45 protein-coding genes and 6 tRNA genes are annotated in these 50082 nt (G+C 54.2%); 26 read left to right on the top strand and 25 right to left on the bottom strand.

All coding sequences use genetic code 11. The features are described 5' to 3' along the window. Window positions 1-55: 55 nt before the first annotated feature. Complete coding sequence (gene nudK, locus M8370_RS08435; RefSeq protein WP_013098216.1) at window positions 56-649, top strand: GDP-mannose pyrophosphatase NudK; 594 nt, start codon at window positions 56-58, stop codon at window positions 647-649. Between the two features lie 105 nt (window positions 650-754). Beyond that, a complete protein-coding gene (locus M8370_RS08440) occupies window positions 755-1798 on the top strand; it encodes a DUF1176 domain-containing protein (RefSeq protein ID WP_020689967.1) in 1044 nt (347 codons plus the stop codon). A 15-nt stretch (window positions 1799-1813) separates the two neighbouring features. Here M8370_RS08440 and tkt read toward each other — a convergent pair whose 3' ends face one another. Both tkt and tal read right to left on the bottom strand, forming a co-directional pair. Further along, window positions 1814-3802 carry a transketolase gene (gene tkt, locus M8370_RS08445; protein ID WP_250020763.1) on the bottom strand — a complete coding sequence of 663 codons (1989 nt, stop codon included), beginning with the start codon at window positions 3800-3802 and terminating at the stop codon, window positions 1814-1816. 19 nt (window positions 3803-3821) lie between these two features. Then, on the bottom strand, window positions 3822-4772 hold the full coding sequence (gene tal, locus M8370_RS08450) for a transaldolase (protein WP_013098213.1): 951 nt from the start codon (window positions 4770-4772) through the stop codon (window positions 3822-3824). Between the two features lie 246 nt (window positions 4773-5018). Here tal and maeB point away from each other — a divergent pair, with 246 nt between their 5' ends. Next, on the top strand, window positions 5019-7298 hold the full coding sequence (maeB, locus tag M8370_RS08455; protein WP_013098212.1) for an NADP-dependent oxaloacetate-decarboxylating malate dehydrogenase: 2280 nt from the start codon (window positions 5019-5021) through the stop codon (window positions 7296-7298). Between the two features lie 79 nt (window positions 7299-7377). On the opposite strand, the gene hemF is transcribed toward maeB, so the two are convergent. Both hemF and amiA read right to left on the bottom strand, forming a co-directional pair. Then, the gene (hemF, locus tag M8370_RS08460) at window positions 7378-8277 is read right to left on the bottom strand and encodes an oxygen-dependent coproporphyrinogen oxidase (RefSeq protein ID WP_038420320.1); all 900 of its coding nucleotides are present in this window, start codon (window positions 8275-8277) and stop codon (window positions 7378-7380) included. Next, a complete protein-coding gene (amiA, locus tag M8370_RS08465; protein ID WP_013098210.1) occupies window positions 8277-9152 on the bottom strand; it encodes an N-acetylmuramoyl-L-alanine amidase AmiA in 876 nt (291 codons plus the stop codon). Before amiA ends, hemF begins: the two co-directional genes overlap by 1 nt. A 212-nt stretch (window positions 9153-9364) precedes the next feature. Here amiA and M8370_RS08470 point away from each other — a divergent pair, with 212 nt between their 5' ends. The 10 genes from M8370_RS08470 (at window position 9365) to pdxK (ending at window position 17707) form a co-directional block, all read left to right on the top strand. Beyond that, on the top strand, window positions 9365-9790 hold the full coding sequence (locus M8370_RS08470) for a GNAT family acetyltransferase (RefSeq protein WP_058684224.1): 426 nt from the start codon (window positions 9365-9367) through the stop codon (window positions 9788-9790). Then, a complete protein-coding gene (locus tag M8370_RS08475; RefSeq protein WP_014832841.1) occupies window positions 9777-10226 on the top strand; it encodes a DUF2919 domain-containing protein in 450 nt (149 codons plus the stop codon). The genes M8370_RS08470 and M8370_RS08475 overlap by 14 nt, the downstream gene beginning before the upstream one ends. Window positions 10227-10289: 63 nt before the next feature. Then, window positions 10290-10865, top strand: coding sequence for an RpoE-regulated lipoprotein (locus M8370_RS08480; RefSeq protein ID WP_013098207.1), 576 nt, complete (start codon window positions 10290-10292; stop codon window positions 10863-10865). A gap of 92 nt (window positions 10866-10957) precedes the next feature. Next, window positions 10958-11857 carry a Dyp-type peroxidase gene (locus M8370_RS08485; protein WP_250020764.1) on the top strand — a complete coding sequence of 300 codons (900 nt, stop codon included), beginning with the start codon at window positions 10958-10960 and terminating at the stop codon, window positions 11855-11857. Window positions 11858-12029: 172 nt separating this feature from the next. Beyond that, window positions 12030-13043 (top strand): thiosulfate/sulfate ABC transporter substrate-binding protein CysP, encoded by a 1014-nt coding sequence (gene cysP / locus M8370_RS08490; RefSeq protein WP_230136478.1) that lies wholly within the window; start codon window positions 12030-12032, stop codon window positions 13041-13043. Further along, the gene (gene cysT, locus M8370_RS08495; RefSeq protein ID WP_013098204.1) at window positions 13043-13876 is read left to right on the top strand and encodes a sulfate/thiosulfate ABC transporter permease CysT; all 834 of its coding nucleotides are present in this window, start codon (window positions 13043-13045) and stop codon (window positions 13874-13876) included. The genes cysP and cysT overlap by 1 nt, the downstream gene beginning before the upstream one ends. Then, window positions 13876-14751, top strand: coding sequence for a sulfate/thiosulfate ABC transporter permease CysW (cysW, locus tag M8370_RS08500; RefSeq protein WP_013098203.1), 876 nt, complete (start codon window positions 13876-13878; stop codon window positions 14749-14751). The genes cysT and cysW overlap by 1 nt, the downstream gene beginning before the upstream one ends. Next, window positions 14741-15835 carry a sulfate/thiosulfate ABC transporter ATP-binding protein CysA gene (cysA, locus tag M8370_RS08505; RefSeq protein WP_013098202.1) on the top strand — a complete coding sequence of 365 codons (1095 nt, stop codon included), beginning with the start codon at window positions 14741-14743 and terminating at the stop codon, window positions 15833-15835. Before cysW ends, cysA begins: the two co-directional genes overlap by 11 nt. 118 nt (window positions 15836-15953) lie before the next feature. Beyond that, window positions 15954-16865: a cysteine synthase CysM gene (gene cysM, locus M8370_RS08510; RefSeq protein WP_013098201.1), complete on the top strand. Its 912-nt coding sequence runs from the start codon at window positions 15954-15956 to the stop codon at window positions 16863-16865. Between the two features lie 5 nt (window positions 16866-16870). Continuing rightward, window positions 16871-17707, top strand: a complete 837-nt coding sequence (gene pdxK, locus M8370_RS08515) for a pyridoxine/pyridoxal/pyridoxamine kinase (RefSeq protein WP_048972563.1) — start codon at window positions 16871-16873, stop codon at window positions 17705-17707. A gap of 44 nt (window positions 17708-17751) precedes the next feature. Here pdxK and crr read toward each other — a convergent pair whose 3' ends face one another. The 5 genes from crr to cysZ all read right to left on the bottom strand — a co-directional run bounded on the left by crr (window position 17752) and on the right by cysZ (window position 22545). After that, window positions 17752-18261: a PTS glucose transporter subunit IIA gene (crr, locus tag M8370_RS08520; RefSeq protein WP_003861316.1), complete on the bottom strand. Its 510-nt coding sequence runs from the start codon at window positions 18259-18261 to the stop codon at window positions 17752-17754. Window positions 18262-18301: 40 nt separating this feature from the next. Next, window positions 18302-20029, bottom strand: a complete 1728-nt coding sequence (gene ptsI, locus M8370_RS08525; protein WP_013098199.1) for a phosphoenolpyruvate-protein phosphotransferase PtsI — start codon at window positions 20027-20029, stop codon at window positions 18302-18304. A 44-nt stretch (window positions 20030-20073) separates the two neighbouring features. After that, complete coding sequence (gene ptsH, locus M8370_RS08530) at window positions 20074-20331, bottom strand: phosphocarrier protein Hpr (protein WP_000487600.1); 258 nt, start codon at window positions 20329-20331, stop codon at window positions 20074-20076. A 317-nt stretch (window positions 20332-20648) separates the two neighbouring features. Further along, complete coding sequence (cysK, locus tag M8370_RS08535; RefSeq protein ID WP_013098198.1) at window positions 20649-21620, bottom strand: cysteine synthase A; 972 nt, start codon at window positions 21618-21620, stop codon at window positions 20649-20651. A 163-nt stretch (window positions 21621-21783) separates the two neighbouring features. Next, window positions 21784-22545 carry a sulfate transporter CysZ gene (gene cysZ, locus M8370_RS08540; protein WP_155022729.1) on the bottom strand — a complete coding sequence of 254 codons (762 nt, stop codon included), beginning with the start codon at window positions 22543-22545 and terminating at the stop codon, window positions 21784-21786. 230 nt (window positions 22546-22775) lie between these two features. Between cysZ and zipA the strand changes: the two genes are divergently transcribed. The 3 genes from zipA (at window position 22776) to M8370_RS08555 (ending at window position 26064) form a co-directional block, all read left to right on the top strand. After that, on the top strand, window positions 22776-23762 hold the full coding sequence (gene zipA / locus M8370_RS08545; protein ID WP_250020765.1) for a cell division protein ZipA: 987 nt from the start codon (window positions 22776-22778) through the stop codon (window positions 23760-23762). A gap of 69 nt (window positions 23763-23831) precedes the next feature. Further along, entirely contained in the window at window positions 23832-25847 is a 2016-nt protein-coding gene (gene ligA, locus M8370_RS08550; protein WP_250020766.1) for an NAD-dependent DNA ligase LigA, read from the top strand. A 1-nt stretch (window position 25848) separates the two neighbouring features. Beyond that, window positions 25849-26064, top strand: coding sequence for a DUF3820 family protein (locus tag M8370_RS08555; protein WP_003861328.1), 216 nt, complete (start codon window positions 25849-25851; stop codon window positions 26062-26064). Here M8370_RS08555 and M8370_RS08560 read toward each other — a convergent pair. Beyond that, window positions 26061-27056, bottom strand: coding sequence for a bile acid:sodium symporter family protein (locus M8370_RS08560; protein ID WP_029883927.1), 996 nt, complete (start codon window positions 27054-27056; stop codon window positions 26061-26063). The genes M8370_RS08555 and M8370_RS08560 overlap by 4 nt on opposite strands. 89 nt (window positions 27057-27145) lie before the next feature. Here M8370_RS08560 and M8370_RS08565 point away from each other — a divergent pair, with 89 nt between their 5' ends. Further along, window positions 27146-28081 carry a LysR family transcriptional regulator gene (locus M8370_RS08565; RefSeq protein ID WP_013098193.1) on the top strand — a complete coding sequence of 312 codons (936 nt, stop codon included), beginning with the start codon at window positions 27146-27148 and terminating at the stop codon, window positions 28079-28081. Here M8370_RS08565 and M8370_RS08570 read toward each other — a convergent pair. The 5 genes from M8370_RS08570 to M8370_RS08590 form a co-directional block, all read right to left on the bottom strand. After that, window positions 28078-28419, bottom strand: coding sequence for a FlxA-like family protein (locus M8370_RS08570; protein ID WP_013098192.1), 342 nt, complete (start codon window positions 28417-28419; stop codon window positions 28078-28080). The genes M8370_RS08565 and M8370_RS08570 overlap by 4 nt on opposite strands. Window positions 28420-28608: 189 nt before the next feature. Continuing rightward, window positions 28609-28684 (bottom strand) — tRNA-Lys (locus M8370_RS08575). Between the two features lie 4 nt (window positions 28685-28688). Continuing rightward, a tRNA-Val gene (locus M8370_RS08580) sits at window positions 28689-28764 on the bottom strand. 29 nt (window positions 28765-28793) lie between these two features. Then, window positions 28794-28869, bottom strand: a tRNA-Val gene (locus M8370_RS08585). Window positions 28870-28911: 42 nt separating this feature from the next. Continuing rightward, a tRNA-Val gene (locus M8370_RS08590) sits at window positions 28912-28987 on the bottom strand. A gap of 258 nt (window positions 28988-29245) precedes the next feature. Between M8370_RS08590 and gltX the strand changes: the two genes are divergently transcribed. Continuing rightward, entirely contained in the window at window positions 29246-30661 is a 1416-nt protein-coding gene (gene gltX / locus M8370_RS08595; RefSeq protein ID WP_038420306.1) for a glutamate--tRNA ligase, read from the top strand. Between the two features lie 43 nt (window positions 30662-30704). On the opposite strand, the gene M8370_RS08600 is transcribed toward gltX, so the two are convergent. Both M8370_RS08600 and M8370_RS08605 read right to left on the bottom strand, forming a co-directional pair. After that, the gene (locus tag M8370_RS08600) at window positions 30705-31100 is read right to left on the bottom strand and encodes a YfeC-like transcriptional regulator (protein WP_013098190.1); all 396 of its coding nucleotides are present in this window, start codon (window positions 31098-31100) and stop codon (window positions 30705-30707) included. Window position 31101: 1 nt separating this feature from the next. Continuing rightward, the gene (locus tag M8370_RS08605) at window positions 31102-31464 is read right to left on the bottom strand and encodes a YfeC-like transcriptional regulator (protein ID WP_250020767.1); all 363 of its coding nucleotides are present in this window, start codon (window positions 31462-31464) and stop codon (window positions 31102-31104) included. A 217-nt stretch (window positions 31465-31681) separates the two neighbouring features. Here M8370_RS08605 and M8370_RS08610 point away from each other — a divergent pair. The 3 genes from M8370_RS08610 (at window position 31682) to M8370_RS08620 (ending at window position 34279) form a co-directional block, all read left to right on the top strand. After that, window positions 31682-31757, top strand: a tRNA-Ala gene (locus M8370_RS08610). Window positions 31758-31798: 41 nt separating this feature from the next. Beyond that, window positions 31799-31874: transfer RNA gene (locus M8370_RS08615), tRNA-Ala, on the top strand. 215 nt (window positions 31875-32089) lie between these two features. Next, entirely contained in the window at window positions 32090-34279 is a 2190-nt protein-coding gene (locus M8370_RS08620) for an EAL domain-containing protein (RefSeq protein ID WP_044157883.1), read from the top strand. A gap of 44 nt (window positions 34280-34323) precedes the next feature. Here the strand turns inward: M8370_RS08620 and M8370_RS08625 are convergent, their stop codons facing one another. Further along, complete coding sequence (locus M8370_RS08625; protein ID WP_013098187.1) at window positions 34324-35511, bottom strand: NupC/NupG family nucleoside CNT transporter; 1188 nt, start codon at window positions 35509-35511, stop codon at window positions 34324-34326. A 349-nt stretch (window positions 35512-35860) separates the two neighbouring features. Here M8370_RS08625 and M8370_RS08630 point away from each other — a divergent pair, with 349 nt between their 5' ends. Then, entirely contained in the window at window positions 35861-37099 is a 1239-nt protein-coding gene (locus tag M8370_RS08630) for an Nramp family divalent metal transporter (RefSeq protein WP_038984362.1), read from the top strand. Between the two features lie 33 nt (window positions 37100-37132). Here the strand turns inward: M8370_RS08630 and M8370_RS08635 are convergent, their stop codons facing one another. Further along, a complete protein-coding gene (locus M8370_RS08635) occupies window positions 37133-37489 on the bottom strand; it encodes a DUF2502 domain-containing protein (RefSeq protein WP_013098185.1) in 357 nt (118 codons plus the stop codon). Window positions 37490-37614: 125 nt separating this feature from the next. Then, on the bottom strand, window positions 37615-38613 hold the full coding sequence (gene mgrA / locus M8370_RS08640; protein WP_023619795.1) for an L-glyceraldehyde 3-phosphate reductase: 999 nt from the start codon (window positions 38611-38613) through the stop codon (window positions 37615-37617). A 184-nt stretch (window positions 38614-38797) separates the two neighbouring features. On the opposite strand from mgrA, the gene ipdC reads away from it, so the two are divergent. Continuing rightward, the gene (gene ipdC / locus M8370_RS08645; RefSeq protein ID WP_250020768.1) at window positions 38798-40456 is read left to right on the top strand and encodes an indolepyruvate decarboxylase; all 1659 of its coding nucleotides are present in this window, start codon (window positions 38798-38800) and stop codon (window positions 40454-40456) included. Here the strand turns inward: ipdC and M8370_RS08650 are convergent, their stop codons facing one another. Beyond that, window positions 40457-41692 carry an ion channel protein gene (locus M8370_RS08650; RefSeq protein ID WP_250020769.1) on the bottom strand — a complete coding sequence of 412 codons (1236 nt, stop codon included), beginning with the start codon at window positions 41690-41692 and terminating at the stop codon, window positions 40457-40459. Window positions 41693-41897: 205 nt separating this feature from the next. On the opposite strand from M8370_RS08650, the gene glk reads away from it, so the two are divergent. Beyond that, the gene (gene glk, locus M8370_RS08655) at window positions 41898-42863 is read left to right on the top strand and encodes a glucokinase (protein WP_250020770.1); all 966 of its coding nucleotides are present in this window, start codon (window positions 41898-41900) and stop codon (window positions 42861-42863) included. Window positions 42864-42894: 31 nt separating this feature from the next. Here glk and M8370_RS08660 read toward each other — a convergent pair whose 3' ends face one another. Both M8370_RS08660 and M8370_RS08665 read right to left on the bottom strand, forming a co-directional pair. Continuing rightward, window positions 42895-43626: a LytR/AlgR family response regulator transcription factor gene (locus tag M8370_RS08660; RefSeq protein WP_013098180.1), complete on the bottom strand. Its 732-nt coding sequence runs from the start codon at window positions 43624-43626 to the stop codon at window positions 42895-42897. A gap of 13 nt (window positions 43627-43639) precedes the next feature. Beyond that, a complete protein-coding gene (locus M8370_RS08665; protein WP_250020771.1) occupies window positions 43640-45337 on the bottom strand; it encodes a LytS/YhcK type 5TM receptor domain-containing protein in 1698 nt (565 codons plus the stop codon). Window positions 45338-45723: 386 nt separating this feature from the next. On the opposite strand from M8370_RS08665, the gene alaC reads away from it, so the two are divergent. Beyond that, window positions 45724-46959, top strand: coding sequence for an alanine transaminase (gene alaC, locus M8370_RS08670; RefSeq protein WP_045903403.1), 1236 nt, complete (start codon window positions 45724-45726; stop codon window positions 46957-46959). Between the two features lie 55 nt (window positions 46960-47014). Here alaC and ypdK read toward each other — a convergent pair whose 3' ends face one another. Both ypdK and lpxP read right to left on the bottom strand, forming a co-directional pair. Then, entirely contained in the window at window positions 47015-47086 is a 72-nt protein-coding gene (ypdK, locus tag M8370_RS23500; RefSeq protein WP_099458937.1) for a membrane protein YpdK, read from the bottom strand. Between the two features lie 357 nt (window positions 47087-47443). Further along, window positions 47444-48361, bottom strand: coding sequence for a kdo(2)-lipid IV(A) palmitoleoyltransferase (gene lpxP, locus M8370_RS08680; protein ID WP_058680696.1), 918 nt, complete (start codon window positions 48359-48361; stop codon window positions 47444-47446). Between the two features lie 314 nt (window positions 48362-48675). Between lpxP and M8370_RS08685 the strand changes: the two genes are divergently transcribed. Then, complete coding sequence (locus M8370_RS08685; RefSeq protein ID WP_013098174.1) at window positions 48676-50055, top strand: diguanylate cyclase; 1380 nt, start codon at window positions 48676-48678, stop codon at window positions 50053-50055. Window positions 50056-50082: the final 27 nt, after the last annotated feature.

The following is a 50082-nucleotide window of genomic DNA, read 5'->3' on the forward strand; positions in this document are numbered from 1 at the left end:
ACAAAGCGGGGTTCACGGCGTAATATAGGCAGACTCATTGTGTTGTGGAGCCCGTATGACCCTGAAAATTGACGTTATCAAAGACAAAATCCTTTCTGATAATTACTTTGTCCTGCGTAACATCACCTATGATTTAACGCGTAATAACGGGGACGTGATCCGCCACAAACGTGAGGTTTACGACCGCGGCAATGGGGCAACCATTCTGCTTTATAACCGTGAAAAGCAGAGCGTGGTGCTGATCCGCCAGTTCAGGGTGGCGACGTGGGTCAATGGCAATCCGGACGGACGGCTGATTGAAACCTGCGCTGGTCTGCTGGATGACGATGAGCCGGAAGTATGTATCCGCAAAGAAGCCATCGAGGAGACGGGCTTTGAAGTGGGTGAGGTTAAAAAAGTTTTCGAACTGTTTATGTCACCCGGCGGCGTGACGGAAATCGTCCATTTCTTTATTGCCGAATACAGCGATGCGCATCGTATCCATCAGGGCGGTGGCGTGGAAGATGAAGATATCGAGGTGCTGGAGATACCGTTTGTCCAGGCGCTGGAGATGATCCGTACCGGGGAAATTAAAGATGGTAAGGCTGTAATATTACTGCAGTATTTACAAACAACCGGGCTGATGGATCCCTCTTTCGAACGGATGTAGTTTGTTTTTCGGATAAATCTATCCGATAAATCCGATTGAGCAACCCCGGCGGGAACACGAAGATACTGCCCAGTTAAGCGTTTTCGTTCCGGGATTGTGCCATTCATGCGCTACTGCGTTTTTATTTTTTTCCTGATTTGTGTGCTCCCCGCGCCTCGTGTGTGGGCTGCGCCTGCACAGCAATCATTCTCAGACTGGCAGGTGACCTGCAATAACCAGAATTTTTGCCTGGCACGCAACACCGGTGAACACCGTGGTCTGGTGATGACGCTTAGCCGCAGCGCTGGCGCGAAAACCGATGCCTCGTTACGTATCGATCTCGGCGGTCTTTCAGACCCGTCTGTCAAAGAGCCTGCAATTGCGCCGCGCCTGCTGCTGGATGGGGTGCCCGTGACGCTGGAGCGCCAGCACTGGCAGTTAACGCCCTGGCATCTGAAAACGGACGATGCTGCGACCATCACTGCATTTCTTAAGCATATCCAGGAAGGGAAAGCGCTAACCCTGCGTGATGGCAAGCAGGCGATCTCCCTCAGTGGCCTGAAAGCGGCGCTGTTGTTTATCGATGCGCAGCAAAAGCGCGTCGGCAGTGAAACCGCCTGGATTAAAAAAGGTGACGATCCGCCGTTAAGCGTGCCGCCCGCACCGGCTCTGAAAAAGGTGGCGGTTGTGAATCCCACCCCGACACCGCTCTCCCACAGCGAACTGAACGATCTGCTGGATTATGGTACCTGGCGGATGAATAACAGCCAGTGCTCGCTCGACCCCAACCGTCGGGAAGTGCGCGTCACTGCGCTTACCGATGACAAAGCGCTGCTGATCGTCAGTTGCGAAGCGGGGGCCTATAACACCGTCGATCTGGCCTGGCTGGTATCACGTAAAAAACCGTTTTCTTCCCGTAGCGTCAGGCTGCGTCTGCCGTTTACGCCGTCCAGCGGTAGCAGTGAAATGGAGTTAATGAACGCTCGCTTTGATGAGAAAACGCGTGAGTTGACCACCCTGGCGTTAGGGCGGGGGATTGCCGACTGCGGTATCCAGACGCGCTGGCGCTTTGACGGCCAGCGCTTCCGTCTGGTGCGTTATGCCGAGGAGCCCAGCTGCGATAACTGGAATGGGCCAGATGCCTGGCCCACGTTGTGGATCACACGCTAGTTTTGCCGGGTGGCACTAAAGCACGCTTAACGCCTTCTCAACGACGTTCTCAACGGTAAAACCGAAATACGGGAACAGCTTGTCGGCCGGCGCCGATTCACCGTATCCCCGCATGCCGACAATGGCCCCTTTCAGCCCGACATATTTGTACCAGTAGTCGGCAATACCCGCCTCAACCGCCACGCGGGCCGTCACGCTGGATGGCAGGACCGATTCACGATATGCCTCATCCTGTGCGTCAAAGATGTCGGTTGAAGGCAGGGAAACCACGCGCACCGCGTGACCTTCGGCAGTCAGCTTCTCCGCCGCTTTGACGGTAATCTCCACCTCGGAACCGGTGGCAATCAGGATCACATCCGGCTTGCCGCCGCTGTCCTTCAGAATGTAACCGCCGCGGGCAATGTCTTTCACCTGCTCCGGCGTGCGTTCAATCTGCGCCAGGTTCTGACGTGACAGGATCAGCGCCGTCGGTCCGTTATGGCGCTCTACTGCCAGCTTCCAGCCCACCGCGGCCTCGACCTGATCGCAGGGACGCCAGGTGCTGAAGTTTGGCGTCAGGCGCAGGCTCGCCAGCTGTTCAACGGCCTGGTGGGTTGGCCCGTCTTCCCCAAGCCCGATGGAGTCATGGGTGTAAACCATAATCTGCCGCGCTTTCATCAGAGCCGCCATGCGTGCGGCGTTACGGGCGTATTCCACAAACATCAGGAAGGTGGCGGTGTAGGGGACAAATCCCCCGTGATGAGCGATACCGTTGGCAATGGCGGTCATGCCGAACTCGCGTACGCCATAGTGAATATAGTTTCCGGCGATATCCTCTTTCAGCGATGTCGAGCCAGACCAGATGGTCAGGTTGCTGGGGGCCAGATCCGCCGAGCCGCCCAGCAGCTCAGGCAGGATTGGGCCAATCGCATTCAGGGTGTTTTGCGATGCCTTACGGGTGGCGATTTTGGCCGGGTTAGATTGCAGGTTTTCAATCAGCGCCTGCGTTTTCTCTTCCCAGTCCTCCGGTAGACCTCCGCTCATGCGGCGGGTGAATTCGGCCGCCAGCTCCGGGTAGGCCTTTTTGTAGGCGGCAAATTTCTCGTTCCAGGCGTGCTGGGCCTTTTCACCCTCTTCACGGGCATCCCATGCGCGGTAAATCTCTTTCGGAATTTCGAACGGCGGATATTTCCAGCCCAGTTTCTGCCGGGTCAGCGCCACTTCCTCATCACCCAGCGCCGCACCGTGCGCCTCTTCTTTACCTGCTTTGTTCGGCGAACCAAAGCCGATAACCGTGCGGCAGATAATCAGCGACGGTTTGTCCTTCACGCTTTGCGCTTCCTGAATCGCTTTTTTCACCGCCTCGGGATCGTGGCCGTCAATTTCATGCACCACATGCCAGTGGTAGGCCTCAAACCGTTTTGCCGTGTCGTCGGTAAACCAGCCCTCGGTTTCCCCGTCTATGGAGATGCCGTTGTGGTCATAGAAGCCAATCAGCTTGCCCAGCCCCAGCGTGCCCGCGAGCGAACAGACCTCATGGGAGATCCCCTCCATCAGACAGCCGTCACCCATAAAGACGTAAGTGTAGTGATCGACGATGTTATGCCCCGGCTGGTTAAACTGCGCACCCAGCGTGCGTTCCGCGATGGCCAGCCCAATGGCGTTGGCTAAACCCTGTCCCAGCGGCCCGGTGGTGGTTTCCACCCCTGGCGTATAGCCAATCTCCGGGTGGCCGGGGGTTTTCGAATGCAGCTGGCGGAAGTTTTTCAGCTCTTCGAGCGGCAGATCGTAGCCGGACAAATGCAGCAGGCTGTAGAGCAGCATCGACGCGTGGCCGTTAGAGAGAATAAAACGGTCGCGATCGTACCAGGTGGGGTCGTTAGGGTTGTGCTTCAGGAAATCATTCCACAACACTTCGGCAATATCTGCCATGCCCATTGGTGCGCCAGGGTGGCCGGAATTGGCTTTTTGCACGGCATCCATGCTGAGGGCGCGAATGGCATTGGCTAACTCTTTACGGGACATAGTTCACTCCGTGGCAAGGTTAAAGTTTGGCGGCGAGAAGATCTTCAAGTTTGCGCTGGTCGACGGCGAACTGGCGGATGCCGTCCGCCAGTTTTTCCACGGCCATTGGGTCCTGATTGTGCTCCCAGCGGAATTCCGCTTCGGTCATGGCTTTCGGTTTGGGCAGTACGGTGGAGGTCGGCACCAGTTTACGGATCACCGTCTCTTCTTTGTCCTGCAGCTTTTTCAGCAGGTCAGGGGAGATGGTCAGGCGGTCACACCCAGCCAGCGCCAGGATCTGCTCGGTGCGGCGGAAGCTGGCCCCCATTACGATGGTTTCGTAGCGGTGCTGCTTGTAATAGTCGTAGATATTACGTACCGACTTCACGCCCGGGTCTTCCTCCACCACGTACGGATCCATCGGCTGTTTTGCCTGATACCAGTCGTAGATGCGCCCGACGAACGGTGAGATCAGGAATACGCCCGCTTCGGCACAGGCGCGCGCCTGCGCAAACGAGAACAGCAGCGTCAGGTTGCAGTGGATCCCCTCTTTTTCCAGCACTTCCGCCGCGCGGATGCCTTCCCAGGTGGAGGCGAGCTTAATCAGAATGCGTGATTTGTCGATCCCCTGCTCCTGGTAGAGTTCGACGAGGCGGCGGGCTTTATTGATGCTCTTCTCTTTATCGAAAGAGAGGCGGGCGTCGACTTCGGTGGAGACGCGCCCCGGGATGCTTTTCAGAATTTCCGCACCGAAATTAACCGCCAGCTTGTCACTGGCTTCGGCAACCTGTTGTTCCTGGGTTTTGCCGCGCTGTTTGCCATAGGCAATGGCGTCATCAATCAGATGACTAAAATGGGAAAGCCCTGCCGCTTTGAGCAGCAGCGACGGGTTGGTGGTTGCGTCTTCAGGCTGGTAGTGCCGAATCGACTCGATATCGCCGCTGTCTGCAACCACGGTAGTGAATTGTTTGATGCCGTCAAGTTGGTTCATAAGTCATGACTCCTTGAAAATAAAAGCGTTAGACGAGTGCGTTAGTTCACACTTCTGGAAAAATCATGATGGACTTAACAAAAAAGCATAGCAGACGGGGGAGGCATTGCTTTTGAGACGGGTAACATGGCTGTTATAAATTGATAACAATTTTTAATGTGTGATGGTGAGAGTTTGGCAGCCTTCAAAGTTTATGCCGCAGCCTGCGGCGATACTATCTGACCGATACGTAAAAGGAATAACAAGATGGACGATCAGTTAAAACAGAGTGCCCTCGATTTTCACGAGTTTCCTGTCCCGGGTAAAATTCAGGTCTCCCCGACAAAACCGCTGGCAACCCAGCGCGACCTGGCGCTGGCCTACTCGCCGGGCGTGGCGGCACCGTGTCTCGAAATTGAAAAAGATCCGCTGGCCGCTTACAAATATACCGCGCGCGGCAACCTGGTCGCCGTGATCTCTAACGGTACGGCGGTGCTGGGCCTGGGCAACATTGGTGCGCTGGCCGGTAAGCCTGTGATGGAAGGAAAGGGCGTTCTGTTCAAGAAATTCGCCGGTATCGACGTGTTTGATATCGAAGTGGACGAACACGATCCCGATAAATTCATCAACGTCGTGGCGGCGCTGGAGCCGACCTTTGGCGGTATTAACCTCGAAGACATCAAAGCGCCGGAATGTTTCTACATTGAGCAGAAACTGCGTGAACGTATGAACATTCCCGTGTTCCATGATGACCAGCACGGGACGGCGATTATCAGCACCGCCGCCATTCTTAACGGCCTGCGCGTGGTGGAGAAAAATCTCTCTGACGTGCGCATGGTAGTCTCCGGCGCGGGTGCGGCGGCCATTGCCTGTATGAACCTGCTGGTGGCGCTCGGGATGCAGAAACACAACATTGTGGTCTGCGACTCCAAAGGCGTGATCTACAAAGACCGCGAACCGAACATGGCGGAAACCAAAGCAGCCTACGCGGTGGACGACGACGGCAAGCGTACGCTTGAGGATGTCATTGACGGCGCGGATATCTTCCTGGGCTGTTCAGGCCCGAAAGTGCTGACCCAGGAGATGGTGAAGAAGATGGCGCGTGCGCCAATGATTCTGGCGCTGGCGAACCCCGAGCCAGAAATCCTGCCGCCGCTGGCGAAAGCGGTGCGTGAAGATGCCATCATCTGTACCGGTCGCTCCGACTACCCGAACCAGGTGAACAACGTGCTCTGCTTCCCGTTCATCTTCCGTGGGGCGCTGGACGTAGGCGCGACGGCCATTAACGAAGAGATGAAGCTCGCGGCGGTGCACGCCATTGCGGAACTGGCACACGCCGAGCAGAGCGAAGTGGTGGCTTCAGCCTATGGCGATCAGGATCTGAGCTTTGGCCCGGACTACATCATTCCAAAACCGTTCGACCCGCGTCTGATTGTCAAAATCGCGCCAGCGGTTGCGAAAGCGGCGATGGACTCTGGCGTGGCGACGCGCCCGATAACCGATTTCGATGCTTACGTGGATAAGCTCACCGAGTTTGTCTACAAAACTAACCTGTTTATGAAGCCGATTTTCTCTCAGGCTCGTGCCGACGCGAAGCGGGTGGTGCTGGCGGAAGGGGAAGAGGCGCGCGTGCTCCATGCCACGCAGGAGCTGATCACCTTAGGGCTGGCGAAGCCGATCCTGATTGGCCGCCCGAGCGTTATCGAGATGCGTATCCAGAAGCTGGGCCTGCAGATCAAACCGGGTGTTGATTTTGAGATCGTCAACAATGAATCCGACCCGCGCTTTAAAGAGTACTGGAGCGAATACTACGCGATCATGAAACGTCGCGGGATCACTCAGGAGCAGGCGCAGCGGGCGGTGATCAGCAACACCACGGTGATTGGCGCAATCATGGTTCATCGCGGCGAGGCGGATGCGCTGATCTGCGGCACCATCGGTGATTACCATGAGCACTTCAGCGTGGTGCAGGAGATCTTCGGCTATCGCGACGGGGTGCACACGGCCGGTGCGATGAACGCGCTGCTGCTGCCAAGCGGTAACACCTTTATCGCCGATACCTACGTCAACGACGATCCAACCCCGGACGAGCTGGCGGAGATCACCGTGATGGCGGCTGAAACCGTGCGTCGCTTTGGTATCGAACCGAAGGTGGCGCTGCTGTCGCACTCTAACTTCGGCTCCTCTAAATCTGCGGCGGCCTGCAAAATGCGACAGACGCTGGAGCTGGTTCGCGAGCGCGCACCCGAGCTGATGATTGACGGTGAGATGCACGGCGACGCCGCGCTGGTGGAGAGCATCCGCAATGAACGTATGCCAGACAGCCCGCTGAAAGGCTCAGCGAATATCCTGATTATGCCAAACGTGGAAGCGGCGCGTATCAGCTACAACCTGCTGCGCGTCTCAAGCTCTGAAGGGGTGACCGTGGGGCCGGTGCTGATGGGTGTGGCAAAACCGGTGCATGTGTTAACGCCAATTGCCTCTGTACGCCGTATCGTGAATATGGTGGCGCTGGCGGTAGTTGAGGCGCAGACGCAGCCGCTGTAAGTGATGTTTGTCGGGTGGCGCGTTCGCTTACCCGACCTACGGGTTGACCAGGACGGATAAGCGCAGCGCCATCCGGCAGTTAAACCCAGTCCCGAACCTTAATAAACTCACTCAGGGCAGCCTCCGGGCTGCCTTCTTTTGGCTCGTAGCAGTACTCCCAGCGCACCAGCGGCGGCATTGACATCAGAATCGACTCCGTGCGCCCGCCGGTTTGCAGGCCAAACAGCGTCCCGCGATCCCACACCAGGTTAAACTCCACGTAGCGCCCGCGACGGTAAAGCTGGAACTCGCGTTCGCGCACGCCGTAGTCGGTGTTTTTACGCCGTTCAACAATGGGCAGATAAGCGTCGGTATAGCCTTCGCCCACCGCACGCATAAAGCTGAACGCGGTATCAAAATCAGGCGTGTTCAGATCGTCAAAGAACAGCCCGCCAATGCCGCGCTGTTCGTCGCGGTGTTTGAGGTAAAAGTAGTCGTCGCACCACTTTTTGTATTTCGGGTAAACGTCTTCGCCAAACGGCAGGCAGAGATCGCGTGCGGTCGTATGCCAGTGCACGGCATCCTCTTCAAAGCCGTAGTAGGGGGTCATGTCGAAACCACCCCCAAACCACCAGACCGGATCGGCCCCCGGTTTTTCCGCAATGAAAAAACGCACGTTGGCGTGGCTGGTTGGCACAAACGGGTTGTGCGGGTGTACCACCAGCGAAACGCCCATCGCCTGGAAGCTGCGACCCGCCAGTTCAGGACGATGCGCCGTTGCAGAAGCGGGCATGGCTTCCCCGTAAACGTGGGAAAAATTGACGCCTGCCTGTTCAAAGATACCGCCGTTTCGCAACACACGGCTACGCCCGCCGCCGCCGGCCTCGCGCTGCCAGTTATCTTCCTGAAAATTACCGCCGTCTGCAGCGGCCAGTTTCTGGCAAATCTCATCCTGCAACTGCAGCAGGAAGGTTTTTACCCGCTTTGCATTCGGTTTCATTAACGTTTCCTGGAGTGCGCTTTTTGATTATCGAACCAGTTAAAGTAACTGATGATGCCGGAGGCGATGGCATTGGCGATCTTCTGACGAAACGCCGCGGTACCAAGCAGACGCTCTTCTTCCGGGTTAGTGATGAAAGAGGTCTCCACCAGCACGGACGGAATCGACGGTGATTTCAGCACCACGAACGCGGCCTGCTCCGTGCTCTTGCTGTGCAGACGGTGCACCGGCTTAATCCGTTTGAGGATATGCGAGCCCAGCGTCAGACTGTTTTTGATGGTATCGGTCTGCACGAGGTCGAACAGCACCTGCTGTAACAGGTGATCTTTATCGGTGGCCTTCTTCCCGGCGACTTCATCCGCACGGTTTTCACGGTCGGAGAGATATTTCGCCATGGCGCTACTGGCGCCGCGATTGGAGAGGGCAAACACCGACGCGCCCGCGGCGGAAGGGTTTGTAAAGCCATCCGCGTGAATGGACATAAAGAGATCGGCACCATGCTTATGGGCAATTTCCACGCGGTCATACAGCGGAATAAAGGTGTCGCCCGTACGCGTCAGGCGGGCGTCAATGCCGTTGCTGCGTAAAATCGATCGCACATTTTTTGCAATTGCCAGCACGACGTGTTTTTCTTTTGACCCGTTTTTGCCAATGGCGCCGGTATCAATGCCGCCGTGACCCGGGTCGAGCATGACCAGACGCTTCGCGCCTGGTTTTTTGGCTTTGGGTTTGCTGTGTCCGTTACTGGTTTTAAGCGTGCTCTCTTCTTTTGCCTGAGCCTGCTGTGCGATGCCCGTTAACGTTAAGGCCGCCAGCCCCGCTTTGAGAACCTGACGACGCGATGTGAGTGCTTTTAATGGTTTGAATGTGCTCATGCGGCCTGAATAGTAAAAATTGCGGTCCTGGTGTTATATCGTATCGCGTTTAGCGTTACGACAGTCCTTATTGAGAATTGTTTTACTTTTCATTTCAATACGTGACAAAGTGACATTATGCCAAATTTTGGCGAGATTTTCCCCGGTTATTGGCTAAATGCCCTGTTCGCGCCATAATCACTGTTTTTAAACCCGAAAAGGCGGTTAATACCATGGAGATACGCGTTTTTCGCCAGGAAGATTTCGAAGAGGTGATCACCCTTTGGGAGCGCTGCGATTTGCTGCGTCCGTGGAACGATCCAGAGATGGACATTGAGCGTAAGCTGAATCACGACGTCAGTCTGTTTCTGGTGGCGGAAGTGAACGGCGAAGTGGTGGGCACGGTGATGGGCGGTTACGACGGTCATCGCGGCTCTGCTTATTATCTGGGCGTTCACCCGGAATACCGGGGGCGCGGCATTGCCAATGCGCTGCTCAATCGTCTTGAGAAAAAACTGATCGCTCGCGGTTGCCCGAAAATTCAGATCATGGTGCGCGTAGATAACGACGTGGTGCTGGGCATGTATGAACGTCTGGGCTATGAACACGCTGACGTGCTGAGCTTAGGTAAGCGTCTGATCGAAGATGAAGAGTATTGAGATCCACCCGGCAGATTACGACGCGCAGGGGCGTGTCAGGCTGCCTTTCTTATTCTGGTGCGTACTGCTGCTGCAGGCCCGCACCTGGGTGCTGTTTGTCATGGCCGCCGCGTCCCGCGGGCAGGGCGATACATTACTGACGCTCTTTTATCCCGATCACGACGCCTTTTGGCTCGGCCTGTTACCGGGCGTACCGGCGGTGGTGACGTTTTTGTGCAGCGGCCGACGACAGGCGATCCCACGGCTTTGGCGTGCGCTTCGCTGGCTGCTGATCTTGGCCCAGATTGCGCTGCTCTGCTGGCAGCCTGTGCTCTGGTGGTACGGTGAACCGCTTACGGGCATCGGCATTGCGCTGGTGGTTGCCGATATCGTGGCGCTGCTGTGGCTGCTGACTAACCCCCGCTTACGCGCCTGTTTTACGCATGAGTCAGATTAACGCGGCACTTTTTGCCGATGCTGCACTCCAACAAGCGTTGATTTAACACGTAAGGACGTTTCAATGAAATCGCTGCGTTTACTTTTATGCGCTCTCCCGCTGGCGTTAACCGGTTGTTCAACGCTCTCCTCCATTAACTGGTCGGCCGCTTATCCGTGGAACTGGTTTGGCTCTTCGCTGGAAGTGACCGAGCAGGGCGTGGGCAACATTACCGCCGCGACGGCGCTGGATCAGGACGCGCTTCAGGCGGCCCTGAGCAGCGACTATCGTCTGCGCAGCGGCATGAAAACTGAAAACGGCACTATCGTGCGTTACTTCGAAGCGCTGAAAGGAGACAAACTGGCGCTGGTGATTAACGGCGATAAAGGCACGGTAAACCGTATTGCCGTGCTGGACGATGCCATCCCGACGGCGAGCGGTGTAAAGGTTGGTACGCCGTTTAGCGATCTCTATAAACAGGCTTTCGGCAACTGCGCCAGCGCGCCTTCAGACGATGGCGTGGCGGTGCAATGTAAAGCGCCGGACAGCCAGCACATCAGCTACCTCTTTACCGGAACCTGGAGCGGCCCTGAAGGCTTAATGCCGTCTGACGATACGCTGAAAAACTGGAAAGTGAGCAAAATTATCTGGCAGCAGTAATTTGCGCCTGAACAATCCGTCTCGCTGAAATCCGGGTATAATACCCACCATCAATGCCACGTTGTCGTGGCATCTTTATTTCAGGAGGAGCGATGTCTCAGGTTCAGAGTGGCATTTTGCCAGAACATTGCCGCGCGGCGATTTGGATTGAAGCCAATGTGAAAGGGGATGTGGATGCCCTGCGTGCGGCCAGCAAAGTCTTTGTGGATAAACTGGCCACCTTCCAGGCCAAATTCCCGGATGCCCATCTGGGCGCTGTGGTGGCCTTTGGCAATAACGTCTGGCGTCAGCTGAGCGGCGGTGAAGGGGCGGAAGAGCTCAAAGACTTTATCCCTTACGGCAAAGGTCTGGCACCGGCAACCCAGTACGACGTGTTGATCCATATTCTCTCTCTGCGCCACGACGTGAACTTCTCCGTTGCTCAGGCGGCGGTAGCGGCGTTTGGTGACAGCATTGACGTTCAGGAAGAAGTCCACGGTTTCCGCTGGGTGGAAGAGCGCGACCTGAGCGGCTTTGTCGACGGGACGGAAAACCCGGCAGGTGAAGAGACGCGCCGTGAAGTGGCGGTCATCAAGGATGGCGTGGATGCTGGCGGCAGCTACGTATTTGTTCAGCGCTGGGAGCATAACCTTAAGCAGCTTAACCGCATGAGTGTGCAGGACCAGGAGATGATGATTGGCCGTACCAAAGAGGCCAACGAAGAGATCGACGGCGATATACGCCCGGTGACCTCTCACCTGAGCCGCGTTGACCTCAAGGAAGACGGTAAAGGGCTGAAGATTGTTCGCCAGAGCCTGCCGTATGGCACCGCAAGCGGAACCCATGGCCTTTACTTCTGCGCCTACTGCGCGCGTCTGTACAATATTGAGCAACAGCTGCTGAGCATGTTCGGCGATACCGACGGCAAGCGTGACGCCATGCTGCGCTTCACCAAACCGGTCACCGGCGGCTACTACTTCGCACCATCCATAGAGCGTCTGATGGCGCTGTAATTCCCTTTCTCCCTCTCCCTTTGGGAGAGGGTTGGGGTGAGGGCAACAGGCCTCACCCTTATTCCCTTTTCTGCTTGTAAATCACCAAACGGTATATAAAACCGTTACTCGTTTCGACCTCGTTATAAATATTATGACAATAAGATAGTCATCACATTTATAAGGGTGCGCAATGGCCGTTACTGTACTGAAAAAAGGATCCCTGGCACTGGCAGCTTTACTGCTGGTGGCACAGGCGCAGGCGACTGAGCTGCTGAACAGTTCATATGACGTCTCCCGCGAGCTGTTTGCCGCCCTTAACCCGCCGTTTGAGCAGCAGTGGGCGAAAGACAATAACGGCGACAAGCTGACCATTAAACAGTCTCACGCCGGTTCGTCCAAACAGGCGCTGGCGATCCTCCAGGGGTTGAAAGCGGATGTGGTGACCTATAACCAGGTGACCGATGTGCAGATCCTGCATGACAAAGGCAAGCTCATCCCGGCCGACTGGCAGAGCCGTTTACCAAACAACAGCTCGCCGTTCTACTCCACCATGGGCTTCCTGGTGCGTAAGGGCAATCCGAAGAATATCCACGACTGGAGCGATCTGGTTCGTTCTGACGTAAAGCTGATTTTCCCGAACCCTAAAACTTCCGGTAATGCGCGTTACACCTATCTGGCGGCGTGGGGTGCAGCGGACAAAGCAGACGGTAACGATAAAGCCAAAACCGAGCAGTTCATGACCCAGTTCCTGAAAAACGTCGAAGTGTTTGATACCGGCGGTCGCGGAGCAACCACGACTTTCGCAGAACGCGGTCTGGGCGATGTGCTGATTAGCTTTGAATCGGAAGTGAACAACATCCGCAAACAGTATGAAGCGCAGGGCTTTGAGGTCGTTATCCCGAAAACCAACATCCTGGCCGAGTTCCCGGTGGCGTGGGTGGATAAAAACGTGCAGGCAAACGGCACTGAGAAAGCGGCAAAAGCCTATCTCAACTACCTGTACAGCCCACAGGCGCAGACCATCATTACTGATTACTACTATCGCGTGAACAACCCTGACGTGATGAACAAACTGAAAGATAAATTCCCCCAGACCGCGCTGTTCCGCGTGGAGGATCATTTCGGCTCCTGGCCTGAGGTGATGAAAACGCATTTTGCCAGCGGCGGTGAATTAGACAAATTGCTGGCGGCGGGGCGTAAGTAATGTTTGCCCTCTCGACTAAACGCGTGCTGCCGGGGTTTACCTTAAGCCTCGGAACCAGCCTGCTGTTCGTCTGCCTGATTTTGTTGTTGCCGCTCAGCGCGCTGGTGATGCAGCTTGCGCAGATGAGCTGGTCCCAGTACTGGGAAGTGGTCACCAACCCACAGGTCGTTGCGGCCTATAAAGTGACGCTGCTGTCGGCGTTTGTGGCCTCGCTTTTTAACGGCGTGTTTGGCCTGCTGATGGCGTGGATATTAACCCGCTATCGTTTTCCGGGCCGCACGCTGCTCGACGCGTTAATGGATTTACCGTTTGCACTGCCGACGGCCGTTGCCGGTTTAACGCTGGCGTCACTTTTCTCTGTAAACGGTCTGTACGGCGAGTGGCTGGCGAAATTTGACATCAAAGTGACCTATACCTGGCTCGGTATCGCGGTGGCGATGGCCTTTACCAGTATTCCGTTCGTGGTACGTACCGTACAGCCGGTGCTGGAAGAGTTAGGCCCGGAATATGAAGAAGCGGCAGAAACGCTGGGGGCTACGCGCTGGCAGAGCTTCCGTAAAGTTGTCCTGCCTGAGCTTTCTCCGGCGCTGATGGCGGGAGTGGCGCTGTCGTTTACCCGTAGCCTCGGTGAGTTCGGTGCGGTCATTTTTATCGCTGGTAATATTGCGTGGAAAACGGAAGTGACGTCGCTGATGATTTTTATCCGTTTGCAGGAGTTTGATTACCCGGCAGCGAGCGCCATTGCCTCGGTCATTCTTGCCGCATCGTTGCTGCTGCTCTACACAATCAACACTCTGCAAAGTCGCTTTGGTCGACGTGTGGTAGGTCACTGATGGCGGAAGTTACTCAATTGAAGCGATACGATGCGCCCCGCATCAACTGGGGTAAATGGTTTTTGATTGGTACGGGCGTGCTGGTTTCTGCTCTCATCCTCGTGGTACCGACAATCTATATTTTCGTGCAGGCGTTCAGCAAAGGGATTATGCCCGCGCTGGAAAACCTGGCGGACCCGGATATGCTGCACGCCATCTGGCTGACGGTGCTGATTGCGCTGATCACCGTGCCGGTCAACCTGGTATTCGGTACGCTGCTGGCCTGGCTGGTGACGCGCTTTACCTTCCCGGGGCGTCAGATGCTGCTGACGCTGCTGGATATCCCGTTCGCCGTCTCACCGGTGGTGGCGGGTCTGGTTTACCTGCTCTTTTACGGCTCTAACGGCCCGCTCGGTGGCTGGCTGGATGAGCACAACCTGCAGGTGATGTTTGCCTGGCCGGGTATGGTGCTGGTGACTATCTTTGTAACCTGTCCGTTTGTGGTACGCGAACTGGTACCGGTGATGTTAAGCCAGGGGAGCAACGAAGACGAAGCGGCTGTGCTGCTGGGCGCGTCAGGCTGGCAGATGTTCCGCCGCGTCACGCTGCCGAATATTCGCTGGGCACTGCTCTATGGGGTGGTGCTGACCAACGCCCGCGCAATTGGCGAGTTTGGGGCGGTGTCGGTTGTATCCGGTTCCATTCGAGGTGAAACCCTGTCGCTGCCGTTACAGATTGAACTGCTGCAGCAGGACTATAACACCATCGGCTCCTTTACCGCCGCAGCGTTGCTGACGCTGATGGCTATTTTGACCCTGTTTTTGAAGAGTGTGGTGCAGTGGCGTTTAGAAAATCAGGAAAAACGTCAGCATCAGGAGGGAAATCATGAGCATTGAGATTGCCAATATTAAGAAGTCTTTTGGTCGCACCCAGGTGCTGAATGATATCTCGCTGGATATCCCTTCCGGACAAATGGTGGCGCTGCTGGGGCCGTCTGGCTCGGGTAAAACCACGCTGCTGCGTATCATCGCCGGTCTTGAACATCAGACCAGCGGACATATCCGTTTTCACGGCACCGACGTGAGCCGCCTGCATGCCCGCGATCGTAAAGTCGGCTTCGTGTTCCAGCATTACGCGCTGTTTCGCCACATGACGGTGTTCGACAACATTGCGTTTGGCCTGACCGTGCTGCCGCGTCGCGAACGCCCGGATGCGGCTACCATCAAAGCGAAAGTGACCAAACTGCTGGAAATGGTGCAGCTGGCCCACCTGGCTGACCGTTTCCCGGCGCAGCTTTCGGGCGGCCAGAAACAGCGTGTCGCACTGGCGCGCGCGCTGGCCGTGGAGCCACAAATACTGCTGCTTGATGAGCCGTTTGGCGCGCTGGATGCGCAGGTGCGTAAAGAGCTGCGCCGCTGGCTGCGTCAGCTGCATGAAGAGCTGAAGTTCACCAGCGTCTTCGTCACCCACGACCAGGAAGAGGCGATGGAAGTCGCGGACCGCGTGGTGGTCATGAGCCAGGGGAACATCGAACAGGTGGACGAGCCAGAGCAGCTCTGGCGTGAACCTGCCACCCGTTTTGTCCTGGAGTTTATGGGCGAAGTTAACCGTCTGCAGGGCACCGTACGCGGCGGACAATTCCACGTCGGGGCACACCGCTGGCCGCTGGGATACACGCCTGCCCATCAGGGGCCGGTGGACCTGTTCCTGCGCCCGTGGGAAGTGGACGTCAGCCGTCGTACCAGCCTGGATTCACCGCTGCCGGTGCAGGTGCTGGAAGCTAGCCCTAAAGGTCACTACACACAAATGGTGGTACAACCGCTGGGCTGGTATACCGAGCCGCTGACGGTGGTGATGCGCGATGAAGAGGCGCCACACCGGGGTGAACGCCTGTTTGTGGGGCTGCAGCATGCCCGTATTTATCACGGTAACCAGCGCATCGAGACGCGCGAGGATATTGCTCTGGCGGAGTCAGCCTGATAGGTTATTAGGATGTTTATCGCCCGGTGGCGCTGCGCTGACCGGGCCTACAGCTAAAACTGCGTCTTGTAGGCCGGGTAAGCGAAGCGCCACCCGGCTTTTTTATTGAGTAAAAATCGTGAATACACTCGAACACACCATCGGCAACACTCCACTGGTCAAGCTTCAGCGCATGGGGCCTGACAACGGCAGCGAAATCTGGGTCAAACTCGAAGGCAATAACCCGGCGGGGTCAGTCAAAGACCGCGCGGCGCTGTCGATGATTGTCCAGGCTGAGAAGCGCGGTGAAATTAAGCCAGGCGACGTGCTCATTGAGGCCACAAGCGGGAATACCGGCATTGCGCTGGCGATGATTGCCGCGCTGAAAGGCTACCGCATGAAGCTGCTGATGCCGGACAACATGAGTCAGGAGCGCCGCGCCGCGATGCGGGCTTACGGTGCTGAACTGATACTGGTGACCAAAGAGCAGGGGATGGAAGGGGCGCGCGACCTGGCGCTGGCGATGGCTGAGCGCGGTGAAGGCAAACTGCTGGATCAGTTCAATAATCCGGATAATCCCTACGCCCACTACACGACCACTGGCCCGGAAATCTGGCAACAAACCGACGGGCGTATCACCCATTTTGTCTCCAGCATGGGCACCACCGGCACCATCACCGGCGTGTCGCGTTTTCTGCGCGAGCAGGAAAAACCGGTCGCCATTGTCGGCCTGCAGCCGGAAGAGGGGAGCAGCATTCCGGGTATTCGTCGCTGGCCTGCGGAATACATGCCGGGCATTTTTAATGCTCAGCTGGTGGATCAGGTGCTGGATATTCATCAGCGCGAGGCGGAAAATACCATGCGCGAGCTGGCGGTACGCGAAGGCATCTTCTGCGGGGTTAGCTCGGGTGGCGCGGTAGCAGGTGCGATGCGTGTGGCGCAGGAGAACCCTGGTGCAGTGGTGGTGGCGATTATCTGCGATCGCGGCGATCGTTATCTGTCTACCGGCGTCTTTGGCGAAGAGAGTTATTCGCAGGGGGCGGGGATTTAAGCGTCATGGAGATGATTTTATTCCGGGATAAGACCCGGGCGCAGCAAACCGATATTGTCGCGGTGCAGTCGCAGGTGGTGTACGGCAGCGTGGGGAACAGCATTGCGGTACCCAATATTCGTACCCACCGGCTTAACGTGACCGCCGTGCCGACGGTGCTGTTCAGCAACACGCCGCACTATGACACCTTTTACGGCGGGGTGATCCCCGATGAGTGGTTCAGCGGCTACCTGAAGGCGCTGGAAGAGCGCGAGATCCTGCGCGAGCTTAAGGCGGTCACCACTGGCTACATGGGCAGCGCCAGCCAGATTGTTCTGCTGGCGCAGTGGCTGAAGACGATCAAAGTGCAACACCCGGAGTTGCTGGTGCTGGTTGACCCGGTGATCGGGGATATCGACAGCGGTATGTACGTTAAACCTGATATTCCTGAGGCGTATCGTGAGCATCTGCTGCCGCTGGCGCAGGGCATTACGCCCAACGTATTCGAACTGGAAGTGTTAAGCGGTAAACCGTGCCGCACGCCAGAGAGCGCCATCGCCGCCGCGCAGGGGCTGCTTTCCGATACGCTGAAATGGGTGGCGATAACCAGTGCGCCGGTGGCCGACGACCCGCAGAATATTCACGTCGTGCTGGTGAGTAAAGAGGGCGTTACCGTAAGCGCGCACCCGCGCGTCGAGACGGATCTGAAAGGAACGGGCGATCTGTTCTGTTCAGAACTGGTCAGCGGTATCGTGGGGGGGAAAACCGTTGCTGACGCCATACGCATGGCAGGCGATCGGGTGACTGACGTCATGATCTATACGCAGTCGAAAGGTTACGACGAGCTTATCCTCCCCGCATAAACAAAAATGGCGCCCGAAGGCGCCATTTTTCTGTGCGGCAAGAATTACTTCTTGATGCGGATAACCGGGGTTTCACCCACGGTGACGCTGCCAGACAGTTTGATCAGCTCTTTGATTTCGTCCATGTTGGAGATAACAACCGGCGTCAGGGTAGACTTGGCTTTTTCTTCCAGCAGTGGCAGATCGAATTCAATCACCGGGTCGCCAACTTTAACACGCTGGCCTTCTTCTGCGATACGTTTGAAGCCTTCGCCTTTCAGTTCAACGGTGTCGATACCGAAGTGAACGAACAGTTCGATACCGCTATCAGATTCGATAGAGAACGCATGGTTGGTTTCAAAAATTTTACCGATGGTGCCGTCAACTGGAGCAACCATTTTGTTGCCAGTTGGTTTGATAGCAATGCCATCACCAACGATTTTCTCAGCAAACACTACATCCGGCACGTCTTCGATGTTGACGATCTCGCCGGAGAGCGGAGCAACAATCTCAATAGTTCCGGAGTCTTTCTTATCATCAGAAACCAGAGATTTCAGTTTATCGAACAAACCCATGATCTTCTCCTAAGCAGTAATTTGGGCCGCATCTCGTGGATTAGCAGATTGTTTTTTCTTCAATGAACTTGTTAACCAGCGTCATTAACTCGTCCGTTGTCGGTTGAGCAAGAGCCTGCTCTGCTAACACCTTCGCATCTTCGAAGTTCGTGTTACGGATAATCTTCTTAATGCGCGGGATGGAAATGGCGCTCATAGAGAATTCGTCCAGACCCATACCCAGCAACAGAAGTGTAGCACGTTCGTCGCCTGCAAGCTCACCACACATGCCAGTCCATTTACCTTCTGCATGAGAAGCATCAATAACTTGCTTGATCAAGTTCAGTACGGACGGTGACATTGGCTGGTAGAGATGTGAAATCATATCATTACCACGGTCAACTGCCAGGGTGTACTGCGTTAAATCATTGGTGCCGATACTAAAGAAATCAACTTCTTTGGCTAAATGACGCGCAATGGTCGCGGCTGCTGGTGTTTCCACCATTACGCCGATCTCAATTGACTCGTCAAATGCTTTACCTTCGTCACGCAGTTCCTGTTTGTAGATCTCGATCTCTTTCTTCAGTGCACGCACTTCTTCAACAGAGATGATCATCGGGAACATAATGCGCAGCTTACCGAAAGCAGAGGCACGCAGAATCGCACGCACCTGGTCACGCAGGATCTCTTTACGATCCATGGCGATACGCACTGCACGCCAGCCCAGGAATGGGTTCTCTTCTTTCGGGAAGTTCATGTACGGCAGCTCTTTGTCGCCACCGATGTCCATGGTACGGACGATAACGGCCTGAGAGCCACAGGCTTCAGCCACCGCTTTGTACGCCGCAAACTGCTCTTCTTCAGTTGGCAGGGCGTCACGGTCCATGAACAGGAATTCAGTACGATACAGACCCACACCTTCCGCGCCATTGCGCTCAGCGCCATCGACGTCGCGTACGGTACCGATGTTAGCGCACACTTCTACCTGATGGCCGTCCAGCGTGATGGCTGGCAGGTCTTTCAGTTTAGCGAGTTCCGCTTTCTCAGTGGCAACCTGCTCCTGAACGGTACGCAGTTGCTCGATCACATCGTTAGTTGGGTTGACGTAAACCACGTTGTTTACGGCATCCAGAATCAGATAGTCGTCGTTTTTCACCTGAGTGGTGACGTTACCGGTACCCACGATGGCAGGCAGTTCCAGAGAACGCGCCATGATTGAGGTGTGGGAGGTACGGCCACCGGCGTCGGTGATGAAACCCAGCACCTTGTTCAGGTTCAGCTGTGCGGTTTCTGACGGGGTCAGGTCAGCGGCAACCAGGATCACTTCGTCCTGAATCGCGCTCAGATCGATGATGGCCAGACCCAGAATGTTGCGCAGCAAGCGTTTACCGATGTCACGTACGTCAGCCGCACGCTCTTTCAGGTATTCATCGTCCAGCTCTTCCAGGGCAGATGCCTGACCTTCGATAACTTCATGCGCAGCCGCGTCGGCCGTCATGCCTTTATCTTTAATCAGGGCTATGATTTCCTGCTCCAGCTCCTCATCTTCGAGCAGCATGATGTGCCCTTCGAAGATAGCTTCTTTTTCTTCACCGAAAGTTTCGCCAGCTTTAGTTTTGATTGCTTCCAGTTGCGCAGATGCCTTGGCACGACCGCTCAGAAAACGTTCAACTTCCTGATCAACCTTGTCGGCAGAAATTTTTTTCCGGTCGATGACGATCTCGTCTTCTTTCAGCAGCAATGCTTTGCCGAAAGCGATACCCGGGGATGCTAAAATGCCTGAAATCATAACCCTACCTTACTTGTGACTGATATTTAAAAGAACCCGGAAACTTACTCGAGCTCAGCCATCAGTTTTACCAGATGCTCAACTGCTTTCTGCTCGTCTTCACCTTCAGCAGAGATAGTGACAACGGTGCCCTGAGTCAGGCCCAGAGTCTGCAGTTTGAACAGGCTTTTTGCGCTAGCGCTTTTGCCGTTGGAAGTCACAGTGATTTCAGAAGTGAAGCCTTTCGCTTCTTTAACAAACTGAGCAGCAGGGCGGGTGTGCAGACCGTTCGGAGCGGTAATGGTAACTTCTTGCTGGAACATTGTATTTCCCCAACTTATAGGTTTAGTGTTGTGGAACTAAAGTCTAGCCTGGCGACTGAACTTTAGCCTGTATTGTTAGCGCTGACGTTTCGATCGTCATTAAACATTATGCAGCGAAAGCAAGACTTGAACCAAATCATAAAATCGATTCAGCAAGGGTATTTCGTTCGCTGATTAATTTCACGCATCAAAATAATTGCTGGTTTAAATACCAGACCCAACGGGGTGAATCAATGCCAGGAGGGGTAAAACTTTGAAGCAGGCCACAAAAAAGCACCTAAAAAGGTGCTTTTTTACGCGTTATTAACATGCTGGCATTACTGTTGCAGTTCTTTCTCGGTAAACAGATCGGCAAACAGTGCAGTGCTTAAGTAACGCTCACCTGACGAAGGTAGGATAACCACAATATTCTTGTTGGTAAAGGACTCATCTTCCTGAAGTTTGAGCGCCGCCGCAACGGCCGCGCCGGAAGAGATACCGGCCAGAATACCTTCTTCATCCATCAGGCGGCGTGCCGTCGAGATGGCTTCTTCGTTCGTGATCGTGACGACTTTATCGATAAGCTTCAGATCCAGGTTACCCGGAATAAAGCCTGCGCCGATACCCTGAATCTTGTGCGGGCCCGGTTTGAGCTCTTCACCCGCCAGCGCCTGGGTGATAACCGGCGAGTCGGTCGGCTCAACGGCCACGGTGATCAGGTCTTTTTTACCTTTCGTGCCTTTAATATAGCGTGACACACCGGTCAGCGTACCGCCGGTACCCACGCCGGAGATAAACACATCAACCTGGCCATCGGTATCTTCCCAGATTTCCGGGCCGGTGGTTTTTTCGTGAATTTCCGGGTTTGCCGGGTTGCTGAACTGCTGAAGCAGCAGGTATTTCGCCGGATCGCTGGCAACAATCTCTTCGGCTTTCTGAATGGCACCTTTCATGCCTTTCGCGCCTTCGGTCAACACCAGGTTTGCGCCCAGCGCTTTGAGCAGCTTGCGGCGTTCGATGCTCATGGTTTCAGGCATGGTCAGCGTCAGCTTATAGCCACGCGCCGCAGCCACATAGGCCAGCGCAATACCGGTGTTGCCGCTGGTAGGCTCCACCAGCTCAACGCCTGGCTTGAGCACGCCACGTTTTTCGGCATCCCAAATCATATTTGCACCGATACGGCATTTTACGCTGAAGCTCGGGTTGCGGGATTCGACCTTCGCCAGAATGCGTCCATTACCGATACGGTTCAGTCGAACCAGGGGCGTATGACCGATAGTCAGCGAGTTGTCTTCATAAATCTTACTCATGGCCTGTCCTTAACTGTATGAAATTGGGATACCGACCCAGCATACCTGCTAAGCAGGTAGGGGGAAGTAAGGAATTCGCATATCTATATACTGCAAGGAAATAATGGGGATCAGTATGGAATAAGGGACAGCATAAGCCATCCCTTGTTTACACATTTTTGCATTACTTCCATAACGCGTGCTTAGCACGGTAGCAGTCGACCCACATTGCCGTTGCGCCGCACACTGCAACGGGCACGATGAAAAGATTAAGGAAGGGGATCAAGGTGAACAGGCTGGTAAGCGCGCCAAACTGCATATTGGCCACTTTCTGCGTGCGCAGCGCGGTACGCATCTCTTTGAAGGGCACCTTGTGGTTATCAAACGGGTAGTCGCAGTACTGAATAGCCAGCATCCAGGCGCTGAACAGGAACCACAGCACAGGCGCCACCGTCTGGCCGATACCGGGCACCAGATAAAGGAGAAGCAGTACAATTGCACGGGGGAGATACCAGGCGAATTTTTGCCATTCGCGCTTCATTATGCGCGGAATATCTTTCATGATCCCCAGCACGCCCGTGTCCGGTGGCGTGGCACCTGTCAGACGCGCTTCGAGCTGTTCCGCCAGCAGGCCGTTAAACGGCGCGGCAATCCAGTTGGCAATCGTTGAGAAGAAATAGCCGAACACCAACAGCACAGAAATCACCGCGAGTGGCCACAACAGATAGCTTAGCCACTGCAGCCAGTCAGGTACATAACTCATCATGGCCGGGACCCAGCTTTCAAGCTTCGTGAAAAGCCACCAGAAGGCGCCGCCCATAAGAATAATGTTGATCAGCAAGGGCAGAATGACGAAACGTCGAATACCCGGCAGGGAGACCAGTTTCCAGCCCTGAGAAAAATACCAGACGCCGCTGCGTGGGGGAGAAGAAGATGTTGAAACCATAACCAGGCTGTACTCCTTTTTTCACAACCAGTGGAATTGCCCGCCTATATTATCCAGTTACGGACCAATGACCAGTTCGGAAATGTTCGAAAAAACAGCAAAAAGCACGATTTAGTTCATCTTTATGCTGTGAATGCTCTGCACACACTTGCACTTGACGTAAACGGCAAATACTCTTAGTGAGTAAATGTTTGCCGTGGTGGCAAGGTGTTAGAACAACAGAGAATATAATGATGCAGGATTTGCGTCTGATATTAATCATTGTTGGCGCGATCGCCATAATCGCTTTACTGGTACATGGTTTCTGGACCAGCCGTAAAGAGCGTTCTTCTATGTTTCGCGATCGCCCACTGAAGCGCATGAAGTCCAGTCGTGACGACGATGAAAGTGAATATGACATCGACGATCGCGATGACGACGGCGTGGGTGAAGTTCGTGTTCATCGGGTCAATACTGCGCCCGGCGCGGCTCATGGGGAGCATGAAGCCCCCCGTACTGCGCAGCACCAGTATCAACCGCCGTATGCTTCTGCACAGCCGCGCCAGCCTGCGCCGCAGCCTGTGGAAGAGCCGGTGCGTCAGCCGCCGCAGCAGCCTGTTCAACAGCAGCCAGCTGCGCCGCAGCCGGTTCCACAGCAACCCGTGCAGCAGCCTGTACAACCGCAGCCTGCTCAGCCGGTACAGCAACCGCCGCAACAGCCTGTTCAGGCGCAGCCTGCAGCACAGCCAGCCCCGGCACCGCAGGTTGAGCCAGAGCCCGTTGTAGAGCCAGAACCGGTTGTTGAAAAACCGCAGCGTGAAGAAGCGGTGATCATCATGAACGTGGCCGCCCATCACGGCAGCCATCTGAACGGTGACGTGCTGCTTAACAGTATTCAACAGGCTGGCTTCAAGTTTGGCGACATGAATATTTTCCATCGCCACCTGAGCCCGGACGGTAGCGGCCCGGCGTTGTTTAGCCTGGCCAACATGGTTAACCCTGGCACCTTCGACCCTGAAATGACGGGCGATTTCGTGACGCCGGGCGTGACGATCTTTATGCAGGTTCCGTCTTACGGTGACGAACTGCAAAACTTTAAGCTGATGCTGCAGTCCGCTCAGCACATCGCTGACGAAGTCGGTGGTGTGGTGCTCGACGACCAGCGTCGCATGATGACGCCGCAGAAACTGCGCGAGTATCAGGACCGCATCCGCGAAGTTAAGGAAGCCAACGCGTAATCGACGCGTTTTCTTTAACTCCTCCTCAACCCCCGCCTGTCGGGGGTTTTTTCTCATTGATGGTGCGATATGGACTCAATCGAACAACAAATCACTGAACTGCGAACCACGCTTCGCCATCATGAATATCTTTATCATGTGATGGACGCACCGGAAGTGCCGGATGCGGAGTACGATCGCCTGATGCGTGAACTGCGCGATTTAGAGGCGCAGCACCCGGAGTTGATCACCCCGGACTCCCCAACCCAACGTGTCGGCGCTGAACCGCTAGGTGCGTTCAGCCAGGTACGTCATGAAGTGCCGATGCTCTCTCTGGATAACGTCTTCGATGAAGAGAGCTTTCTCGCCTTTAATAAGCGTGTGCAGGATCGACTCAAAAGCAGCGACGCCCTGACCTGGTGCTGTGAGCTGAAGCTGGATGGCCTGGCCGTCAGCATCCTCTACGAAAACGGCGTGCTGGTCCGTGCCGCAACGCGCGGTGATGGCACCACCGGGGAAGACATCACCACCAACGTGCGTACCATCCGCGCGATCCCGCTGAAGTTGCACGGCGACAATATTCCTGCTCGTCTGGAAGTGCGCGGTGAAGTTTTCCTGCCGCAGGCGGGCTTCGAGAAAATCAACGAAGAGGCGCGTCGCACCGGTGGGAAGGTGTTTGCGAACTCGCGCAACGCGGCGGCAGGCTCTTTACGCCAGCTGGACCCGCGTATTACCGCGAAGCGACCGCTTACTTTCTTCTGCTATGGCGTCGGTATTCTGGAAGGAGGGGAGCTGCCGGACACCCACCTCGGGCGTTTGCTGCAGTTTAAAGCGTGGGGCTTGCCGGTCAGCAACCGCGTGCAGCTTTGCGACTCACCGGAGGCGGTTCTTGCGTTTTATCGCAAGGTTGAAGAAGACCGCCCGACGCTCGGTTTTGATATCGATGGTGTGGTGATCAAGGTTAACTCGCTTGCGCTTCAGGAGCAGCTAGGCTTTGTGGCGCGAGCACCACGCTGGGCTGTGGCGTTTAAATTCCCGGCCCAGGAGCAGATGACCTTTGTCCGCGATGTGGAGTTCCAGGTGGGTCGTACCGGAGCCATCACGCCGGTTGCGCGTCTGGAGCCGGTGCACGTGGCCGGTGTGCTGGTGAGCAACGCCACGCTGCATAACGCGGATGAAATCGAGCGTCTTGGCCTGCGTATTGGTGACAAAGTGGTGATTCGCCGGGCGGGAGATGTGATCCCGCAGGTCGTCAACGTGGTTCAGTCAGAGCGCCCTGATGATACGCGCGCCATCGTGTTTCCGACGCATTGCCCGGTATGTGGCTCAGACGTAGAGCGTGTGGAAGGCGAAGCGGTGGCTCGCTGTACCGGGGGATTAATCTGTGGCGCGCAGCGTAAAGAGTCACTCAAGCACTTCGTTTCCCGACGGGCAATGGACGTTGACGGCATGGGCGACAAAATTATCGACCAGCTGGTTGAGAAAGAGTATGTCCACACGCCTGCGGATCTTTTCAAACTGACGGCGGGTAAGCTGACCGGTCTTGACCGCATGGGGCCGAAGTCGGCTCAGAATGTGGTGAATGCGCTGGAAGCCGCCAAAGAGACCACGTTTGCCCGTTTCCTCTATGCGCTTGGTATTCGTGAGGTGGGTGAAGCCACCGCAGCAGGTCTGGCGGCGTACTTTGGCACGCTGGACGCGCTGGAGAAAGCGAGCATTGAGGAGCTGCAAAAAGTGCCTGATGTTGGCATTGTGGTGGCCACGCACGTCTTTAACTTCTTTGCCGAAGAGAGCAACCGCGACGTCATCGGAAAACTGCTGGAGCAGGGCATTAAATGGCCTGCGCCGGTCGTCGTCAATGCCGAAGAGATCGACAGCCCGTTTGCCGGTAAAACGGTAGTACTGACCGGCAGTCTCAGCCAGCTTTCACGGGATGATGCGAAGGCGCGTCTGGTGGCACTGGGGGCAAAAGTGGCGGGCAGCGTGTCGAAGAAAACGGATCTGGTGATCGCCGGGGAAGCCGCCGGTTCCAAGCTTGCAAAAGCGCAGGAGCTCGGGATTGAGGTAATCGATGAAGCAGAAATGATGCGTCTGCTGGGAGAGTAACGTGGAAAAAGAGCAGCTCGTCGAGATCGCCAATACAGAGATGCCGTTCGGTAAATATAAGGGCCGCAGGCTGATTGATTTGCCGGAAGAGTACCTTCTGTGGTTTGCCCGAAAGGATGAATTCCCGGCGGGACGACTGGGCGAGCTGATGGCCATCACGCTACTGATTAAAACCGAGGGGCTGACCCAGCTGGTTCAGCCCCTGAAACGTCCTTAAGCCTTCGCGGCGCGGGTCTCTTCCTGCGCCAGTTTTTCCGTCTGACGTTTATAACGACGCGCCAGTACTGCACAGACCATCAGCTGGATCTGATGGAAAATCATCAGCGGCAGTACCATCATCCCAATCACCGAGGTCGGGAACAGAATGTTGGCCATCGGGATGCCGTTTGCCAGGCTCTTCTTCGAGCCGCAGAACACAATGGTGATTTCGTCTGCTTTGTTGAAGCCGCACTTGCGTGCCACAAAGACGTTTACCGCAATGACAATCGCCAGCAGGACGATACTGACCACTACGATAAACAGCAGCGAGCCTGCGCCCACCTTATGCCAGATACCATTCACCACAGCTTCGCTGAAGGCGGAGTAAACCACCAGCAGGATCGACGTCTGATCGGTTTTTGAGATCCATTTCTTGTGCTTCGCCACAAACGCCCCCGTCCACGGACGAGAAAGATGACCAAGGACAAATGGCAGAAGCAGCTGCAGACAGATTTTCCCGACCTGCTCCAGATTACCGCCTGCACCGTGCATATTCATCAGCAGGCCAACCAGCAGCGGCGAGACGAAAATCCCTAACAGGCTTGATGCCGATGCCGAGCAGACAGCGGCCGCGACGTTGCCGCCTGCCAGCGAAGTAAAGGCAATCGCGGACTGGACGGTGGCTGGCAAAATACAGAGGTAGAGGAAACCGGTATAGAGCGCCGGGTCAACATTGACCGGAGCCCACCACGCAAACAGCACGCCGAGTATTGGGAAAAGAATAAAGGTGCTGCACATGACCCACAGGTGCAGTCGCCAGTGGCTTCCCCCTGCGATAATGGCTTCGCGGGAGAGTTTGGCGCCGTGCATAAAGAACAGCAGCGCGATGGCCGCGGTAGTGAGTCCTTCAAAGAATGGCACAAAACCGCCGCGTGCGGGGAAGAAGGAGGCCAGTAAAACGGTGACGACCAGGGTAAGTGTAAACGGATCAAGAATACGAAATAGTTTCATAATGACTCCTGAAAACAGATGTCGCTATTGTGCTTTGTTCCCTTTGAGAAATAAAATTGATTTATTGCATCTATTCATGAATTAAACAGATGAATTATTCCTTACGTCAGCTTCGCGTTTTTGTCACCGTGGCCCATGCCCGCAGCTTCAGCCGGGCAGGGGAGATCATTGGCCTGAGCCAGTCGGCCGTCAGCCACAGTGTGAAAGAACTAGAACTCCAGACAGGTGTGCGTCTACTCGACCGCACCACGCGTGAAGTGGTATTAACCGAAGCCGGACAGCAGCTGGCACTGCGACTGGAGCGGTTACTGGATGAACTGAACAGCACGCTCAGGGATGTCGGGAGACTGGGGCAGCAGCTTTCTGGCACCGTACGGGTGGCAGCAAGCCAGACGATTTCGGCGCATCTTATTCCGCAGTGTATTGCTGAGGGTAACCAGCGCTATCCGGATATCGATTTTGTGCTGCACGACAGGCCGCAACAGTGGGTGCTGGAGAGCATCCGCCAGGGCGATGTGGATTTTGGCATCGTCATCGATCCCGGCCAGGTGAGTGACCTGGAGTGTGAGATTGTGCTTTCTGAGCCTTTTTTGCTGCTCTGTCGGGACGACGATCCGCTGGCAATGCTGCCTCATGTCAGCTGGCAGACGCTGCAGGGCGCGAAACTGGTATTACAGGATTATGCATCGGGCAGCCGTCCATTGATTGACTCCGCGCTGAATGCTCAGGGGGTAAAAGCAACCATCGTGCAGGAGATTGGTCACCCGGCTACGCTGTTTCCTATGGTTGAGGCAGGCATTGGGATCAGCGTATTGCCTGCCCTGGCGCTGCCGTTGCCACAGGGGAGCCGGCTGGCTGTAAGACGGTTGACCCCGGTGGTTGACAGAAAGCTGATGCTGGTTCGACGAAAAAATCGTTCTCTTTCGGGGGCGGCACAGGCTATCTGGGAAGTGGTGCGTATCCAGGCGCAACGGTTAACCGAAGCCCGCATACGCGACCCACTGTTTAATGCTGCAGATGATTAGATGTAAATATCGATCTGATTGACATCTGATGGGTTGTTTACCCCTTCCACTTTGCCCTGCTTCTGATCTTGTTTCTTCTGGGCCTCTTCCGCCTGCTGGCGCAATAGTTGTGCAAGCTGTGTCTGCAGCACTTTAAGCTGTGCCTGAATGAGCTCCTGCTGTTTTTTCTTCTCTTCCGGGCTGCCGGCACTCTCTGGAAGCTCTTTTAGCTGTTGAGTTAGTTTGGTGATTTGCTCCGTAATGCGGCTGATTTGGGCAGCAATATCGTTGCCACTGGAAGCACTCCCACCACTGTTACTGGTTTGAATAGGGTGGGTTGATGTCTGAATGGTCGTCATAGTCTTTCCTCTTACCATAAAACAGAGATATCGGCACCGATGGTGGGAGCTTGAGGAAAACTGCTATATCTGGCAGGGCATTAGGCAGGCTGGAGCGGTCAGACTTATAATAAGAAGCTTCTGTTCGACAGGTTCGAATCATCTATATTGCAGATAGCAAAAAAGCGCCTTTAGGGCGCTTTTTTACATTGGTGGGTCGTGCAGGATTCGAACCTGCGACCAATTGATTAAAAGTCAACTGCTCTACCAACTGAGCTAACGACCCGAAATGGTGGGCGATGACGGGCTCGAACCGCCGACCCCCTCCGTGTAAAGGAGATGCTCTACCAACTGAGCTAATCGCCCATTTCGGAACTGCTGCGATAAGGTGAGAATGGTGGGCGATGACGGGCTCGAACCGCCGACCCCCTCCGTGTAAAGGAGATGCTCTACCAACTGAGCTAATCGCCCAATCTCAATTCTTATCTACACTGCGAGTCTACGTGAAGTAGATGGTGGGTGATGACGGGCTCGAACCGCCGACCCCCTCCGTGTAAAGGAGATGCTCTACCAACTGAGCTAATCACCCCCGCTGTGTGGAGTCGCATTATAGGGAGAGTTGAAAATGAGTCAACGCATTTTCTAAAGTTTTTATTCGTTCGTCGTAAAATTAAACAAAACGATCGTGAAATGGGCTGTGGCGCATGATTTCTAAACAAAAACAGCAAACTCGGTCACGATAAAGGGATCGACATTGAGGAATCGCCGCACAGTGATAGAATATTGCCCATCGTTTTTTCCCCAGGATTTGCCGATTGCCGGCATCTTTATAACGTAAGGCCATTTCATGAAAATCAAAACTCGCTTCGCGCCCAGCCCGACAGGCTACCTGCACGTCGGTGGTGCACGTACTGCTCTCTATTCCTGGCTTTTTGCACGCCACAACAAAGGTGAGTTCGTGCTGCGTATTGAAGACACCGATCTCGAGCGCTCCACGCCGGAAGCAATTGAAGCCATTATGGATGGGATGAACTGGCTGAATCTGCAGTGGGATGAAGGTCCTTACTTCCAGACCAAACGTTTTGACCGTTATAACGCGGTAATTGACGAGATGCTGGTCGCGGGTACGGCATACAAATGCTATTGCTCTAAAGAGCGCCTGGATGCGCTACGTGAAGAGCAGATGGCGAACGGCGAAAAGCCGCGTTACGACGGCCGCTGCCGCCATGACCACAGCGAGCATGCCGCTGATGAACCTTGCGTGGTGCGTTTTGCTAACCCACAGGACGGCTCTGTTATTTTTGACGACCAGATCCGTGGCCCAATCGAATTCAGCAACCAGGAGCTGGACGATCTAATCATCCGCCGTACCGACGGTTCTCCAACCTATAACTTCTGCGTGGTGGTTGACGACTGGGACATGGAAATCACCCACGTTATCCGTGGTGAAGACCACATCAACAATACCCCTCGTCAAATCAACATACTGAAAGCGTTAAATGCCCCTGTTCCGGTCTATGCGCACGTTTCAATGATCAACGGTGACGACGGTAAAAAGCTGTCTAAACGTCACGGTGCGGTCAGCGTTATGCAGTATCGCGACGACGGCTATCTGCCGGAAGCGCTGCTGAACTACCTGGTGCGTCTGGGCTGGGCTCATGGCGATCAGGAAATTTTCAGCCGCGAAGAGATGATCGATCTGTTCTCTCTGAACTCTGTGAGCAAATCCGCCAGTGCATTTAACACTGACAAGCTGCTGTGGCTGAACCACCACTACATCAATACCATGCCGCCGGAATATGTGGCGACTTACCTGCAGTGGCACATTGAGCAGGCCAATATTGATACCCGTACTGGCCCTGAGCTGGCGGACTTGGTGAAACTGCTCGGCGAGCGTTGCAAAACGCTGAAAGAGATCGCCGAAAGCTGCCGCTACTTCTATGAAGAGTTTGATGAGTTCGATGCGGATGCCGCGAAGAAACATCTGCGTCCTGTTGCGCGTCAGCCGCTGGAAGTGGTACGTGACAAACTGGCTGCCCTCACTGAGTGGACCGCCGAGAATGTGCATCATGCGATTCAGGCTACCGCTGACGAACTGGAAGTCGGTATGGGTAAAGTAGGTATGCCACTGCGCGTAGCGGTGACCGGTGCGGGTCAGTCTCCGGCGCTGGATGTTACCGTTCACGCGATCGGTAAGTCTCGCAGCGTGGCGCGCATTAACAAGGCTCTGGGATTTATTGCTGAACGTGAAAACCAGCAGTAAAACAGCCTGAGATGCAAAAACGGCAGGGTAACCTGCCGTTTTTTTATGCGTGTAATTCAGCAATACCCAGGCGCGTAAGAAAACCGCTGATGCCTTCGCGTTTTAGCAACACGTGCAGTCGCTCCTGTTCCAGCTGCGTCATGTTTTCAAGCGTGTCGACAATCTGCACGAGCAGATTCGATGACGCAGGATCGCCATAGGGCATCGTTGCTTCTGCCAGGTGGTAAACCGCCTGACGGTTGCGAATGGCAGGGAGGTTCATGATATGCTCCTTCACCCGAGCATCAATGTGGATCAGCCGCGCCCGTCCCCCTTTCACGCCATTGATCCCTTCGGTTTTCCAGCCCTGCTGACGAATCCAGCGGTTAACGGTTTGCCGGGCAACACCCAGGCTGTTCGCCAGCTCTTCCGTGGTCATTTTGCTGCGTAATCTTTTCATATCAGTTATGGTCGCGAATCCCTAAACGTTGCAACAATCCGGTAATCCCTTCCCGCAGTAACAGCGATGTCATCTGCTTTTGCTCTTCCGGCGTCATTTCATTCGCCAGCGTCAGAAGTAATGTGTGCAGAGAACCGTTTTGCAATGCATTTTCCGGCATATCTGCGGTTTCCGTTGCCCGGCGCGCGCTGCGGATAAAGTCACGCACTTTCTCGTTCACATGTACCAGGCGCGCTTTCCCGCCCTGAACTCCCGGTTTTGGCGATGTAACCCAACCCTCTTTGCGTACCCATTTATTGATGGTCTGGCGGCTATAGCCAGTGAGGAGGGCTAACTCTTCTGGCGTCATTCGTTCCTTGATCATACAATTTCCTGAATATTTGTGGGGTCAATTAACGGTTCATTTTATAGCACCGTTTTAGGTGAAAACGTGACAGGCTTAACTCCTGACTGCGAGGCGGCTCGCAAAGTGGTTCATTTGCATGATTTTTCGGCGATTGAACGGCAGTGATTGATTTTGCCGTTGACACTCCGCAGCGGAATTCATATTATGCCGCCCGTCAACATGACAGCTTTACGATGGGGCTATAGCTCAGCTGGGAGAGCGCTTGCATGGCATGCAAGAGGTCAGCGGTTCGATCCCGCTTAGCTCCACCAAACTCTGAACCCAACAGAGTAGGGTAAGTAAAGTAACATGTGGGGCTATAGCTCAGCTGGGAGAGCGCTTGCATGGCATGCAAGAGGTCAGCGGTTCGATCCCGCTTAGCTCCACCAAAATTTGAACCCTCGTCGAAAGACGGGGGTTTTTTTTATGTCTTTGTAACGACCTTCACCCTCTTTTGTTGCCAAATTAGCAGCGTTCCTATACCTCGCCTCAATCCAAATCAATAAACGAGTCTATAAATGGACTTCAACTTGATTCGAGCAATTAATAAACCTATTATCCGTCCGGCCAATAATTTGCATGGTAAAACAGATTATCCAACTTAATGAATAGAAAAACTTACAATAATGTAAAGATATTTATGATTGCTCTGGCGCTGTGTTTGATTACGGTGCCCTTTTCCCGTTATATCTCTCCACGCGCTATAGTAAATGGTCATGATGTTTATCTGGCATGGCTGCCGTTAAGCGTTATGCTGGCCGTCATTTTGTTATTTGGGCGCCGGGCAATCATTCCCATTCTTTTAAGTTTCACTATTGCTAACATTTACAATATTAATTTAGCACCACTACAATATTTAGTATTATTGATCTGTCAGACGTTTTCTGTTTTTGCTGCCTGCGGTGTCCTGCGCCTTGTGCTGGGCAAGCGCTGGCGCCACTGCGTGCCGAATAAACACATTGGGCAACGTATATTCTGGCTGGGCTTTATGGTGCCGATAGGCATTAAAGGGTTGATGTATCTGGCTGGCTTTTTATTTGATTTTCCCGTGACTATCTCAACATTCTTTGGCGAAGGCACCGTAATTTATAACATCGTTGATATTCAAAGCTTGATATGCGCAGCGTTGATTTTCACCATGATGTTCTATTATCCATTAAGAATGATAATTAATCCCCGCTATGTCAGAACCTTCTGGCTGCGGAGCGTGAAGCCAGTGTTTTTTCATAAAAAATCTTTGTATGTATTCATCTGGCTGGCTTTTTTAATTTTCACCCTTGCCGTGTTATGTGCGCCATTTGAGTCACCGGTTATTGCTGGCTATTTAATGCCAGTCATTTTTATTCTCTTTACGCTAGGTATCAGTCGCCTCAGCTATGCGCTCATCTCTTTACTGTGGGCTGCATCCGCTCTGCTGCTGTTGACCTATAACTACAACTTCCTTAATGGCGTCGAATCTGGGCATTCACTCTCCTTTATCCTGTCTGTGCTGATCTCTTTCGCTATCTGTCTGCTTTACATGTCGCGGCTCTACCAGCGAAGCAACTGGTTGAAGCAGGACTGGCAGGACAGGGCGCTGACCGACCCGCTGACTGGTTTACCGAATATTCGGGCGCTGGAAGAGTTTCTTCAGGCTCAGCCGGATGCAAAAATCTGCTGCCTGCGGATGGACAACCTGGAATTTTTAAGTCGCCACTACGGCATTCTCATGCGGGTGCATTGCAAACGTAGGGTAACCACCTCCCTGCAGCCGCTGTTGCAGAAAGATGAGAAGCTCTTCCAGTTGCCAGGCAGCGAGCTGGTCATTGTATTGCTGGGGCCTGAAACCGCTGAACGGCTGCAGCATATGGTCGATCAATTAAATAGCCGAAAAATTTACTGGAACAACACGGGGCTGGATATAGAGTTTGGCGCATCCTGGGGAATGGTCGAAAACGGCGAGAACTTGCACCATACGCTGGGCCAACTGAGCTGGCTGGCCGAGCAGTCATGCGGAGCGCATAACGTACTCGCGCTCACCAATAGCCTGGAGGCCGCGTCGGGGCAAACCACAGAACGGGTGCTGATGTTAGCGCGTATTAAACATGCCCTGGATGCCGGTCAGTTTCATTTATATGCCCAGCCGATCCAAAAAGCGGACGGCAGTGGTTATTACGAAATACTGGCGCGCATGGAAAGCGAGGGAGAGATTATCACGCCTGACCGCTTCATCCCGCTGATTGCCCAGTTTAACCTGAGCCACCGCTTTGATATGTGCGTGCTGGAAAAACTGCTGTTGTGGTTGCGCGATCATCCTCCGTCGCAGGGTGGCACTCGCTTTTCTGTCAATCTGATGCCTCTGACGCTGATGCAAAAAGAGGTGGCTACCGAGATTAGCGCGTTGTTCGAACACTATGGTATCGCGCCGCAGGACGTTGTCCTTGAGATCACGGAAGAGCAGGCCTTCTCGAACTCTGGCAGCAGTATCAAAAACCTTCAGCAGCTACGGGATCGTGGGTTCCGTATCGCGATTGATGATTTTGGTACCGGCTATGCCAACTACGAACGACTCAGACGCCTTCAGGCGGATATCATTAAAATAGATGGCTGCTTTGTTAAAGATATCTGTACCGACGACATGGACGCGATGATTGTGCAGTCGATTTGTAATCTGGCAAAAACCAAATCACTGTGTGTGGTGGCTGAATATGTGGAGACGCCGGCGCAACGTGACATGCTGCTGCGCTTTGGTGTGGATTACCTGCAGGGATACCTGATAGGCAAACCGACGCCGCTTGACGCACTGCAGGCATAAAAAAACCGGGAGCCAGGCTCCCGGTTCTCATATAACGTGACGGGTTACAGTACCAGTGCTGCGATAGACGCTGACAGTACGCTCACCAGCGTTGAGCCGTAAACCAGTTTCAGACCGAAGCGAGAAACAACGTTACCCTGTTCTTCGTTCAGACCTTTAATCGCACCGGCGATGATACCGATGGACGAGAAGTTCGCGAAGGAAACCAGGAACACGGACAGGATGCCTTCCGCACGTGGAGAGAGCGTGCTGGCGATTTTCTGTAGATCCATCATTGCAACGAATTCGTTAGAAACCAGTTTGGTCGCCATGATACTACCAACCTGCAGCGCTTCGTGAGCAGGGACACCCATCACCCAGGCAACAGGATAGAAGATGTAGCCCAGGATGCCCTGGAAGGAGATGCCCAGAACAGCGGCGAACAGGGCGTTCAGGGCAGAGATCAGGGCGATGAAGCCGATCAGCATCGCGGCAACGATAATCGCCACTTTAAAGCCCGCCAGAATATATTCACCCAGCATTTCGAAGAAGCTCTGACCTTCGTGCAGATTTGCCATCTGCAGGTTCTCTTCGCCTTCCTCAACACGGTATGGGTTGATCAGTGACAGCACGATAAAGGTACTGAACATATTCAGCACCAGAGCAGCAACCACATATTTTGGTTCCAGCATGGTCATATACGCGCCCACGATAGACATGGAAACGGTGGACATTGCTGTTGCGGCCATGGTGTACATACGGTTACGGGACATCTTGCCGAGAATATCTTTATACGCGATAAAGTTCTCTGACTGGCCCAGAATCAGGGAGCTGACGGCGTTGAATGATTCCAGCTTACCCATACCGTTAACTTTGGACAGTACGGTACCAATGGCGCGGATCACAATCGGCAGAACACGAATGTGTTGCAGAATACCAATCAGCGCAGAGATGAAGACGATTGGGCAAAGTACTTTCAGGAAGAAGAACGCCAGCCCTTCGTCGTTCATTTTACCGAAGACAAAGTTCGTCCCTTCGTTAGCGAATCCGAGCAGTTTTTCGAACATTTCGGAGAAGCCTTTTACGAAGCCAAGCCCCACGTTGGAGTTCAGGAAGAACCACGCGAGCAAAACTTCAATAACGAGAAGCTGAACAACAAAGCGAATGCGGATTTTTTTACGGTCATGGCTGACCAGCAACGCAAGCGCAGTAACGACAACGAGTGCCAGGACAAAGTGAAGGACGCGGTCCATATTTGCTCCAAATATGAGGCAGGTTTAATTTTCGTGCACATTCTATGTAACAACCGAAAAGAAAACGAGATCAAGGACACACTATAGTTACATCCTGTGACGAGTCTCAAAAATAGTGATCCACAATACATTTTTGTTATGTTAGGTAAATGAGTGAAAAGTTAAGTTTGTGTGCTAGTCTTCACAAAAGAGCGCGCGATTTCGGTTTCTGTTAGAGCGCCCCCGCTTACCCGCCTGTCTATCGTTCAAAGCTATCAGAGAAATCACTGCAACCGTTACAAATGATCTTGATAATCATTCTCATTTTGATAGCATTAAACATAGCAAAGGCTATATTTCAGAGGCAGAAATGACAAACAGTCGCGTAGAGGGTAGCAGTGGCAGAGCAGCGCGCAAGTTGCGGTTCGCATTAATGGGACCTGCGTTCATCGCTGCCATTGGCTATATCGATCCAGGCAATTTTGCGACCAATATTCAGGCTGGGGCCAGCTTTGGCTATAAGCTTCTGTGGGTGGTGGTCTGGGCTAACCTGATGGCTATGCTGATTCAGATGCTTTCCGCGAAACTGGGTATTGCCACCGGTAAAAACCTGGCGGAACAGATCCGCGATCATTACCCGCGCCCGGCGGTATGGTTGTACTGGATCCAGGCGGAAATCATTGCGATGGCAACCGATCTTGCCGAATTCATTGGTGCGGCAATTGGTTTCAAGCTGATCCTCGGCGTATCACTGCTGCAGGGGGCGGTGCTTACCGGCATTGCCACCTTCCTTATTCTGATGCTGCAGCGTCGGGGGCAAAAACCGCTGGAAAAAGTCATCGGCGGCCTGCTGCTGTTTGTCGCTGCGGCCTATATTGTCGAACTGATTTTCTCGCAGCCAAACCTGGCGCAGCTCGGTAAAGGGATGGTTATCCCAAGCCTGCCAACCTCTGAAGCGGTGTTCCTCGCTGCCGGGGTGCTGGGGGCGACCATCATGCCACATGTGATTTACCTTCACTCCTCGCTAACCCAGCACCTGCACGGGGGGACGCGCAAAGAACGCTATTCGGCAACCAAATGGGATGTGGCTATCGCCATGACGATTGCCGGTTTTGTGAATCTGGCGATGATGGCTACCGCTGCCGCAGCGTTCCATTTTAACGGTCACACCGGCATTGCCGATCTCGATCAGGCCTATCTGACGCTGGAGCCGTTACTGAGCCATGCGGCTGCGACCATATTTGGCTTAAGCCTGGTGGCGGCAGGTCTCTCCTCTACGGTGGTAGGAACACTGGCCGGGCAGGTGGTCATGCAGGGGTTCGTCCGCTTCCATATACCGCTGTGGGTACGTCGCACCGTCACAATGTTGCCGTCATTTGTGGTGATCCTGATGGGGCTGGACCCAACACGCATTCTGGTCATGAGCCAGGTGCTGCTGAGCTTCGGGATCGCACTTGCGCTGGTGCCGCTGCTGATCTTTACCAGCAACAAACATCTGATGGGCGAACTGGTTAACACCACGCTGGTGAAACGGACCGGATGGGTCATCGTGGTTGTGGTAGTGGCGCTGAACCTGTGGTTACTGATAGGCACGGCATTGGGGTTATAAAAGAAAAAGGAGCCGGGAGGCTCCTTTTTTAGATTAGTGACGACCGTGGCCGTGACCATGTCCACCGCGACCTTTACCGCCGCGATCCCAGCCGCCACGGCGGTCATCACGGTCGTTCCAGCCTTCGCGATAACCACGCTCGTAGGCGTTGTTTTTGTACCAGCCGCGGTGCAAACCATTATCATGTTTCCACCAGCGGTCGCCGCGCCACTCATAGTGACGGTGCCAGTAGTCACGGTCGCGCCAGTAGCCACCGTCCCAGTATCTGCCGTAGTCGTCACGATCGCCAATTTGTAATTTTACTGATGGCAACAGGGTGATTTCGCCAGCAGTGGCGACCAGCGGGGCCGAAGCCAGTAATACCGCTGCAAGAATCAGTGACCTGAACATACTCTTCTCCTTCACGATCGGGGCCTTAGGGGGCCTGTTAACGCAATTTTACGAGTTGGGAAAGCCTCGTTTCATCGCCTCAACTCCGAATTCAGACGTGATAGCACTTTTTGCTAAAACAGGATTTATTTTGAGCTATTCAGGATCCCGTCAATGGTGGCAAGCTCTTCCGCCGTGAAATGGCGGTTCTCCAGCATGCCCACTGCATCGTCTATTTGCCCGGTTTTACTGGCGCCAATCAGTACGGAAGTTACCGCCTCGTGGCGCAAAATCCAGGCCAGCGCCATCTGAGACAGCTTCTGTCCCCGGCTTTCTGCCAGCGCGTTCAACTTTTTGACTTTTTCCAGTTTCTCCTGGGTTATCTGATCCGGGTTCAGGAACTTACTCCCGCTCGCGGCGCGGGAGTCTGCCGGAATGCCGTTCAGATAACGATCGGTCAGTTGACCACCCGCCAGCGGCGAGAACGGAATGCAGCCGACACCTTTTTCCTGCAAAACGTCCAGCAAGCCCGCTTCCGGCGCACGTTCAAACATTGAATATTTCGGCTGATGGATCAGACACGGCGTGCCGAGGTCATGGAGTATGTCGATAGCCTGCCGTGCAAGCTCGGCCGGGTAATTGGACAAACCGACATACAGGGCTTTCCCCTGACGCACCAGATGGTCAAGCGCTTTCATTGTCTCCTGCAGCGGCGTTTCCGGGTCTGGACGGTGGTGATAGAAGATATCGACATACTCCAGCCCCATACGTTTCAGGCTTTGATTCAGGCTTGCGATGAGATATTTACGCGATCCCCAGTCACCGTAAGGGCCGTCCCACATGGTATAGCCCGCTTTCGTCGAGATGATCAGCTCATCGCGCCACGGCAGAAAATCTTCCTGCAAAATGCGGCCGAAATTGCGCTCGGCGGAACCGGGAGGCGGACCATAGTTATTGGCAAGGTCGAAGTGTGTAATACCAAGATCAAATGCGCGCTGTAAAAGTTGACGGCTGTTTTCGATAAGCGTGGCGTCACCGAAGTTGTGCCAGAGCCCAAGAGAGACGGCGGGTAATTTAACGCCACTTTGCCCACAGCGACGATACAGCATTGTCTGATAACGGTTTTTATCTGGCTGATAGTGCATTCTCATGACCTCTGGCGCTAAAAAGTAAGAACAGTGTATGCGTTTACACTGATGCGAAAAAACAGAGCATAGCGCAGCCTTTTTTGTAAAGCATTCTTTCCATACTCTTCTTTCTGCCATTTCTGGACAGCCATCACGCTTATTTAATACTCAAAGTGAGGTCAACGTCAGAAGGACACCTGTTATGCGAACCCCGTACTGCGTCGCCGATTACCTGCTGGACCGTCTTACAGATTGTGGTGCCGATCATCTGTTTGGCGTGCCGGGCGACTATAACCTGCAGTTTCTCGATCATGTCATCGACAGCCCGGATATCTGTTGGGTGGGCTGTGCCAATGAGCTAAACGCATCTTATGCCGCTGACGGATATGCCCGATGTAAGGGCTTTGCCGCGCTGCTGACAACATTTGGCGTAGGGGAATTAAGTGCCATGAACGGCATGGCTGGCAGCTTTGCTGAGCATGTTCCGGTGTTACACATTGTGGGGGCACCGGGTACGGCCTCACAGCAAAAAGGGGAGCTGCTGCACCACACGCTGGGTGATGGTGAGTTCCGTCACTTCTACCATATGAGTGAACCGATCACGGTCGCGCAGGCGATCCTGACCGAACAAAACGCCTGCTATGAAATCGACAGAGTATTAACAACCATGCTGCGGGAGCGACGTCCAGGCTACCTGATGCTGCCTGCTGATGTGGCTAAAAAATCAGCCACGCCGCCTGTAAACGCTCTCACGTTTAAGACCGCGCATGCCGATAACGCCTGCCTGAAATCGTTCCGAGACGCCGCCGAGAGCAGGCTGAAAACAAGCAAGCGTACCGCGCTGTTGGCCGATTTCCTGGTCCTGCGCCACGGCATGAAACATGCCCTGCAGAAATGGGTGAAAGAGGTGCCCATTGCCCACGCCACCATGCTGATGGGCAAGGGCATTTTTGACGAACGCCAGCCCGGTTTTTATGGCACGTACAGTGGTTCGGCAAGCGTCGGGGCGGTAAAAGAGGCCATCGAAGGGGCGGATACGGTACTGTGCATTGGCACGCGTTTTACTGATACCCTGACGGCGGGGTTTACCCATCAGCTGACGCAGGCGCAAACGATAGAAGTGCAGCCCCATGCCGCACGGGTGGGGGATGTCTGGTTTACCGGTATCCCTATGTCTGACGCGATCGAGACGCTGGTGGCTCTCTGCAAACAGTATGTCCACGATACCCTGGTGCCAGTCTCTCACAGCGGTATCGCCTTCCCGCAATCCGAGGGCTCGCTCACTCAGGAGAATTTCTGGAGCACCCTGCAAACCTTTATTCGCCCGGGTGACATTATTCTTGCCGACCAGGGAACGTCAGCCTTTGGTGCGATCGATTTGCGTCTGCCGGCAGACGTGAATTTTATCGTCCAGCCGCTGTGGGGCTCCATTGGCTACACCCTGGCCGCGGCGTATGGTGCCCAAACCGCCTGTCCAGACCGACGCGTCATTGTGCTCACGGGGGATGGCGCCGCGCAGTTGACCATTCAGGAACTGGGCTCGATGCTGCGTGATAAACAGCACCCCATTATCCTGGTGCTCAACAATGAAGGGTACACCGTAGAGAGGGCCATTCACGGACCGGAACAGCGCTATAACGACATTGCCTTATGGAACTGGACGCAAATTCCGCAGGCACTGAGCCTGGATCCTCAGGCACAGTGCTGGCGGGTCAGTGAAGCGGAACAGTTGGCGGAGGTGCTCGAAAAAGTGGCACACCACGAGCGACTGTCACTGATTGAAGTGATGCTACCCAAAGCGGATATCCCGCCGCTGTTAGGGGCGATTACCAAAGCGCTGGAAGCGCGTAACAACGCCTGATCACTTGTCGTTACGCCAGGCCATCATCATCGGTTTGCCCGCCAGCAGGAGCCAGGCGGGCAACATCACGATGCAAAGTAACGGGATGAGAGTAGTATCCGGAACCACCACCGCGGCCATAAACAGGCTCAGCCAGGCATCACGTGTCACCACCAATACCAGCCCCAGAATAGAGCAAGAGACGGTAATCGCCGCCGGAACGGCATCCACATGTTCATGCAGCATCAGCCCCAACGCGACGCCAACAAAGACCGCCGGGAAGATCCGGCCGCCACGGAAACCGCACGCTGCCGCCACCACCAGCGCAGCCAGCTTTATGAGTGCAAACAGCAAATAATCGGACACGCTAAACACCTGACTGAAGGCCAGCTGTTGCATCTCATCCAGACCTTTAAACAGCGTTACCTTACCGCCGATGGCTCCTAAAATGCCGAGGATCAACCCACCGACCCCGAGGATAAGCACCGGATGTTTGAGCTTATGCACCAGCCGGTGCAGACGCGGCAGACACCATACGGCGATCATCCCCAGCGCAATGGCAATAGCGACCACAACCGCACCGCTGAAGATATCGGCTATCTGCATCTGGCCGTAGTGGTGAAGGGAGAGCGAGAAGTGTGGATTGAAAAACAGACTGGTGGTGAGCGCACCGGCCGCGGCGGCCATCAGTGGCGCAAAGAGTTTATCCCAGAGCGGCACGTCGTTATTGCTGGAAAGCGTCTGCGAGAAAATCAGCGCGGCCGCGACCGGCGTGCCGAAGAGCGCGCCAATGGTGCCAGCCGATGCCAGAATCGTCCAGTCCAGGGCCCCGACGCGGGGTAAAATGCGTGAACCGAGATACACCGCCAGACCGATGTTGACCGCCATGATCGGGTGTTCCGGCCCCAGGCTAACGCCGCCCGCCAGACCGATAATCAACGCGATAATGAGCCCTGGCAGCGCTGCAGGTGCGACCGGAGCACCAATCAGCGGTTCCAGCGCCGGATCTGGCCCGGCGTGCCCTGGGCTAAAGCGGATCACCAGACCCACCGCAATCCCCGTCAGGGTCAGCATCATAATGATCCACGCCGGCGAATCAACGCTGATACCCACCTGAGCCGGAAGCGCAGTCCATAACATCGTTTGCAGCACCGAGGCGACTTTCATCACGACGATAAGCACCAGGCTTGAGACAATACCAATAATTAAGGCCGGGATTGCCAGCAACAGCATGGTTCTGGCTCGCGGGTGGAGCATGATAATTTCCTTGTACAAAAAGGTATTACGTTACTTTGCACAATCAGCATTGTGGCAATAGTGCAAAAGGTGCTGAAACGGTAAAGTTATTCTGTGACGAAGATCGATAATCCCGGGGCATTCACCTTCCGGTCGTTGTTGTTATCACGCCTTGAATTTACAGTGTTCCAAAGATTTATTCTGACTTTAGCGGAGCAGTAGAAGAATGACAAAGTATGCTTTGGTAGGAGATGTGGGCGGCACTAACGCGCGCCTGGCATTATGCGATGTAAGTAGCGGTGAAATTTCCCAGGCGAAAACCTATTCAGGGCTGGATTACCCCAGCCTTGAGGCCGTTGTACGCGTCTATCTGGAAGAGCACAAGGTCAGCGTTGAAGATGGCTGTATCGCGATTGCCTGCCCGATTACCGGCGACTGGGTCGCGATGACCAACCATACCTGGGCATTTTCCATTGCCGAGATGAAAAAGAACCTCGGCTTTGCACATCTGGAAATCATCAACGACTTTACTGCGGTGTCGATGGCCATCCCGATGCTGAAGCCAGAGCACCTGACTCAGTTTGGCGGTACTGCCCCGGTAGAAGGCAAGCCGATTGCCGTATACGGTGCTGGTACAGGGCTGGGCGTTTCGCATCTGGTTCATGTTGATAAGCGCTGGGTGAGTCTGCCGGGTGAAGGTGGCCACGTGGACTTTGCACCGAACAGCGAAGAAGAGGGCATTATTCTGGAAGAGCTACGCGCTGAGATCGGCCACGTGTCGGCTGAGCGCGTGCTTTCCGGCCCGGGGCTGGTAAACCTGTATCGTGCCATTGTGAAGTCTGACGGCCGTCTGCCGGAAAATCTGCAGCCGAAAGACGTGACCGAGCGCGCACTGGCAGATAGCTGCATCGACTGCCGTCGCGCACTGTCGCTGTTCTGCGTGATAATGGGGCGTTTTGGTGGCAACCTGGCGCTTACGCTCGGCACCTTTGGTGGCGTTTACATTGCCGGTGGCATTGTGCCGCGCTTCCTGGAGTTCTTCAAAGCGTCAGGCTTCCGCGGCGGGTTCGAAGACAAAGGACGTTTTAAAAGCTACGTGCGGGACATTCCTGTTTATCTGATTGTGCACGACAACCCGGGTTTACTTGGCTCGGGCGCCCACCTGCGTCAGGTGCTCGGCCAGATCCTCTAAAACCCAGCCCCTCTCTTGCGGGAGAGGGGATTTACAGGTGCATTAACTGGCGGAACTCTTTGACCTTGCTGCGGCTCACTGGCACCTGAAAATCAAGATCCTTCAGGCGCAAAATGTAGGTATTGTTAAACCACGGCTCGATCTCGCGGATCTTGTTTAAATTCACACAAAACGAGCGGTGACAGCGGAAGAAATGCGCTGTCGGCAGCTTGCTGCAAAACTCGGTAATGTTCATCGCCATCACGTACGATTCCCGCCGCGTATAAACAAACGTCATCTTTTCATGGGCTTCGGCATAGTAGATATCGTTAACCGGCGTCACGATGATACGTTCATCCTTCACCAGGTTAATCGTGTCATTCTCACGTACTGCGGGGCTTGCGGTGACAGGGGCGTTCTGCTGTTGCCACGCGGCCTCCAGCTTTTGCAGCATGGTGACGATGCGCGACTCCTGGTAAGGCTTAAGGATATAGTCAAACGCCTCCAGCTCGAAGGCTTCAACCGCGTGCTCCTTCCAGGCGGTGACGAAGACAATAAACGGCTTATGGGCAAACTGATTGATGTTTTGCGCCAGTAATACGCCATCCAGCGACGGAATGTTGATATCAAGAAAAATGGCATCAACGCGGTTATGCTGCAAAAACTTCAGCACGTCCAGACCATCGTCAAACGTGCCCACGATCTCCATCTGACTGTGCGTTTTGATGAGCCAGCTCAGCTCCTGTTGAGCCAGAAACTCATCTTCTACAATGATCACTTTCACGGGTTACTCCGGCCTAAGGCAACAGGGATGTAGACGCATGAACGGGAGAGCGTTCATTCGGAATATAAAAGGCGATCTCGGTGCCCGGTTCAAGGCGCTGAATATGCAGCCCGTCGCCGTACAGCAGTTTGACCCGGTGGTGGACATTCAGCAGCCCAATCTTATTCCCCGGCATCTCGTTGGCCTCAACGCGCTCAATGACTTTAGGATCAATTCCGTGGCCGGTATCGCGCACGGCAATTCGCACGCGGTTGCCGCTTTCGGTCACGCTAATGGTCACCACCCCTTTCCCTTTACACGGCTGAATCCCGTGGACAATAGCGTTCTCAACCAGCGGCTGGATCAGCAGGCTTGGGATCACACAGTTGACCTCTTCATCAATATCGTAAATGACCGTGAGTTTGTCACCAAAGCGCGCCTGCTCAATCGCAATGTAATCCTTGATCTGATAAAGCTCTTTTTTAATGTCGATCTGCTCGTCATCTTTTAGCTCAATGTTGTAGCGCAGGTAGCGTGACAGATTGAAAATCAGCTGACGTGCGGTATCCGGATTAAGTCGAATGGACGAGGAGATCGCATTCAGCGCGTTAAACAGAAAATGAGGATTAATTTTACTCTGCAGCGCGCGCAGCTCTGCCTTATTTGCCATCTCGCGCAGCTGTTCCGCGCGGGAGACCTCCAACTGGGTAGAGATAATCTGCGACAGCCCGATGGCCATCTCCTGCAGGGAGGAGGTGATCTGGTGCGCGTGGCAGTAGTAAATTTTCAGGGTTCCCGTCACCACGCCTTTCTCCCACAGCGGGATCACCAGCATGGAGTGAATTTCTGGGGTTCTGTGGGCTTCATCATTGTTTTTAATGATGATTTTACCGTAATTGATCGCCTGCCTGGTGGTGGGGCTGATGGTGTCATCGCTGTCCTGATAGTTATGCTCACCCACGCCAACATAGGCCAGGACGTGGTCGATATTGGTAATGGCCACGGCATCGGCATGAATATCGCGACGGATGATATCGCAGACCTGACGTAAGGATTCAGCGTTAACATGGCGGAAGAGCGGCAGCGTTTTGTTGGCGATATCCAGCGCCAGCTTGGCCTGACGTGCGGCGCTGGCCTCTTTTTCCCCTTCAACGCTTTGCACCAGCAGCACAATAAAACCGATACAGACGCTGCCGAGGATCATCGGAATGCCGATTTTAGAGACAATATCCAGCCCCAGCGCGATGGTGGGAGCCCAGACGACCACCAGAACCATGGTCAGCGTTTCGCACAGCATGCCCGCGATGATCCCGGTGCGCCAGTGCTGCTTTTTCGGGATTTTGCGGTTAATCCAGCCGGAAAGGACGCCGGCGATGATGCTGGTGATAAAACACGGCACCGCCGTCACGCCGCCGATATCTATCAGGTAACGATGTGTCCCGGCAATGAGACCCGTAATAATGCCCACCCAGGGGCCAAACAAGATCCCGCCGGACATCACGGCGATAACACGCACGTTGACCAGCGACCCTTCTACCGGCACCCCGGACCAGGTGCTGAACAGGGCGAACAGTGAAAAGATGGCGGTAACGGCCAGCAGCTCTTTTGCCGAGTGGGCGGACTTGTGCAAAAGCTCGCGGAACAGGCGAATACGAATGAGGAAAAACAGGCAAATCAGCATTAATGCCGCACGGTCAAAAACCGCCAGCAGCATATCGAATATTTCGTGCACGAGTCGACCAGCGAAAAGAGGAAAGCCCAATGATAAAAAACCTGACGCCTGTTGACCAGCTATCCGTCGGGTTTATCAAATGAGGAAAAACCATAATCTTCAAAGGGGATTGAGAGTGGCTTCCTGAAGATGCCAGTTTTTTTACTCCTGGAGAACGGCAAGGTAACAGCTTTGATATCATCATGTTAAATACTGGGTATTAAAATTGCACAATAAGCAGGAACGCTTCCGCTTTCGGTATCTGAAGGTTCCCGTTTTTAACGCGACATCTTTTTTTTGCTTAACCCCTCGACAGCATGTTTTTTTTCAGGTTATTTTCTAAACACGCCACATAAGTGGCAGCGTCGCTCGGACGGTCCGGGCGCTAACGTTAATCTGAGGAATCTATGGCTGAATTCAGTCCTGAACGCCGTTTTACGCGTATCGATCGTCTCCCCCCTTATGTTTTCAATATCACTGCTGAACTGAAGATGGCTGCGCGTCGTCGCGGCGAAGATATTATCGATTTCAGCATGGGTAACCCTGACGGCCCAACGCCTGCGCATATTGTTGAGAAGCTCTGCACGGTCGCCCAGCGCCCGGATACGCACGGTTACTCCACCTCTCGCGGCATTCCTCGATTACGTCGCGCGATCTCTCGCTGGTACCGGGATCGCTATCAGGTTGACATCGATCCGGAAAGTGAAGCCATTGTCACCATTGGCTCGAAAGAGGGGCTGGCGCACCTGATGTTGGCTACGCTGGATCATGGTGATACGGTGCTGGTGCCTAATCCAAGCTATCCCATCCATATTTACGGCGCGGTGATTGCCGGGGCGCAGGTTCGCTCTGTGCCGCTGGTGGAAGGGGTCGATTTCTTTAACGAGCTGGAACGTGCGATTCGCGAAAGCTATCCGAAACCGAAGATGATGATCCTCGGCTTCCCGTCTAACCCTACGGCGCAGTGTGTAGAACTCGACTTCTTTGAGAAAGTCGTCGCACTGGCGAAGCGTTACGATGTGCTGGTGGTACACGACTTAGCCTACGCCGATATTGTGTACGACGGCTGGAAAGCGCCTTCCATTATGCAGGTTCCGGGCGCACGTGATGTGGCGGTGGAGTTCTTTACCCTGTCGAAAAGCTACAACATGGCGGGGTGGCGTATTGGCTTTATGGTGGGTAACAAAACGCTGGTGAGTGCACTGGCGCGTATTAAGAGTTACCACGATTACGGCACTTTTACCCCATTGCAGGTGGCCGCTATCGCCGCGCTGGAAGGCGATCAGCAGTGTGTTCATGATATTGCCGCCCAGTATAAACGCCGTCGCGATGTGCTGGTGAAAGGGCTGCATGAGGCTGGCTGGATGGTGGAAATGCCGAAAGCGTCAATGTATGTCTGGGCAAAAATCCCTGAGCCTTACGCGGCGATGGGGTCACTGGAGTTTGCCAAAAAGCTGTTGCAGGACGCGAAAGTCTGCGTCTCGCCGGGCATTGGCTTCGGTGATTATGGCGATACCCATGTACGGTTCGCGCTGATTGAAAACAGCGACCGTATTCGTCAGGCGGTGAGGGGCATTAAGAGTATGTTCCGCGCCGACGGGCTTCTCGCATCAAAGAGTGCCGCTGAACAGCACGAATCTTAATGACATAAAAAAACAGGAGCCAACGGCTCCTGTTTTTTTGACTGCATGTTCTTCGCTAGATCATCAGGGCGAAGGTTCCGGCCCACACTAAAACAATCACCGAAATGCCCATAAAGAAATATTTCACGTTTCATCGCTCCGCGTATCTTCTGGTACGCACTTAAAAACAGAGTCCACCTGATTATAGAGAACTGACATTTGCCTGAGACGGAAATGAGAATTATCCCGTTACGATGCAAACTCCAGCTCAGAATTCTGTGCTTTCCTGTTGCCAGACGGCGCTAATGTACGCCTAAAAATGAGGGGTGACAAGAGGCATTTTTTTAAATACTTTCCGTAACTTACGGGTGTCGTGGAACGGCGACAGTTTGATTTCAGAGCGCAATAAATCCACGTTGAGCGACGGCAAGAAAAGACAATTACTCAGGGTGATTACAGGTGATTGAAAAGGTTAGTTTCTTAGCGAAACCAACCTTTCTCCACATTAAATATAGAGAGACGCTTCGCCATGCGGCCGCGTTTTGAAACGGCGATGCATCCACAGATACTGCTCCGGCGCGCGCATAATTTCGGTCTCGATAACTTTATTGATGAACGCTGCGGCTTCGCATTCATTTTCCGGATAGTTTGCCATCTCCGGAGAGATGTGCAGACGATAGCCAGATTTATCAACCTTTCTTACCATTGTCACGGTCAGCATTGCGGCGCCTGACAGACGCGAAATCACGAACGTGCCGTTGGTGGTGGCGACATTTTTAACCGCAAAGAAGGGCGCAAAACTGCTGCCTTTACGTCCGTAGTCCTGATCGGGTGCAAACCAGACGGCTTCGCCTTTCTTCAGGGCGCCGACCATACCGCGCAGATTGTTACGGCTGATCATCGCCTTATTGGAACGCATGCGACCACGGGTTTGTACCCACTCCATCAGCGGACTGTTGTGCGGGCGGTAGGTGGCCATCATCGGCTGACAAAGCCCCATTACTCGGCCGCCCAGCTCCAGCGACATAAAGTGGACACCAACTACCATCACGCCACGGTTTTGCATTTGCGCGCGTTTCAGGTTTTCGAGACCTTCCACGTCAAACCATTTGCGGACGCGCTCATCAGGCCAGAACCAGGCCATGCCGGTTTCAAGCAATGCCATGCCGATAGATTTAAAGTTCTCGGCAATCAATGTTTCGCGCTGCTGCGCATTATACTGGGGAAAGCACAGTTCGAGATTTTTACGGGCAATAGATTCACGACGTTTGAGGAAGTGGCGGGACGCGCTGCCGAGCCTGGAGCCCAGTACGCGAATCACAGGATAAGGAAGTTGAACCAGAAGCCAGAGTACGCCAAGACCAAACCATGTAAACCAGTAACGCGGGTGTAAAAACGCACGTTTGAAGTGGGGTTGAGACAAAATAGTGAACCTATGTAAAGCCTTTGAAAGTAACGCATAAAGCGATACCACGTGCCAATTAGACCGTTGGACAAGGTCATGGTTGCAGGCTTTACCGATCTTTACGGCGTTGCCTGACCACTGCTGACGTTGGGTGGGCGGCGTAATGTAGCACCGTTATACGATATGTGCTATTACTCGTTTTTGATTAAAAAAGCGGCACCTGGAAAGGGTGTTGATTTTGTTGCTGTTGTTGATTATCACGCATGCCAGACGGTGAATCCGTGCGCTCAATTCCCGTCGGACAAGCTAACGATCTCCCCTGGAGGGTGTAAATGGAAACCTATTTACAAACCGTAAGGGATGAGTGGATTCAGTTAATCAATGAAACGGATCCCCTCGTTCATCAACTTACTGCGCAACTGGCCAGCGATCATGCTTCTGGTCTGATTACGGAGTTTTATCGTGTGGTCCTGGCCGACCCTCATGCAGCGGAGTTTCTGACCACTGAGCAGGTTGAAAGGCAGCTGCAGGAGGCGCTGCGCCGTTGGCTTGTTGATGTTCTCTCCTGCCGGGTTGAACAGGTTGATGAACAGATGCGGGCTCAGCAGCGCGCCGCCGATGTTCATGCCCGAATAGGTATATCGGTCGACCTGGTTGAGATGGGTTTCCGGATCCTGAAAAAGCTGTTGTTACCTCTTATTAATGCCACACCACACCCTTCTGAGACCAAGTTAAGCATCTATCACTACGCCATTAACAGTATTGATCTGGCAATGGAGGTGATGTCGCGCGCCTATGTCTTCAGCGAGAACAATGCGGCAAAAGAGGACGAGAACTATCGAATCTTCTCGCTGATGGAAAATGCGGAAGTTGAGAAGGAGCGGCAGACCGCCGCATTGCTGACGTGGGAACTGTCGCTGCTTTATAAAGTGATGCTGGACTCCAGCATCGACAACAGCCGGCCGCTCGGGCAGTCCGACTTTGGGCTGTGGTTCAGTCATAAGGGACGTCACTACTTCAGTGGTATTGCCGAAGCAGGGCATATCTCTCGTCTTATCCAGGAGTTCGACGCGGCTTTTCATGACGTTCGTCAGACAGACGATGCCCTTCACGACAGGCTGCGGCAGGTGCAATTTTTGCGGCTGACGCGAACGACCTTCTCGCAAATCGTGACCCTGCTGCATGAGCTGTTTGATGAGGTAGCCCGGCACGAGGTGGGTGTGGATGTGCTCACGCGTCTGCTCAACCGTCGCTTCCTGCCAACCATTTTTAAACGTGAAATTACCCAGGCAAGTCGTTCTGGTACGCCGCTGTCGGTGTTGCTTATTGATGTCGATAAGTTCAAGCAAATCAACGATACCTGGGGGCACAACACGGGAGATGAAATATTAAGAAAGGTTGCCGGGGCGTTTTATGACAACGTTCGCACCTGTGACTATGTCTTCCGCTACGGCGGAGATGAGTTTTTGATTGTGCTAACGGAAATCACCGAAGCCGATACCCTGCGCATTGCCGAGCGGATCCGCCGACGCGTGGAAAAAATTAAGGTTCATTCCCCGACAGGCGAGCCAATACCGTTGTCGCTTTCGATTGGGGCGGCCATGTTTAATGGTCATCCTGACTACGAACGTCTGATTCAGGCTGCGGATGAGGCGTTGTATGGGGCAAAACGACGGGGGCGAAACTGCGTGGAGTTATGGAAAGCGCAGTGACGTTTACTATCAAAGTGTCCCCTGCAG

The organism is Enterobacter cloacae complex sp. OE43NF (genome assembly GCF_023544405.1).
GTDB lineage: Bacteria > Pseudomonadota > Gammaproteobacteria > Enterobacterales > Enterobacteriaceae > Enterobacter > Enterobacter cloacae.

Bases quoted from the DNA above. Each gene is read 5' to 3' on its own strand.
- nudK (WP_013098216.1), top strand. From the start codon at position 56: ATGACCCTGAAAATTGACGTTATCAAAGACAAAATCCTTTCTGATAAT.
- M8370_RS08440 (WP_020689967.1), top strand. From the start codon at position 755: ATGCGCTACTGCGTTTTTATTTTTTTCCTGATTTGTGTGCTCCCCGCG.
- tkt (WP_250020763.1), bottom strand. From the start codon at position 3,802: ATGTCCCGTAAAGAGTTAGCCAATGCCATTCGCGCCCTCAGCATGGAT.
- tal (WP_013098213.1), bottom strand. From the start codon at position 4,772: ATGAACCAACTTGACGGCATCAAACAATTCACTACCGTGGTTGCAGAC.
- maeB (WP_013098212.1), top strand. From the start codon at position 5,019: ATGGACGATCAGTTAAAACAGAGTGCCCTCGATTTTCACGAGTTTCCT.
- hemF (WP_038420320.1), bottom strand. From the start codon at position 8,277: ATGAAACCGAATGCAAAGCGGGTAAAAACCTTCCTGCTGCAGTTGCAG.
- amiA (WP_013098210.1), bottom strand. From the start codon at position 9,152: ATGAGCACATTCAAACCATTAAAAGCACTCACATCGCGTCGTCAGGTT.
- M8370_RS08470 (WP_058684224.1), top strand. From the start codon at position 9,365: ATGGAGATACGCGTTTTTCGCCAGGAAGATTTCGAAGAGGTGATCACC.
- M8370_RS08475 (WP_014832841.1), top strand. From the start codon at position 9,777: ATGAAGAGTATTGAGATCCACCCGGCAGATTACGACGCGCAGGGGCGT.
- M8370_RS08480 (WP_013098207.1), top strand. From the start codon at position 10,290: ATGAAATCGCTGCGTTTACTTTTATGCGCTCTCCCGCTGGCGTTAACC.
- M8370_RS08485 (WP_250020764.1), top strand. From the start codon at position 10,958: ATGTCTCAGGTTCAGAGTGGCATTTTGCCAGAACATTGCCGCGCGGCG.
- cysP (WP_230136478.1), top strand. From the start codon at position 12,030: ATGGCCGTTACTGTACTGAAAAAAGGATCCCTGGCACTGGCAGCTTTA.
- cysT (WP_013098204.1), top strand. From the start codon at position 13,043: ATGTTTGCCCTCTCGACTAAACGCGTGCTGCCGGGGTTTACCTTAAGC.
- cysW (WP_013098203.1), top strand. From the start codon at position 13,876: ATGGCGGAAGTTACTCAATTGAAGCGATACGATGCGCCCCGCATCAAC.
- cysA (WP_013098202.1), top strand. From the start codon at position 14,741: ATGAGCATTGAGATTGCCAATATTAAGAAGTCTTTTGGTCGCACCCAG.
- pdxK (WP_048972563.1), top strand. From the start codon at position 16,871: ATGGAGATGATTTTATTCCGGGATAAGACCCGGGCGCAGCAAACCGAT.
- crr (WP_003861316.1), bottom strand. From the start codon at position 18,261: ATGGGTTTGTTCGATAAACTGAAATCTCTGGTTTCTGATGATAAGAAA.
- ptsI (WP_013098199.1), bottom strand. From the start codon at position 20,029: ATGATTTCAGGCATTTTAGCATCCCCGGGTATCGCTTTCGGCAAAGCA.
- ptsH (WP_000487600.1), bottom strand. From the start codon at position 20,331: ATGTTCCAGCAAGAAGTTACCATTACCGCTCCGAACGGTCTGCACACC.
- cysK (WP_013098198.1), bottom strand. From the start codon at position 21,620: ATGAGTAAGATTTATGAAGACAACTCGCTGACTATCGGTCATACGCCC.
- cysZ (WP_155022729.1), bottom strand. From the start codon at position 22,545: ATGGTTTCAACATCTTCTTCTCCCCCACGCAGCGGCGTCTGGTATTTT.
- zipA (WP_250020765.1), top strand. From the start codon at position 22,776: ATGATGCAGGATTTGCGTCTGATATTAATCATTGTTGGCGCGATCGCC.
- ligA (WP_250020766.1), top strand. From the start codon at position 23,832: ATGGACTCAATCGAACAACAAATCACTGAACTGCGAACCACGCTTCGC.
- M8370_RS08560 (WP_029883927.1), bottom strand. From the start codon at position 27,056: ATGAAACTATTTCGTATTCTTGATCCGTTTACACTTACCCTGGTCGTC.
- M8370_RS08565 (WP_013098193.1), top strand. From the start codon at position 27,146: ATGAATTATTCCTTACGTCAGCTTCGCGTTTTTGTCACCGTGGCCCAT.
- M8370_RS08570 (WP_013098192.1), bottom strand. From the start codon at position 28,419: ATGACGACCATTCAGACATCAACCCACCCTATTCAAACCAGTAACAGT.
- gltX (WP_038420306.1), top strand. From the start codon at position 29,246: ATGAAAATCAAAACTCGCTTCGCGCCCAGCCCGACAGGCTACCTGCAC.
- M8370_RS08600 (WP_013098190.1), bottom strand. From the start codon at position 31,100: ATGAAAAGATTACGCAGCAAAATGACCACGGAAGAGCTGGCGAACAGC.
- M8370_RS08605 (WP_250020767.1), bottom strand. From the start codon at position 31,464: ATGATCAAGGAACGAATGACGCCAGAAGAGTTAGCCCTCCTCACTGGC.
- M8370_RS08620 (WP_044157883.1), top strand. From the start codon at position 32,090: ATGAATAGAAAAACTTACAATAATGTAAAGATATTTATGATTGCTCTG.
- M8370_RS08625 (WP_013098187.1), bottom strand. From the start codon at position 35,511: ATGGACCGCGTCCTTCACTTTGTCCTGGCACTCGTTGTCGTTACTGCG.
- M8370_RS08630 (WP_038984362.1), top strand. From the start codon at position 35,861: ATGACAAACAGTCGCGTAGAGGGTAGCAGTGGCAGAGCAGCGCGCAAG.
- M8370_RS08635 (WP_013098185.1), bottom strand. From the start codon at position 37,489: ATGTTCAGGTCACTGATTCTTGCAGCGGTATTACTGGCTTCGGCCCCG.
- mgrA (WP_023619795.1), bottom strand. From the start codon at position 38,613: ATGCACTATCAGCCAGATAAAAACCGTTATCAGACAATGCTGTATCGT.
- ipdC (WP_250020768.1), top strand. From the start codon at position 38,798: ATGCGAACCCCGTACTGCGTCGCCGATTACCTGCTGGACCGTCTTACA.
- M8370_RS08650 (WP_250020769.1), bottom strand. From the start codon at position 41,692: ATGCTCCACCCGCGAGCCAGAACCATGCTGTTGCTGGCAATCCCGGCC.
- glk (WP_250020770.1), top strand. From the start codon at position 41,898: ATGACAAAGTATGCTTTGGTAGGAGATGTGGGCGGCACTAACGCGCGC.
- alaC (WP_045903403.1), top strand. From the start codon at position 45,724: ATGGCTGAATTCAGTCCTGAACGCCGTTTTACGCGTATCGATCGTCTC.
- M8370_RS08685 (WP_013098174.1), top strand. From the start codon at position 48,676: ATGGAAACCTATTTACAAACCGTAAGGGATGAGTGGATTCAGTTAATC.